Source organism: Streptomyces sp. NPDC059989 (assembly GCF_042736975.1).
In the GTDB taxonomy this organism is placed as follows: domain Bacteria; phylum Actinomycetota; class Actinomycetes; order Streptomycetales; family Streptomycetaceae; genus Streptomyces.
The window spans coordinates 1-56,457 of record NZ_JBHWUO010000009.1; the positions used below are offsets into that span (position 1 = coordinate 1).

48 protein-coding genes, 1 pseudogene and 1 riboswitch (1 of these 50 only partly in view) are annotated in these 56,457 nt (G+C 73.8%); of the genes and pseudogenes, 23 read left to right on the forward strand and 26 right to left on the reverse strand.

Annotated elements, in window-relative coordinates:
- Nucleotides 1-143 precede the first annotated feature (143 nt).
- The 3 genes from ACFWBN_RS10145 to ACFWBN_RS10155 all read right to left on the reverse strand — a co-directional run bounded on the left by ACFWBN_RS10145 (nt 144) and on the right by ACFWBN_RS10155 (nt 1,928).
- Nucleotides 144-722, reverse strand: coding sequence for a hypothetical protein (locus ACFWBN_RS10145; protein WP_385173509.1), 579 nt, complete (start codon nt 720-722; stop codon nt 144-146).
- A gap of 210 nt (nt 723-932) precedes the next feature.
- Nucleotides 933-1,703, reverse strand: a complete 771-nt coding sequence (locus ACFWBN_RS10150) for a hypothetical protein (protein WP_385173512.1) — start codon at nt 1,701-1,703, stop codon at nt 933-935.
- Between the two features lie 36 nt (nt 1,704-1,739).
- The gene (locus tag ACFWBN_RS10155; protein ID WP_385173515.1) at nt 1,740-1,928 is read right to left on the reverse strand and encodes a hypothetical protein; all 189 of its coding nucleotides are present in this window, start codon (nt 1,926-1,928) and stop codon (nt 1,740-1,742) included.
- An 840-nt stretch (nt 1,929-2,768) separates the two neighbouring features.
- Between ACFWBN_RS10155 and ACFWBN_RS10160 the strand changes: the two genes are divergently transcribed.
- Nucleotides 2,769-3,590 carry an SAM-dependent methyltransferase gene (locus ACFWBN_RS10160; RefSeq protein WP_385174049.1) on the forward strand — a complete coding sequence of 274 codons (822 nt, stop codon included), beginning with the start codon at nt 2,769-2,771 and terminating at the stop codon, nt 3,588-3,590.
- Nucleotides 3,591-3,685: 95 nt separating this feature from the next.
- Entirely contained in the window at nt 3,686-5,842 is a 2,157-nt protein-coding gene (locus ACFWBN_RS10165; RefSeq protein ID WP_385174052.1) for a putative bifunctional diguanylate cyclase/phosphodiesterase, read from the forward strand.
- 51 nt (nt 5,843-5,893) lie between these two features.
- Here the strand turns inward: ACFWBN_RS10165 and ACFWBN_RS10170 are convergent, their stop codons facing one another.
- On the reverse strand, nt 5,894-6,961 hold the full coding sequence (locus tag ACFWBN_RS10170; protein WP_385173518.1) for an FAD-dependent monooxygenase: 1,068 nt from the start codon (nt 6,959-6,961) through the stop codon (nt 5,894-5,896).
- 106 nt (nt 6,962-7,067) lie between these two features.
- On the opposite strand from ACFWBN_RS10170, the gene ACFWBN_RS10175 reads away from it, so the two are divergent.
- Nucleotides 7,068-7,715: a TetR/AcrR family transcriptional regulator gene (locus ACFWBN_RS10175; protein ID WP_385173521.1), complete on the forward strand. Its 648-nt coding sequence runs from the start codon at nt 7,068-7,070 to the stop codon at nt 7,713-7,715.
- Between the two features lie 29 nt (nt 7,716-7,744).
- On the opposite strand, the gene ACFWBN_RS10180 is transcribed toward ACFWBN_RS10175, so the two are convergent.
- Nucleotides 7,745-8,623 carry a LysR family transcriptional regulator gene (locus tag ACFWBN_RS10180; protein ID WP_385173524.1) on the reverse strand — a complete coding sequence of 293 codons (879 nt, stop codon included), beginning with the start codon at nt 8,621-8,623 and terminating at the stop codon, nt 7,745-7,747.
- 93 nt (nt 8,624-8,716) lie between these two features.
- On the opposite strand from ACFWBN_RS10180, the gene ACFWBN_RS10185 reads away from it, so the two are divergent.
- The 4 genes from ACFWBN_RS10185 to ACFWBN_RS10200 all read left to right on the forward strand — a co-directional run bounded on the left by ACFWBN_RS10185 (nt 8,717) and on the right by ACFWBN_RS10200 (nt 12,914).
- Nucleotides 8,717-9,421 (forward strand): succinate dehydrogenase cytochrome b subunit, encoded by a 705-nt coding sequence (locus ACFWBN_RS10185; RefSeq protein ID WP_385173528.1) that lies wholly within the window; start codon nt 8,717-8,719, stop codon nt 9,419-9,421.
- A gap of 2 nt (nt 9,422-9,423) precedes the next feature.
- Nucleotides 9,424-11,388, forward strand: a complete 1,965-nt coding sequence (locus ACFWBN_RS10190) for a fumarate reductase/succinate dehydrogenase flavoprotein subunit (RefSeq protein ID WP_385173531.1) — start codon at nt 9,424-9,426, stop codon at nt 11,386-11,388.
- Complete coding sequence (locus tag ACFWBN_RS10195) at nt 11,385-12,125, forward strand: succinate dehydrogenase/fumarate reductase iron-sulfur subunit (protein ID WP_385173534.1); 741 nt, start codon at nt 11,385-11,387, stop codon at nt 12,123-12,125. Before ACFWBN_RS10190 ends, ACFWBN_RS10195 begins: the two co-directional genes overlap by 4 nt.
- A 138-nt stretch (nt 12,126-12,263) precedes the next feature.
- Nucleotides 12,264-12,914, forward strand: coding sequence for a hypothetical protein (locus ACFWBN_RS10200; protein WP_385173537.1), 651 nt, complete (start codon nt 12,264-12,266; stop codon nt 12,912-12,914).
- Nucleotides 12,915-12,950: 36 nt separating this feature from the next.
- Here ACFWBN_RS10200 and ACFWBN_RS10205 read toward each other — a convergent pair whose 3' ends face one another.
- The 3 genes from ACFWBN_RS10205 to ACFWBN_RS10215 form a co-directional block, all read right to left on the reverse strand.
- Nucleotides 12,951-14,510 (reverse strand): protein kinase, encoded by a 1,560-nt coding sequence (locus ACFWBN_RS10205; RefSeq protein WP_385173540.1) that lies wholly within the window; start codon nt 14,508-14,510, stop codon nt 12,951-12,953.
- Between the two features lie 153 nt (nt 14,511-14,663).
- Nucleotides 14,664-17,120, reverse strand: a complete 2,457-nt coding sequence (gene uvrA, locus ACFWBN_RS10210) for an excinuclease ABC subunit UvrA (RefSeq protein WP_385173543.1) — start codon at nt 17,118-17,120, stop codon at nt 14,664-14,666.
- 60 nt (nt 17,121-17,180) lie between these two features.
- The gene (locus ACFWBN_RS10215; protein ID WP_385173546.1) at nt 17,181-18,176 is read right to left on the reverse strand and encodes an LLM class flavin-dependent oxidoreductase; all 996 of its coding nucleotides are present in this window, start codon (nt 18,174-18,176) and stop codon (nt 17,181-17,183) included.
- A gap of 58 nt (nt 18,177-18,234) precedes the next feature.
- On the opposite strand from ACFWBN_RS10215, the gene ACFWBN_RS10220 reads away from it, so the two are divergent.
- Nucleotides 18,235-18,726, forward strand: coding sequence for a hypothetical protein (locus tag ACFWBN_RS10220; protein ID WP_385173549.1), 492 nt, complete (start codon nt 18,235-18,237; stop codon nt 18,724-18,726).
- A gap of 59 nt (nt 18,727-18,785) precedes the next feature.
- Here the strand turns inward: ACFWBN_RS10220 and ACFWBN_RS10225 are convergent, their stop codons facing one another.
- The gene (locus ACFWBN_RS10225) at nt 18,786-19,001 is read right to left on the reverse strand and encodes a dodecin (protein ID WP_385173552.1); all 216 of its coding nucleotides are present in this window, start codon (nt 18,999-19,001) and stop codon (nt 18,786-18,788) included.
- A 163-nt stretch (nt 19,002-19,164) separates the two neighbouring features.
- Between ACFWBN_RS10225 and ACFWBN_RS10230 the strand changes: the two genes are divergently transcribed.
- From ACFWBN_RS10230 to ACFWBN_RS10240, 3 genes and pseudogenes are all read left to right on the forward strand, one after another.
- Entirely contained in the window at nt 19,165-20,427 is a 1,263-nt protein-coding gene (locus tag ACFWBN_RS10230; protein ID WP_385173555.1) for an extracellular solute-binding protein, read from the forward strand.
- Nucleotides 20,428-20,605: 178 nt separating this feature from the next.
- The gene (locus ACFWBN_RS10235) at nt 20,606-21,427 is read left to right on the forward strand and encodes a GNAT family N-acetyltransferase (protein ID WP_385173557.1); all 822 of its coding nucleotides are present in this window, start codon (nt 20,606-20,608) and stop codon (nt 21,425-21,427) included.
- Nucleotides 21,424-21,951 (forward strand): annotated as a pseudogene (locus ACFWBN_RS10240) (lysophospholipid acyltransferase family protein); the annotation flags it as partial. The gene ACFWBN_RS10235 and the pseudogene ACFWBN_RS10240, both read left to right, overlap by 4 nt.
- A gap of 293 nt (nt 21,952-22,244) precedes the next feature.
- Here the strand turns inward: ACFWBN_RS10240 and egtD are convergent.
- Genes egtD through egtA form a run of 4 tightly spaced genes read right to left on the reverse strand, consistent with a single transcriptional unit; the run spans nt 22,245 to nt 26,681 of the window.
- The gene (gene egtD, locus ACFWBN_RS10245; protein ID WP_385173560.1) at nt 22,245-23,240 is read right to left on the reverse strand and encodes an L-histidine N(alpha)-methyltransferase; all 996 of its coding nucleotides are present in this window, start codon (nt 23,238-23,240) and stop codon (nt 22,245-22,247) included.
- Nucleotides 23,237-24,013, reverse strand: coding sequence for an ergothioneine biosynthesis protein EgtC (gene egtC, locus ACFWBN_RS10250; RefSeq protein ID WP_385173563.1), 777 nt, complete (start codon nt 24,011-24,013; stop codon nt 23,237-23,239). The genes egtD and egtC overlap by 4 nt, the downstream gene beginning before the upstream one ends.
- Entirely contained in the window at nt 24,013-25,317 is a 1,305-nt protein-coding gene (gene egtB, locus ACFWBN_RS10255; protein WP_385173566.1) for an ergothioneine biosynthesis protein EgtB, read from the reverse strand. Before egtB ends, egtC begins: the two co-directional genes overlap by 1 nt.
- Complete coding sequence (gene egtA / locus ACFWBN_RS10260; RefSeq protein WP_385173568.1) at nt 25,314-26,681, reverse strand: ergothioneine biosynthesis glutamate--cysteine ligase EgtA; 1,368 nt, start codon at nt 26,679-26,681, stop codon at nt 25,314-25,316. The genes egtB and egtA overlap by 4 nt, the downstream gene beginning before the upstream one ends.
- Nucleotides 26,682-26,797: 116 nt before the next feature.
- Between egtA and ACFWBN_RS10265 the strand changes: the two genes are divergently transcribed.
- Nucleotides 26,798-27,634: a TIGR02452 family protein gene (locus ACFWBN_RS10265; protein WP_385173571.1), complete on the forward strand. Its 837-nt coding sequence runs from the start codon at nt 26,798-26,800 to the stop codon at nt 27,632-27,634.
- 196 nt (nt 27,635-27,830) lie between these two features.
- On the opposite strand, the gene ACFWBN_RS10270 is transcribed toward ACFWBN_RS10265, so the two are convergent.
- A complete protein-coding gene (locus ACFWBN_RS10270) occupies nt 27,831-28,295 on the reverse strand; it encodes a type II toxin-antitoxin system PemK/MazF family toxin (RefSeq protein ID WP_385173573.1) in 465 nt (154 codons plus the stop codon).
- Between the two features lie 130 nt (nt 28,296-28,425).
- Between ACFWBN_RS10270 and ACFWBN_RS10275 the strand changes: the two genes are divergently transcribed.
- Both ACFWBN_RS10275 and ACFWBN_RS10280 read left to right on the forward strand, forming a co-directional pair.
- Nucleotides 28,426-29,088, forward strand: coding sequence for an O-methyltransferase (locus ACFWBN_RS10275; protein WP_385173576.1), 663 nt, complete (start codon nt 28,426-28,428; stop codon nt 29,086-29,088).
- Between the two features lie 5 nt (nt 29,089-29,093).
- Nucleotides 29,094-29,810: an MOSC domain-containing protein gene (locus ACFWBN_RS10280; RefSeq protein ID WP_385173579.1), complete on the forward strand. Its 717-nt coding sequence runs from the start codon at nt 29,094-29,096 to the stop codon at nt 29,808-29,810.
- Nucleotides 29,811-29,893: 83 nt separating this feature from the next.
- Here the strand turns inward: ACFWBN_RS10280 and ACFWBN_RS10285 are convergent, their stop codons facing one another.
- The 3 genes from ACFWBN_RS10285 to ACFWBN_RS10295 form a co-directional block, all read right to left on the reverse strand.
- Nucleotides 29,894-31,348 (reverse strand): amidase, encoded by a 1,455-nt coding sequence (locus tag ACFWBN_RS10285; RefSeq protein WP_385173582.1) that lies wholly within the window; start codon nt 31,346-31,348, stop codon nt 29,894-29,896.
- Between the two features lie 67 nt (nt 31,349-31,415).
- Nucleotides 31,416-32,111 carry an alpha/beta fold hydrolase gene (locus ACFWBN_RS10290; RefSeq protein ID WP_385173585.1) on the reverse strand — a complete coding sequence of 232 codons (696 nt, stop codon included), beginning with the start codon at nt 32,109-32,111 and terminating at the stop codon, nt 31,416-31,418.
- 67 nt (nt 32,112-32,178) lie between these two features.
- Nucleotides 32,179-33,435 carry an MFS transporter gene (locus tag ACFWBN_RS10295; RefSeq protein WP_385173588.1) on the reverse strand — a complete coding sequence of 419 codons (1,257 nt, stop codon included), beginning with the start codon at nt 33,433-33,435 and terminating at the stop codon, nt 32,179-32,181.
- 284 nt (nt 33,436-33,719) lie between these two features.
- Between ACFWBN_RS10295 and ACFWBN_RS10300 the strand changes: the two genes are divergently transcribed.
- From ACFWBN_RS10300 to ACFWBN_RS10320, 5 genes are all read left to right on the forward strand, one after another.
- Nucleotides 33,720-34,784: a LacI family DNA-binding transcriptional regulator gene (locus ACFWBN_RS10300; RefSeq protein WP_385173591.1), complete on the forward strand. Its 1,065-nt coding sequence runs from the start codon at nt 33,720-33,722 to the stop codon at nt 34,782-34,784.
- A gap of 274 nt (nt 34,785-35,058) precedes the next feature.
- Entirely contained in the window at nt 35,059-36,258 is a 1,200-nt protein-coding gene (locus ACFWBN_RS10305; protein WP_385173593.1) for a thiolase family protein, read from the forward strand.
- A 404-nt stretch (nt 36,259-36,662) separates the two neighbouring features.
- Nucleotides 36,663-38,102 carry an aldehyde dehydrogenase family protein gene (locus ACFWBN_RS10310; protein WP_385173596.1) on the forward strand — a complete coding sequence of 480 codons (1,440 nt, stop codon included), beginning with the start codon at nt 36,663-36,665 and terminating at the stop codon, nt 38,100-38,102.
- Between the two features lie 70 nt (nt 38,103-38,172).
- Nucleotides 38,173-38,562 carry a thioredoxin family protein gene (locus ACFWBN_RS10315; protein ID WP_385173599.1) on the forward strand — a complete coding sequence of 130 codons (390 nt, stop codon included), beginning with the start codon at nt 38,173-38,175 and terminating at the stop codon, nt 38,560-38,562.
- Between the two features lie 41 nt (nt 38,563-38,603).
- Entirely contained in the window at nt 38,604-40,043 is a 1,440-nt protein-coding gene (locus tag ACFWBN_RS10320; RefSeq protein ID WP_385173602.1) for a dihydrolipoyl dehydrogenase family protein, read from the forward strand.
- A 39-nt stretch (nt 40,044-40,082) separates the two neighbouring features.
- On the opposite strand, the gene ACFWBN_RS10325 is transcribed toward ACFWBN_RS10320, so the two are convergent.
- Nucleotides 40,083-40,796 carry a sigma-70 family RNA polymerase sigma factor gene (locus tag ACFWBN_RS10325; RefSeq protein WP_385173605.1) on the reverse strand — a complete coding sequence of 238 codons (714 nt, stop codon included), beginning with the start codon at nt 40,794-40,796 and terminating at the stop codon, nt 40,083-40,085.
- 138 nt (nt 40,797-40,934) lie between these two features.
- Nucleotides 40,935-41,666 (reverse strand): hypothetical protein, encoded by a 732-nt coding sequence (locus ACFWBN_RS10330; RefSeq protein ID WP_385173608.1) that lies wholly within the window; start codon nt 41,664-41,666, stop codon nt 40,935-40,937.
- A gap of 316 nt (nt 41,667-41,982) precedes the next feature.
- Here ACFWBN_RS10330 and ACFWBN_RS10335 point away from each other — a divergent pair, with 316 nt between their 5' ends.
- Together ACFWBN_RS10335 and ACFWBN_RS10340 are read left to right on the forward strand one after the other, a co-directional pair.
- Nucleotides 41,983-43,110: an MFS transporter gene (locus ACFWBN_RS10335; protein ID WP_385174055.1), complete on the forward strand. Its 1,128-nt coding sequence runs from the start codon at nt 41,983-41,985 to the stop codon at nt 43,108-43,110.
- A complete protein-coding gene (locus ACFWBN_RS10340) occupies nt 43,107-44,165 on the forward strand; it encodes a sugar ABC transporter permease (RefSeq protein WP_385173611.1) in 1,059 nt (352 codons plus the stop codon). The genes ACFWBN_RS10335 and ACFWBN_RS10340 overlap by 4 nt, the downstream gene beginning before the upstream one ends.
- A gap of 7 nt (nt 44,166-44,172) precedes the next feature.
- On the opposite strand, the gene ACFWBN_RS10345 is transcribed toward ACFWBN_RS10340, so the two are convergent.
- Complete coding sequence (locus tag ACFWBN_RS10345; RefSeq protein ID WP_385173614.1) at nt 44,173-45,315, reverse strand: acyl-CoA dehydrogenase family protein; 1,143 nt, start codon at nt 45,313-45,315, stop codon at nt 44,173-44,175.
- Nucleotides 45,316-45,502: 187 nt separating this feature from the next.
- Here ACFWBN_RS10345 and ACFWBN_RS10350 point away from each other — a divergent pair, with 187 nt between their 5' ends.
- Both ACFWBN_RS10350 and ACFWBN_RS10355 read left to right on the forward strand, forming a co-directional pair.
- Nucleotides 45,503-47,350: a CoA transferase gene (locus ACFWBN_RS10350; RefSeq protein WP_385173617.1), complete on the forward strand. Its 1,848-nt coding sequence runs from the start codon at nt 45,503-45,505 to the stop codon at nt 47,348-47,350.
- Entirely contained in the window at nt 47,347-48,999 is a 1,653-nt protein-coding gene (locus ACFWBN_RS10355; RefSeq protein WP_385173620.1) for a class I adenylate-forming enzyme family protein, read from the forward strand. Before ACFWBN_RS10350 ends, ACFWBN_RS10355 begins: the two co-directional genes overlap by 4 nt.
- A gap of 61 nt (nt 49,000-49,060) precedes the next feature.
- Here the strand turns inward: ACFWBN_RS10355 and ACFWBN_RS10360 are convergent, their stop codons facing one another.
- The 6 genes from ACFWBN_RS10360 to aceB all read right to left on the reverse strand — a co-directional run.
- Nucleotides 49,061-49,891 (reverse strand): metal ABC transporter solute-binding protein, Zn/Mn family, encoded by an 831-nt coding sequence (locus ACFWBN_RS10360; RefSeq protein ID WP_385173623.1) that lies wholly within the window; start codon nt 49,889-49,891, stop codon nt 49,061-49,063.
- A complete protein-coding gene (locus ACFWBN_RS10365) occupies nt 49,849-50,718 on the reverse strand; it encodes a metal ABC transporter permease (protein WP_385173626.1) in 870 nt (289 codons plus the stop codon). Before ACFWBN_RS10365 ends, ACFWBN_RS10360 begins: the two co-directional genes overlap by 43 nt.
- Nucleotides 50,715-51,350 (reverse strand): metal ABC transporter ATP-binding protein, encoded by a 636-nt coding sequence (locus tag ACFWBN_RS10370; protein WP_385173630.1) that lies wholly within the window; start codon nt 51,348-51,350, stop codon nt 50,715-50,717. Before ACFWBN_RS10370 ends, ACFWBN_RS10365 begins: the two co-directional genes overlap by 4 nt.
- A gap of 177 nt (nt 51,351-51,527) precedes the next feature.
- On the reverse strand, nt 51,528-53,846 hold the full coding sequence (gene metE / locus ACFWBN_RS10375) for a 5-methyltetrahydropteroyltriglutamate--homocysteine S-methyltransferase (RefSeq protein WP_385173632.1): 2,319 nt from the start codon (nt 53,844-53,846) through the stop codon (nt 51,528-51,530).
- Nucleotides 53,847-54,015: 169 nt separating this feature from the next.
- A riboswitch (cobalamin riboswitch) is annotated at nt 54,016-54,237 on the reverse strand.
- On the reverse strand, nt 54,236-55,102 hold the full coding sequence (locus tag ACFWBN_RS10380; protein WP_385173635.1) for a 3-hydroxybutyryl-CoA dehydrogenase: 867 nt from the start codon (nt 55,100-55,102) through the stop codon (nt 54,236-54,238). (Overlaps the previous riboswitch by 2 nt.)
- Nucleotides 55,099-56,457, reverse strand: the 3' portion of a protein-coding gene (gene aceB / locus ACFWBN_RS10385; RefSeq protein ID WP_385173638.1) for a malate synthase A. 234 nt of this gene lie beyond the right edge of the window; the window shows 1,359 of its 1,593 coding nt (coding positions 235-1,593); its start codon lies off the right edge, out of view — the gene reads right to left on this strand; the stop codon is at nt 55,099-55,101. The genes ACFWBN_RS10380 and aceB overlap by 4 nt, the downstream gene beginning before the upstream one ends.

Sequence of the window (56,457 nt, forward strand, 5' to 3'; positions counted from 1 at the left end):
GGCCGCCCGCTCGGGGGCCGCGCCTGCCCCCCCCACCCCCCCGGCCCGGCTTGCAAACCCGCGGGCCGCCCCGTGCCCGGGCCCGGCCTGGGGGCGACCGGCGGTTGGGAAGGCGGGATGGCGGGCCGGGGGAGGGCGGCGGCTCAATGGCCGCGGCCGCTTCCGCGGCGGCGCAGCGTGTACGCCGTACCGGTCGCGGCGGCGAGGAAGAGGAGGGCGCCCGCGCCGAGTTCGACGGGGTCCATGCCCGCCACGCTGCCGCCGAGGCCGCCGCGCACACCGCGGGCGGAGGCGGAGGTGGTGACGCCCCGCGGGGAGGTGGTGGCCCCCCGCGTCGAACTCGTCGTCGGCCGGGTCGTGCCGCCGGCGATCGTCAGGTCGGCCGAGCCGGTCTCCCCGTTGCAGGTGAAGGAGACGGAGTACACCGCCCCGCGCCGGGCGTCCCGGTCCACGGTGACCCGTGCGGTCTGGCCGCGGGCGATGCTCACGGTGTCGAAGACCCCGGAGGAGGCGGTGGCGTAGGCGGCGTTGCAGCCGCTGACGGACAGCACCGTCTGGCCGCCCGGGGCGACCGTGGACGGGGTGATGGTGAAGCCGAACGAGGTGACCTGCCGGGGCCCGGCGGCGGTCGCGGCGGGCGTGCCGAGGGCGCCGAGCGCGATGACGGCGGCCGTGGCGCCGGCGCTCAGCAGGGCTGTGCGGGAGGGACGTATCGCACCCATGGTTGTTTCTCCGGATCCCCGAGGAGCAGCCGCGGAACGGTTTCCGCACGTGGGGGGTCGTGCGCCTCGATGTCCGCCACGCTAGGTGCGGGGGCGGTGACCCGCGATCAGGAACGGGCGAATGGGGCATGGCCGTAGGCCGAACCGGGGACGGGAGGCCCGTCCCCGGTTTGCCCGGGTCCGCCCGGTGCCCGGCTCCACGGCCGTGCGTCAGTCGTCCAGGCCCAGATGCGGGAACTGTGCGAGGAAAGGTTCGGCGGTGGCGGCGATGCCGCGGCCGAAGGGCGCGTCGAAGTCCCAGATGAGGAACAGCAGGAAGGCGATCAGCGCACTGAACAGCCCCGCCAGCAGCAGTTCCCGGAACGACCGCCGGATCTGCAGGGTGAAGATGAGGCCCACCGTCACCAGGGCGCCGGCGATCAGCCCGAACCACACCACCCCCGGCATGGTGGCCCCGGCGCTCTGGCCGCGCGCACTGCGGGCGTCGTCCGCCACGGCGACCTGGTCGACCAGCGGCTGGTACGCCTGCCCCTCGTGGTCGGTCTGCGGCTCGTAGTCGGTGACGTCCCGGCGGATACGTTCCAGCAGCTCCCCGCCGCGGTCCGTGAGATTGCCGTGGTCGGCCATCACCTTCCACTCCGTGTCCACCACGTACGTCACGTACGCGTCGACGTCGGCCCGGATCTTCCGGCGCACCTCGGCCGGGTAGACCTCGGAGCGGATGCCGACCTCGTGCAGGGCCTGGGCCTCCTGGCGCACGTACTCCTGGGCGGCGCCGCGCGCCTCCCAGACGCCGGCGATCGCCAGGCCCAGCACGATCGCGTAGATCACACCGATCATCATCGTCATGTACTCGATGACGTCGGGGGTTTCGTTCGGATCGTCGTCCTCGCCGATCCGGCGGTGGTTGAAGAAGGCGATGGACAGCACCACGGCACAGGCCGCGGCCATCGCGATGGACAGGACGAGCCATTCCGACAAGATGACTCCCAATCGGTCACAGGTGGGGCGGAGGGGCTAGCGGGGGCGCAGCGCGACGATCGCGAGCACCGCCGGAGCCGCGGTGAGCAGGGTGAAGGTCACCGGTGAGACGTGGTGTTCGACCGGCTTGCGGGCCGGGGCGCGGTACGCCGGACGGGCCACCGGTTTCGGCGGCACCACCACGGGGGTGGGCGCGGGTGGTGGTGATGGGGGTGCCTTGATCACCCGGGGAGGTGTGGGCGCCGGCTTCGGCGGGGCCGGAGCGGGCGGGACAGGCTTCGGGACGGGCTTGGGCACTGGTTTCGGCGCCGGTTTGGCCGGTGGTGGCGGAGGCGGCGGCGGGGTGGGCTCGGGCGGCGGGGTGGGTTTCGGGGGTGGTGGAGTCGGCTTCGGTGGTGGCGTCGGCTTGGGTGGCGGTGTCGGCTTCGGCGGACACGGCGGGGGAGGCGGCGGCGGGCAGTGGTGCCCGCCGTGATGGCCTCCTCCATGCGCTCCTCCGTGGCCGCCGCTGTGGCTGCCACCGTGGCTGCCACCGTGGCTGCCGCCGTGATGTCCGCCACCCGGACCGCCTCCGCGGCCGCCGCTGCCGGCCACCGCGACCACTTCGGCGGTGGTCGCGCCGTCGCCGGAGCCGGTCGTCGCGTAGGCGCAGCTATCAGCCACGGCCGGGGTGGCGGACAGGGCCGCCCACAGCAGGACCGGAACCACCAGCAGGCGCCTGTCACAGGCTTTGTTCACCCGGGGATCATGGGCCCGCGTACGCCCGCGCGCGCGAGGGTCGGCGGTGGTTCGCCTGAACGGGTGGAGTGCGGACCGTAGAGGTTTGAGCCAGTCCAGAGTCGATCACGCGGCGACTCCGATCGCCCACCGGGCAATTCCCAAAAGGGATGTGTCGGTATCGATCAATCCCACCGCGGGGCGGCGGCGGGGCCTTTGGTGTGTGACGAAGAACGGATCGGCAATTTCCGCTTTTGCTCGCCCCGTTGGGCAATGATCAGTACATTCGGCTCGGACAGGAGTCCGGCCCCGCACGGACCACCGTAGGAACAACGCTTGGAGACCCCGATGGAGCGCCCGGCCTGGGCCCCGCCAGGCATCGACATATCGGTGCCGAGCGTGTCCCGCATCTACGATTACTACCTGGGCGGCTCCCACAATTTCGAGGTCGACCGCCAGGCGGCCCGCCGCGCCATGGAATTCATGCCGGGCCTGCCCAAGATCATGCAGGCCAACCGGGCATTCATGCGCCGCGCCGTCCGGCACGCCGTCGGCGAGGGCGTCACGCAGTTCCTCGACATCGGCTCCGGCATCCCCACCTTCGGCAATGTCCACGAGATCGCCCAGGCCGCCACCCCCGACGCACACGTGGTCTACGTCGACCACGATCCGGTGGCCGTCGCCCACAGCCGGGCCGTCCTGGAGGGCGACGCACGCACCGGCGTCATCGCCGCCGACCTGCGCAAGCCGCAGGACATCCTGACCGCCCCCGAGGTCGGCCGGCTGCTCGACCTCGACCGGCCGGTGGCCCTGCTGCTCGTCGCCGTCCTGCACTTCCTGGAAGACACGGACGAGCCGTACGCCGCCGTGAACCAGCTGCGCGAGGCGCTGGCCCCCGGCAGCCTGCTGATCCTCACGCACGCCTCCTACGAAGGGATCCCGCTCACGGAGGAGGTCGCGGGCGGGGCCGTCGGCGTCTACCGGGACATCCGCAACCCGCTCGTCATGCGCACCGGGGAGCAGATCCGAGGCTTCTTCGACGGGTTCGAGATCCTGGAGCCCGGGCTGGTGTCCATGCCCGACTGGCGTCCGGACGGCGCGGAGGACGGCGACGTGCAGGAGGACCCCTACGCCTTCTCGGGCTTCGCCGGCGTGGGACGCAAGGCGTGAGACTCCCGGCACAGACGGCGGGCGCTCCGGCCGCCGCCGCGGCTCCCTCCGCCGCGGCCGACCCCGAACCGGCGGCGGGCGCGGGTGCGCCACCGGTGCCCGATTCCGTGGCGGCTCCGCAGGGCGGGCTGGAGGACCGGATCGCCCGCTTCGCGACCATCTGGGGGCGGGCGATCTTCCCCGTCACGGCGACCTCGCTGACGCGGACCGAGTTCGAGCGGCACCTGGTGCCGCTCACCCGGACCCTCGTCGAGGCCCTGCACGCCCGGCCGTTCGACGCCGTCGTCGGCCAGCGGGTCGGTGCCGAGCTGGTGGCCGTGCACTGCACCGACCCGGAGGCCCTGGCGGGCACCCTCGGCGTGGTCGAGTCGTACCTGGTGCTCTACTGCGGCTCCGGCGCGCAGGGCACCGAGGAGTACCGGGCCCGCTGCGCCCGGCTCCAGCACGGGATCGCCGCCGGGTTCGCCCGGGCCCTGCGCGAGCGCACCCTCAAGGAGCAGGAGGCCATCGCCCGCTCCGCGCTCACCGCCCGCACCGATGCCCAGCAGGCCCTGCACGCGAGCGAGGAGCGCTTCCGGGCGGTCTTCGAGGGGGCGGCCGTCGGCATCGGCATCGCCGACCTCGAAGGCAACATCCTGGAGGTCAACGACGCGCTGCTGCAGATGTTCGGCGGCCTGGAGGGGCACGTCCGGGGCCGCAAGGTCAGCGAGTGGGCCCACCCCGACGACACCCCGCACGTCTGGCGGATGTACGGCGAACTCGTGCGCGGCGAGCGGGAGAGCTACCGCGTGGAGAAGCCGTACTACCGCCACGACGGCACCGTGCTGTGGACCAACCTGACGGTGTCGCTGCTCCGCGACGCCGAGGGCATGCCGCAGTACCAGCTGGCCCTGATGGAGGACACCACCGAACGCCGGCTGCTGAACCTGCGCCTGCGCTACGAGGCCACCCACGACGCCCTGACCGGCCTGCCCAACCGGACGCTCTTCTTCGAACGGCTGGAGAAGGCCCTCGGCGGGGCCGGGGGCAGCCGCTTCGGCCTGTGCTACCTGGACCTCGACGGGTTCAAGACGGTCAACGACAGCCTCGGCCACTCGGCGGGGGACCGCCTGCTGGTGGAGGTCGCCGACCGGCTGCAGAGCTGCGCGACCGGCCCCGGCGAGGTGGTCGCCCGGCTCGGCGGCGACGAGTTCGTCGCCCTGACCACCGGCGCCGACACCGAGCAGAAGGCGGCCGACCTCGCGGTCCGCATCCTGTCCGCCCTGTCCACGCCGATCCGGCTGGAGGGCCGCGAACTGTCGGTGCGCGGCAGCATCGGCATCGTCGAGGGACCGGCCGGCGAACGCACCGCGGCAGAGGTGCTGCGCAGCGCCGACATCACGATGTACCGGGCCAAGGCGGCCGGCGGCAACCGCTTCGAATTCGCCGACGCCGAGGCCGACGCCCGGGCCATCACCCGTCACGGGCTGACCAACGCCCTGCCGGCGGCGCTGGAGCGCGGCGAGTTCTTCATCGAGTACCAGCCGCTGGTCCACATGCACGACGGCAGCGTGCACGGCGCCGAGGCGCTGGTGCGCTGGTCGCACCCGCAGTACGGGGTCCTCGGTCCGGACCGATTCATTCCGCTCGCGGAACGCACCGGACTGATCGTGCCGCTCGGCCGCTGGGTCCTGGAGGAAGCCGTCCGCCAGGCCCGCAACTGGCAGCGCCAACACGGTGGTTCGTCCCTGCGGATCAACGTCAACCTCTCGCCGACCCAGCTGCACCACCCCGGCCTGGTCGCCGACACGGTCGCCGTGCTGGAGAAGTCGGGCCTCGCCCCGGGCGCGCTGTGCCTGGAGGTCACCGAATCGGCGCTGATAGGCGCCGACGACGAACTCCTCGAACCGCTGCGCCGGCTCGCCGCCCTGGGCGTGGACATCGCGCTCGACGACTTCGGCACCGGCTACTCGAACCTCGCCAACCTGCGCCGCCTCCCCGTCAGCGTGCTGAAGCTGGACCGCTCCTTCACCCAGGGGATGCAGCAGAGCCCGGCCAACCCGGTCGACGTCAAGATCGTGGAGGGGATCGTCGCCCTGGCCCACAGCCTCGAACTCGCCGTCACCGTCGAGGGCGTGGAGACCGGGGCCCAGGCCGCCCAGCTCCGCGCACTCGGCTGCGACACCGCCCAGGGCTGGTACTACGCCCGCCCGGGCGCCCCCGACCGCATCCACACCCTCTCCCTGTCGGACGCCGTTCCCACCGCTTCCTGAGGGAAGGCCGACGCCGGCCGCTCGCCGCCGGCCCGGCGGGCGGCCCGCCGCTCAGTCCAGGCCCGCCTCCGTCCCGTTGCCCGGCTCACGGACCGCGGCCAGGACCCGCTCCATCCGCCGGGAGGTGTCGGCCAGCAGCTCGGCCGCCACCGGCAGGCGCTCCGCCTCGTACGCGCCGAGCACGTCCTCCCCGGCGGGCCCGGAGAGGGCGGCGGCCAGGGTCCGGCCGAGGGCTGCCGCGTCCTGGATGCCGGTGTTCATGCCCAGCCCGCCGGCTATGGGGTGGACGTGGGCCGCGTCCCCGGCGAGGAAGGCCCGGCCCTCGCGTATCCGGGCGGCCATGCGGACGTTGACCCGCCAGGCCGAGAGCCACGTCGGCTCCGCCAGCCGGATCCCCGGCATCCGGGCGTGGCGGTCGAACAGCCGCTGGAAGCTCTCCAGGGAGGGCGGCAGCGGCTCTCCCCGCTCGTCCAGCTCCCGCGAGGCCTGGAGCTGGAAGATGTCGGTTCCCGGTATCGGGCAGAGCAGCATGGCGCCGCCGTCCGAGGTGAACCACTGGTGCCAGAACTCCCGGCTCAGCCCGGGAGCCGTCACGTCGCCGAGCACCATCATCTCCGCCTCCTCCGTACTCCCCTCGAAGGGGATCCCGAGGAGCTTGCGGGTCGGGCTGCGGCCGCCATCGCATCCGGCGAGATAGCGGCTCCGCACGGTCGAGCCGTCCGCGAGCTCCGCTGTCACCTCGGCCGTGTCCTGACCGATTCCGGCGAGGCGGGACTCGTACTCGACCTGCACACCGAGCTCCGAGAGCCGCTCGCGCAGGATCTCCTCGATCTGCCACTGGCCCATGATCAGGCCGTCGCCGTAGAAGGTGTCGTTCACCCGGGCGCCGTCGAAGTACTTGCGGAACACCAGGCCCGCCCCGCCGACGGCCGTCATCCGCTCCGCGACGCCCAGCCGCCCGAAGACCTCCAGACTCCCGCTGTTGAGGGTCTTGCCGCGGGACTCGCGGTGCGGTGCGGAGCGCTGTTCGAGGATCCGCACGCCGATGCCACGGAGGGCCAGGTCGCACGCCAGGGTGAGCCCGGTGGGGCCGGAACCCACGATCAGTACGTCGGTCATCGGAAGTCCTCTCGTCGTCGTTGTCTCAAGGAGAACCCCTTCCGAGAGGAAAAGCAACCCGGTTACAAAAATTACTCGGTCACGAATCTGTGGTACGCTCGTGAGCATGGACAAGACGATGGGTCTGCGCGAGAACAAGAAGCTCCGTACACGTCGCCTGCTGACGGCCACGGCGCTGGAACTCTTCCTGGAACGAGGCTTCGACGCCGTGTCGGTGGCGGACGTCGCCGCCGCGGCCGAGGTCTCGAAGCCCACCCTGTTCCGGTACTTCCCGAGCAAGGAGGATCTGGTCCTCGACCGGTTCGCCGACCATCAGGACGAGGCCGCGCGCATCGTGCGTCACCGGCCCGCCGGGCAGACTCCGGCGGCCGCCGTGCACGCGCACTTCCTGACCGCCCTCGCCGAGCGGGACCCGATCACCGGGCTGTGCGACCACCCCGACGTGGTCGCCTTCGAGCGGCTGCTCTATTCCACCGCGAGCCTGGAGACCCGCCTCGCCCGCTACACGGACCGAGAGGTGGAACTGCTCGCGGCGGTCCTGGAAGGGGAGTCGGTCCCGCCGCTCACCGCCCGGCTCGCGGCCATGCACCTGGTGGCGGTCCGTCAGGAGCTGGGCCGCGAGAACTGGCGCCGGATCGACTCCGGCCAGAGCGCCGACGAGGCCTACCCGGCAGCCGTGGCCGACGCCGACCGGGCCTTCGGGATGCTCGCCGGCGGGCTCGACCAGGTGTTGCCCATACGCACCACCGCCTGACCTTCCGGGGTCGGGCCGGCGAGGCCCGGTCAGCCCACCAGCATCCGCTTCAGCTCGCGCGCCGCGCGCGGGGGAGCGACGTCCGTGCGGTGGGCCAGGGCGATCGTGCGGCGCAGCGGGGAGCCGGCGAGGGGTGTGGCCCGCAGGCCCGGCCCGGCGCGGCCGACCACCATCGCCGGGACCACCGCGATGCCCAGCCCCGCCCGTACAAAGCCGAGGACGGCGTCCATCTCGCCGCCCTCCACGGTGAACACCGGCTCGAAGCCCTCCGCGCGGCAGGCCGTCACGGTCAGTTCCCGCAGGTCGTAGCCGTGCCGGAACATCACCATCGGCTCGTCGCGCAGCCCGGAGATGGTCAGCTCACCGCCCCCGCCGGGCGCCGGCCGGTCCGCCGAGGAGACCACCACCAGGTCCTCCGTCAGCAGCTCCACCGTGGTCAGCGCCGGAGCCGAGGGCGGCAGCGGCAGCGCGATCAGCGCCAGGTCCAGAGCCCCGCGCGCCAGCTCCCGTACGAGGTCGAGCGAACCGCTCTCCTCGATCAGCAGCTCGATGCCCGGATGCGCGGCGTGGAAGGCCCGCAGCACGTCCGGCAGCAGGCCCGTGCACACGCTCGGCGTGGCCCCCAGGCGCACCCGCCCGCGCCGCAGCTGCGCCAGCTCCTGCACCTCCAGCCGCGCCGTGTCCGCGTCCGCCAGGATCCGGCGGGCCAGCGGCAGCAGCGCCTCGCCCGCGTCGGTCAGCGCGATGTTGCCCCGCGCCCGGCTGAAGAGCTCGGCCCCCAGCTCCCGTTCGAGCGCCTTGATCTGCTGGGAGAGCGAGGGCTGGGCCACGTGCACCCGCTCCGCGGCCCGGGTGAAGTGCCGGGTCTCGGCGACGGCCACGAAGTACAGGAGCTGTTGGAACTGCATCGTCCCAGGATACGCCTCGATAGGCACTCCCTATCGAGATCAGCTCGATCATGTCTTGGACCTTTCGGGACCTTGGTCCTTACCGTCGATGTCATGGCTTTGGCAACGCGGACGGGTCGACGGCCGTCCACCACGCGAACGATCTGGGACTCATCCGTCGGCAAGAAGTCCGTGATGGCCGTCTCCGGCCTGATCATGCTCGGCTACCTCGTCGTGCACATGCTCGGCAACCTCAAGATCTTCTTCGGGGCGGACGAGTTCAACGGCTACGCCCACTGGCTGCGCACCCTCGGCTCGCCCTTCCTCCACCACGAGTGGGCCCTGTGGATCGTCCGCGTGGTGCTCCTCGCCGCGGTCGTCGCGCACGCCGTGTCCGCCTACCAGCTCAGCCGCCGCGGCATCAAGGCCCGCCCGGTGAAGTACGCCCACAAGCGCCGCCGCGCGAGCTACGCCACCCGCACCATGCGCTGGGGCGGCATCATCCTCGCCCTCTTCATCGTCTGGCACCTGCTCGACCTCACCACGCTCACCGTGAACGAGCGCGCCTGGGCGGGCCACCCGTACGAGAACGTCCTCGCCACCTTCTCCACCTGGTACGGGAACACCATCTACATCGTGGCGATGGCCGCCCTCGGCCTGCACATCCGGCACGGCTTCTGGAGCGCGGCCCAGACCCTCGGCGCGGGCAACGCCCGGCGCGAGCGGACGCTGAAGTTCCTGGCCAATGCCCTGGCCCTCGTCCTCTTCGCGGGCTTCGTCTCCGTCCCCGTGGCCGTCATGACCGGAGTGGTGAACTGACCATGAACGACACCCCCGTGAGCGACTACACCCGCTACACCACCGGCGAGCCGATCGCCGACGGCAAGGCCCCCGAAGGCCCCATCGCGGACCGCTGGGACCGCCGCCGCTTCGAGGCCAAGCTCGTCAACCCGGCCAACCGCCGCAAGCACACCATCATCGTCGTCGGCACCGGCCTGGCGGGCGGTGCCGCCGGCGCGACCCTCGCCGAGCAGGGCTACCACGTGGTCCAGTTCTGCTTCAGCGACTCGCCGCGCCGCGCCCACTCCATCGCCGCCCAGGGCGGCATCAACGCCGCCAAGAACTACCGCAACGACGGCGACTCGGTGCACCGCCTCTTCTACGACACCGTCAAGGGCGGGGACTTCCGCGCCCGCGAGTCCAACGTCCACCGCCTCGCCCAGATCTCCGTTGAGATCATCGACCAGTGCGTGGCCCAGGGCGTCCCCTTCGCCCGCGAGTACGGCGGCCTCCTCGACACCCGCTCCTTCGGCGGAGTCCAGGTCTCCCGCACCTTCTACGCCCGCGGCCAGACGGGCCAGCAGCTGCTCCTCGGCGCCTACCAGGCCCTGTCCCGGCAGATCGCCGCCGGCAACGTCGAGATGCACGCCCGCACCGAGATGCTCGACCTGATCGTGGTCGACGGGGTGGCCCGCGGCATCGTGGCCCGCGACCTGATCAGCGGCGAGATCTCCACCCACTACGCCGACGCGGTGGTGCTCGCGAGCGGCGGCTACGGCAACGTCTTCTACCTCTCCACCAACGCCATGAACTCCAACGCGACCGCCGTCTGGCGGGCGCACCGGCGCGGCGCGTACTTCGCCAACCCCTGCTTCACCCAGATCCACCCCACCTGCATCCCGCGGACCGGCGACCACCAGTCCAAGCTCACCCTGATGAGCGAGTCCCTGCGCAACGACGGCCGCATATGGGTCCCCAAGGCCAAGGGCGACGACCGCCCCGCCGCCCAGATCCCCGAGGCGGAGCGCGACTACTACCTGGAGCGGATCTACCCCTCCTTCGGCAACCTCGTGCCCCGCGACATCGCCTCCCGCGCCGCCAAGAACGTCTGCGACGAGGGCCGCGGCGTCGGCCCCGGCGGCCAGGGCGTCTACCTCGACTTCGCCGACGCCATCCGCCGCATGGGCCGGGACAAGGTCGCCGAGAAGTACGGCAACCTCTTCGAGATGTACGAGCGGATCACCGCGGAGAACCCGTACGAGGTCCCCATGCGGATCTACCCCGCCGTGCATTACACGATGGGCGGCCTGTGGGTCGACTACGACCTCCAGACCACCGTCCCCGGGCTGTTCGCGATCGGCGAGGCCAACTTCTCCGACCACGGGGCCAACCGCCTCGGCGCCTCCGCCCTGATGCAGGGCCTCGCCGACGGCTACTTCGTGCTCCCCTCCACGATCAACGACTACCTGGCCCGCCACCCGCACCACGCGAGCGTCGACGACAGCCACCCCGAGGCCCTGGCCGCCGTACGCGAGACCCGCGAGCGGCTCGCGAAGCTGCTCGCCGTCGACGGCGACCGCACCCCCGACTCCTTCCACCGCGAGATCGGTGAACTGATGTGGGAGTACTGCGGGATGGCCCGCACCGAGGAGGGCCTGCGCAAGGCCCTCGACCGGATCCCCGAGATCCGCGCCGAGTTCTGGCGGCGGATCAAGGTCCCCGGCACCGGCGAGGAGTTCAACCAGTCGCTGGAGAAGGCCAACCGCATCGTCGACTACCTGGAACTCGCCGAGCTGATGTGCCTCGACGCGCTCGCCCGCGCCGAATCCTGCGGCGGCCACTTCCGCGAGGAGTCCCAGACCCCGGACGGCGAGGCCGAGCGGCGCGACGAGGAGTTCTCGTACGCCGCGGCCTGGGAGTTCGGCGGTACCGGCGCCGCCCCCGTCCTGCACAAGGAAGACCTCGTCTTCGAGTACGTCCACCCCACCCAGCGGAGCTACGCATGAAGCTCACCCTGCGCGTCTGGCGCCAGCAGAACCCCGACGCCCCCGGTGCCATGGCCACCTACGAGGTCGACGGAATCTCGAAGGACATGTCCTTCCTGGAGATGCTCGACACCCTCAACGAGGACCTCATCCTGCGCGGCGAGGACCCGGTCGCCTTCGACCACGACTGCCGCGAAGGCATCTGCGGCGCGTGCAGCCTCGTCATCAACGGCGACGCCCACGGCCCGGAGCGCACCACCACCTGCCAGCTCCACATGCGGTCCTTCGACGACGGCGACACCATCGACGTCGAACCGTGGCGCGCCTCGGCCTTCCCGGTGGTCAAGGACCTCGTCGTCGACCGCGGCGCCTTCGACCGCATCATCCAGGCCGGCGGCTACATCACCGCGCCGACCGGGGCCGCGCCCGAGGCGCACGCCACCGCCGTGCCCAAGGCCGACGCCGACTACGCCTTCGAGCACGCCGAGTGCATAGGCTGCGGCGCCTGCGTGGCGGCCTGCCCCAACGGCTCGGCGATGCTGTTCACCTCCGCCAAGGTCAACCACCTCAACGTCCTCCCGCAGGGCTCGCCGGAGCGCGAGACCCGCGTGCTGGACATGGTGGCCCGGATGGACGAGGAGGGCTTCGGCGGCTGCACCCTGACCGGCGAATGCGCCACGGCCTGCCCCAAGGGGATCCCGCTCCCGTCCATCGCCGCCATGAACAAGGAGTGGCTGCGGGCGGTCCGCAAGGGCTGACCCTTGCCGCCCCGGCCCTGCCGCCCGGGCCGATCGGCTGGCCCGATCGGCCTACCCGATCCGCCGACCGGGCGCTCGTACGGGCCGTACCCCGCGCCGCGGCCCGGCGGGGTCCGGCGCGTGGGGAACAGTGGCCGCATGCCACACGCCCCCGCAGGGTCCGGACCGAGCCGCCGCACCGTGCTGGCGGCCGCCCTCGCGCCGCTCGCGGTGGCCGGCTGTTCCGCGCAGGACGGCCCGGCCCGCCCGGTCCAGGGCCCGCAGGCCGGGCCCCCGGACGCCGTGATCATGGTGATCCGGCACGCGGAGAAGCCGTACGCCGGTGACTCCGGCTGGGACGAGGAGGGCGAGGACGACCCGGGCTCGCTCGCCGGACGCGGCTGGCGGCGGGCCGAGGAGCTCACCCGCCTCTTCACGAAGGCAGGCCCGTCCGCGCTGCCCCGCCCCGCGGCGGTCTTCGCGGCTGGGGGCAAGGCCGCCGCTCCCGCCCGCTGCAAGCAGACGGTGACGGCACTGGCCACCGCGCTGCGCACCCCCGTCCGCACCGAGTTCGCGGTCGGCGCCGAACCCGCCCTCGCCCTCGCCGCGCTGCTCGCCCCGATGCCCGTACTCGTCTGCTGGGAGCACAGCGGCGTGCCCAGGCTAGTCCGGGCCCTCGGCGCCGACCAGATCCTGGGCGTCCCCGCGACCTGGCCCGACCGCTACGACCTCGTCTGGATGTTCACCCGCCACCAGGGGCAGTGGAGCTTCCGCGAACGGCCGCAGCACCTGCTCTCCGGCGACGCCTAGGCCTTGGGTCCGCGGCCGCTGGTTCTCAGGCCGCGTTCACATCCGCCACTGCTGGCCGGTGTAGTTTCCGCAGGGGTTGAGCACCAGGTTCAGGTTGAGTGCCGGCGGGCCGTTCGTGTCCAGGCACAGGCCGCTTGTCGGGTTGACGAACTGGCTGCTGCCGGGGTCGTAGCGCCATTGCTGGCCGCTGTAGTTGCCGCACGAGTTGAGCACGGCCGTGACGCCGGTGGTGGGATTGCCGTTCGTGTCGAGACACAGGCCGCTGGGAGGGTTGGTGAGGTGCAGGCCCGTCCCGTCGTAGCCCCAGATCTGACCGCTGTAGTACCCGCACGCGCGGAGCACCACCTCGAGTCCGGGTCGCTGCGGGCCGTTGGTGTCGATACACAGCCCGCTGTGGGTGTTGGTGACCGGCCCCGTAGAGCCAGAGGATGACGGCCGGGGTGGAGGCGATGGGGTCACCGGCGGTGTGGACGGCGCCGTCGTCCGAGGGGTTGCCCCCAGGGGCGTCGCTTCAGGAGCCGCACGCGGCGCCGAGGTCGTCGGGGGCGAGGACGACGCGTCGCCCGCCGGCTGGCTCGGAAGCGCAGTCGTGCCGGACGCCGCCGGATGACCTTGATCGGGCAGCACCCGCCAGAGGATCCCGGCAGTCGAGAGCAGGAGCACCACAGCCGCCGCGGCGGCGATTTGCGTGGTGCGCCGCTTCGGCACGGAAGCCGACAACGTGCCCGATGCAGGCATCTGCCACGCGGTGGCAAGCAGCGTGTGGACAGCCTCGACGTCGGGAATCGACCCGGGAACCTTGGCACCGGTCAGTTCGGAGAGCAGGTGCCCGGGTGTGGGACGTCGCTCGGGTGATCCGGCCAGGGCCGAGGTCAGCAGTGTCTTGATGTGCGCGGGAACGCCGTCGAGATCGGGTTCGTCGTGCAGGATCCGGTACAGCACCGCCTCGGACGGTCCGGTGCCGAACGGCGACCGTCCGGTGGTGGCGTACGCGACGGTCAGCGCCCACGCGAACACATCGGCCGGAGGGCCGGCCTGTCCGCGAACCTGTTCCGGTGCCATGAAACCCACGGTCCCGATCGCGACACCGGGGCGGGTCAGCGCCGTCGCGTCGGCGGCCTGTGCGATGCCGAAGTCGATGACCTTCGGTCCCTGGTCCGACAGCAGCACGTTGCCGGGCTTGAGATCGCGATGCACCAGGCCCGCTTGGTGGATCGCCACGAGTGCCTCGGCGAGCCCGACGGCGAAGCCGTGCGCCATGTCGCCGCGCAGCGGCCCGTGCTCGCCGACGTGCTCCGCCAGCGTCGGGCCCTGTACGTACTCCATGACGACGAACGGGCTGCTCGCCTCGATGTCGACCGCCAAGACCCGTGCCGTGCACGCGCCTTGGACGCGCAGCAGCGCCGCAGCCTCACGCCGGAACCGGGCCCGGAACTCGGAGTCCGAAGCGAGCTCCTCACGCAACCGCTTGAGAGCCACGAGCCGGCCGTCGGAACCCTGTGCCAGGTAGACGACACCCATACCGCCTGCACCCAGTCGGCCGACGAGCGTGAACTCGCCAATCCGCCCCGGGTCGCCCGCGCGCAGACCACTCAAACCCACCTGGCTCCTCCTGAGACGTAGGGTCGTCGCGGACCGCGGGCGCCCCGGAGACTTGACCCCGGCAGGATCGCCCCCCTCGATCCGACTCAGGCTCAGAATGCCACTACACCAACTTGCCTGTTCGTGAAGTAAGTTGAATCAAAGGGTTCACGATCGTCCCAGCGTCCGCGCGAGATAGCCCGCCGTACGGCCCTCACCCGCGGCGGCGACCTCCGCCGGCGTGCCCGCCGCGACGATCCGGCCGCCCTCCGTGCCGCCGCCCGGCCCCAGGTCGAGGACCCAGTCCGCGCCCGCCACCACCTCCATGTCGTGCTCCACGACCACCACCGAGTGCCCGGCGTCCACCAGCCCGTGCAACTGCCGCAGCAGCACCCGCACATCGGCCGGATGCAGCCCGGTCGTCGGCTCGTCCAGCAGGTACAGCGTGTGGTCGCGGCGCAGCCTCTGGAGCTCCGTGGCCAGCTTGATCCGCTGCGCCTCGCCGCCCGACAGCTCGGTCGCGGGCTGTCCCAGCCGCAGGTAGCCCAGCCCGATCTCCTCCAGCGCCCGCAGGCTGCGCGCCGCCGCCGGGACGTCCGCGAAGAAACCGGCCGCCGACTCCACCGTCAGGCCCAGCACCTCGGCGATGTTCAGCCCCGCGTACCGGACCTCCAGCGTCTCGGCGTTGTACCGGGCACCCCCGCACTCCGGGCACGGGGCGTACGTACTGGGCAGGAACAGCAGCTCCACCGAGACGAAGCCCTCGCCCTGGCAGGTCTCGCACCGGCCGCCCGCCACGTTGAAGGAGAACCGGCCCGCCTTCCAACCGCGGGCCTTCGACTCGGGCGCCGCCGTGAACAGCCGCCGCACGACGTCGAACAGACCGGTGTACGTGGCCAGGTTGGACCGCGGGGTCCGGCCGATCGGCTTCTGGTCCACCTCCACCAGCCGCCGTACCGGAAAGTCCGGCTCCGCGAGCCGCTCGCCCACCTCCCGCGCCAGCACCTGGCCCACCAGCGTGGACTTCCCCGACCCGGACACCCCGGTCACCGCCGTGAACACCCCGAGCGGGAACTCGGCTTCCACGTCCCGCAGGTTGTGCCGGTCGACACCGCTCAGCCGCACCGCCCCCGTCGCCTTCCGCACCGGCCGCTCCCGCGCCGCCACCTCGCGCCCCCCGAAGAGGTACCGCGCCGTCGCCGACTCCGCCACGCCGGCCAGCTCCCGCGGCGGCCCGCTGTACAGCACCCGCCCGCCGTGCTCCCCGGCCCGCGGTCCCACGTCCACCAGCCAGTCCGCGTGCCGCACCACGTCCAGGTGGTGCTCCACGACGAACACCGTGTTCCCGGCTTCCTTGAGCCGGTCCAGCACGTCGAGCAGCGCCTCGGTGTCGGCCGGGTGCAGCCCCGCCGACGGCTCGTCCAGGACGTACACCACCCCGAACAGCCCCGACCGCAGCTGCGTCGCCAGCCGCAGCCGCTGGAGCTCGCCCGCGGACAGGGTGGGCGCGGTGCGGTCCAGGCTCAGGTAGCCGAGCCCGAGTTCCACGACGGGTCCGATCCGCGAGCGCAGGTCCTCGGCGAGTACCCGAGCCGCCTCCCCGCCCACGTGCGCGGAGGTCAGTACGCCGTCCAGGTCGGTCAGCGGCAGTGCCGCCAGCTCGGCGATGCCGCGGCCGGCGAAGGTCACGGCCAGGGCCTCGGGCCTCAGCCGCCGCCCCTCGCACGCCGGACACGGCGAATCGGCCAGGAACCTCTCGGCGCGGGCCCGCAGGGTGGCGCTCTTGCTGTCCGCGAAGGTCCGCATCACGTAGCGGTGGGCGCTCATGTACGTGCCCTGGTAGGGCCGTTGGATGCGTTCGGCCTCCCGCACCGGGTGCACGGTGACCACGGGCTGCTCCTCGGTGAACAGGATCCACTCGCGGTCCTTCGCCGGCAGCTCCCGCCAAGGCCGGTCCACGTCGTGGCCCAGTGCCTCCAGGATGTCGCGCAGGTTCTTGCCCTGCCAGGCGCCCGGCCAGGCGGCGATGGCCCCTTGACGGATCGACAGTGCGGGGTCGGGTACCAGGAGTTCCTCGTCGGTGCGGTGGATCCGGCCCAGCCCGTGGCACGAAGGGCAGGCGCCCGCCGCGGTGTTGGGGGAGAAGGCGTCGGAGTCGAGCCGCTCCGCTCCCGGCGGATAGGTGCCGGCCCGGGAGTACAGCATGCGCAGGGAGTTGGACAGCAGGGTCACCGTGCCGACCGAGGAGCGCGAGCCGGGGGAGGAGCGGCGCTGCTCCAGCGAGACGGCCGGCGGCAGCCCGGTCACGGAGTCCACCTTCGGCGCGCCGATCTGGTGGATGAGGCGGCGGGCGTACGGGGCCACGGACTCGAAGTACCGGCGCTGGGCCTCGGCGTAGAGCGTGCCGAAGGCCAGCGAGCTCTTCCCGGAGCCGGACACGCCGGTGAACACGGTCAGCGCGTCGCGCGGGATGTCCACGTCGACGCCGCGCAGGTTGTGCTCGCGGGCGCCCCGGACCCGTACGCAGGGATCGTGCGCGGGGGAGGATCCGGCGGCGCGGCGGACGGGTGAGGGGTGACCGGCGGCGGGGGGATCGGGGGCGGGGCGATCGGGGGAGCGGTGCATTCGTCCCAGTTTAGAGCCCGTCAGGGCACGTCAGGGCCCGTCAGAGGCCGCCAGGCCTCGTCAGAGCCCTTGTCCGGTGATCCGCGCCAGCCTGCGGTAGGAGTCCAGCAGCGCCGTCCGGTCGTAGGTGGAGGTGGTGACCAGCAGTTCGTCCGCGCCGGTGAGCCCGGCGACCTCGGCCAGCTCGGCCGCGACCTGCTCCTCGGTGCCGTGGATGTGCCCGGCCAGCCCGCCCTCGTACAGCTCCCGCTCCTTCGCGGTCATCGCCAGGGCCTCGACCTCCTCGGCCGGGCGCAGGGGCGGGAAGCTGCCCCGGGTGCGCGAGTGGGCGAGGGACCACGCCTCAGGGACCAGGATCCGCCGGGCCTCCTCCGGGGTGGCGGCCACCGCCACCGTCCCGGAGACCACGACGTACGGCTCCGCGCCCCAGGCCGAGGGCCGGAACTCCCTGCGGTACGTCCCGACCACCTCGGTGACCTTGCCGCGGGCTCGCAGGTCCCCCACCACCAGTGGCAGCCCGGCCCGGGCGGCGATCCCGGCCCCCTCGCCGGTGGCCAGCACGTAGGCCGGTATCCGCAGCCCCTCGGCGGGCCGGGCGTGCACCTCCGGATGGGCGAGCTGGGTCCCGTCGAGCCAGCCCAGCAGCTCGGCCAGCTGCTCCTCGAACCGGTCGGCGTCCCCGGTGTCGCGGCCCAGGGCCCGCCGGATCCCGTTGGTGAAACCGACCGAACGGCCGAGCCCCATGTCGATCCGGCCGGGGAACAGCGCCTCCAGGACCCCGAACTGCTCCGCGACCACCAGCGGCTGGTGGTTGGGGAGCATGACCCCGCCCGTGCCTACCCGGATCCGCCGGGTCGCCCCCGCGACCGCGGCGGCCAGCACGGTCGGCGCCGAGCCGGCGACCCCGGGCACGCTGTGGTGCTCCGACACCCAGAACCGGTGGTAGCCGAGCTCCTCGGCCACGCGGGCCAGCTCCACGGTGTCGCGCAGGGCCTGCGGGGCTTCGTGTCCCTCGCGGGTGCGGGACCGGTCGAGGATCGAGAGTTTTCGGATCACACAGGTCTCAACGCCCGGAGCCCGCCAGGATTCCCCGCCCGGTCCTTAGGCTGGCGGGATGAGCGAGAACACGCACCGGCCGCTGGCCGTCTTCGACATCGACAACACCCTCGCGGACACGGGTCACCGCCAGCACTTCCTGGAGCGCCGCCCGCGCGACTGGGCCGGCTTCTTCGGTGCGGCCCCGGCCGATCCGCCGCTCGGGCGCGGGGTGGCGCTGGCGGTGGAGAGCGCGGCGGACTGCGAGGTGGTGTACCTGACCGGCCGCCCGGAGCGGTGCCGCGCGGACACGGCGGACTGGCTCGCCCGGCACGGCCTGCCCGAGGGCCGGGTGTGGATGCGCGGCAACCAGGACCGCCGGCCGGCCCGGACGACCAAGCTGGAGGTGCTCCAGCGGATCGCCCGGGGCCGGGAGGTGCGCATGCTCGTGGACGACGACGAGCTGGTCGTCCAGGCGGCGCGCGCGGCGGGCTTCCGGGTGGTCCTGGCGGACTGGGCGGCGGAGGCGCCCGAGCTCAAGGACGCCCAGGAGGGTGAAGGCCGGACCTGAGCGCGGCGGACGGGGGTGGTGGGGACGGGGTCAGGAGGGGCGGGCGACCGCGGGCGGGCTCAGTCCTCGCCCTCGAGGCGGAAGCCGACCTTGAGCCCCACCTGGTAGTGGGCGATCGCGCCGTTCTCGATGTGCCCGCGCACCTGGACGACCTCGAACCAGTCCAGGTTCCGCACGGTCTGTCCCGCCCGGGCGATCCCGTTGCGGATGGCCTGATCGATGCCCTCGTCGGAGGTGCCGACGATCTCGGTCACCCGGTACGTGTGATTGGACATGGGGGTCTCCCGACAGTGGGTGGCTATGGCCTGGTTCTAAGGTGCCCCAGTAAGTCCGGCTCCGCGAACTTTGCGTGAACAATCCGGAGCGGAAGCCCCTTGACCCGCCCATTGGTCTATGCCAATTTCAAGCCATCCATCGACCCACCAGAAGGTGACCTTCGTGAAGATGCGCTTCCTCGCCGTGTGCACCGCCCTCGCGGCCGCGACCGCCCTGACGGGATGCAGCCCGCTGGCCGCCTCGGGCGGAGGCGCGCAGAAGGTGACGCTCTGGCTGATGAAGGGCAGCGCCTCGGAGGACTTCATCGACAAGTTCACCGACACCTTCGAGAAGGAACACCCCGGCGTCGACCTCGACGTCAGGATCCAGGAGTGGACGGGCATCGGCGAGAAGGTGAACGCCGTGCTGAAGGGCACCGCCACGGAGAGCGCCGACGTCATCGAGGTCGGCAACACCCAGGTCGCCCAGTACATCGAGACCGGCGGCCTCTCCGAACTGACCCTCGAAGGCCTGCGCGAGTGGGGCAACAAGGACTGGCTCAAGGGCCTCTCCGACCCGGGAAGCGTCAACGGAGCCCAGTACGGCGTGCCGTGGTACGCCGCGAACCGGGTCGTGATCTACCACAAGGACCTCTTCGCGAACGCCGGCATCAAGTCCCTGCCCAAGAGCCGCGCCGAGTGGATCCAAGCCACCCAGAAGCTCGACAAGGGTGATCAGCAGGGCATCTACCTCGCGGGCCAGAACTGGTACGTCCTCGCCGGCTTCATCTGGGACGAGGGCGGCGAACTCGCCGTCGACACCAGCGGCCAGTGGCGCGGCACCCTCGACGACGAGAAGGCCCTGGCCGGCATGGACTTCTACAAGCAGCTCCAGGCCCTGGGCGACGGCCCCAAGGGCGCCGACGAGGAGACGCCCCCGCAGTCCGAGGTCTTCGCCCGCGGTCAGGTCGCCCAGATCATCGCCCCGCCCGGCCAGGCGGCCGCGATCGAAGCGGCCAACCCCGCCCTCAAGGGAAAGCTCGGCTTCTTCCCGATCCCCGGCAAGACCTCCGACAAGGTGGGGTCCGTGCTGACCGGCGGCTCCGACCTGATCATCCCGGAGCGCACGAAGCAGCGTAAGCACGCCGTCGACGTGATCACGGCCCTGGTCAGCGAGCAGTGGCAGACCGAACTCGCCCGCACGATGAGCTACGTACCGAACAAGACCACCCTCGCCCACGTCGTCGAGGGCAACGAGGGCGCCGCCAGCATGGCCCCCGGAGCCGCCCAGGGCCGGGCCACCCCGAACTCCGCCCGCTGGGCCGAGATCGAGGCCGAGAACCCGATCAAGCCCTTCATGACGGCCGCCCTCACCGGCCAGGACCCCAAGCAGGCGGCCCGCACGGCCTCGGAGGCGATCGGCAAGGTGCTCAACTCCGACCGCTGACCCCGGCGCGGCCCGGGCGGGACCGAGGGCGGGACCGAGGGGGGGGCGTCTTGTTCAGCGTCCGCACATCCGAGGGCCGCTGAGCGGTCATGTCGAATCCAGCCGGTCACGGAAGAAGTAAAGGAGCCAGGCCACACACCTGCCGGCCTGGCTCACCGTGCCCGGTTCAGGAGCCGCCATGACCATCGCACCCCTGTCCCCGTCCCCCCTCGCCCCCCTCGCCCCGGTCGCCGCCCCCGTGGTGGCTCCGGTCCCCGCCGCCCCCGCCCAGGGCCCCCGCTACGCCGTCCGCCTCGCCCGTGACGAGGCCGAGGTGCGCGCCGCCCAGCGCCTGCGCCACCAGGTCTTCGCGGGCGAGCTGGGCGCCCGCCTGGACGGGCCCGAGCCCGGCCTCGACTCCGACGCCTTCGACGCGTACTGCGACCACCTCCTCGTCGTCGAGGAGGAGACCGAGCAGGTCGTCGGCACCTACCGGCTGCTGCCCCCGGAGCGCGCCGCCGTCGCCGGGCGCCTCTACTCGGAGGGCGAGTTCGACCTCTCCGCCCTCGCCCCCATCCGCCCCGACCTCGTCGAGGTCGGCCGCTCCTGCGTCCACCCCGACCACCGCAACGGCGCCGTCATCGCCCTCATCTGGGCCGGCCTCGCCCGCTACATGGACCGCTCCGGGCACAACTGGCTCGCCGGCTGCTGCTCGATACCGCTCGCCGACGGCGGGGTGCTGGCCGCCGCCACCCGCGAGGCCGCCCTGGCCCGCGCCTTCGCCCCCCAGGAGTACCGGGTCACCCCGCACCTCCCCTGGAACCCCGAGGGCATCGAATTCCCGCCCCGCATGGAGCTGCCCCCGCTGCTGCGCGGCTACCTGCGCCTGGGCGCCTGGGTCTGCGGCGAGCCCGCCCTCGACGCCGAGTTCGGCTGCGCGGACCTGTACGTGCTGCTCTCCCTGCGCCGCACGAACCCGCGCTACCTCAAGCACTTCCTCTCGCTCGCCCCGGGCGCATGAGCGTCTGGCTGCCCACCTCGCCCTGCACCCCCGAGGCCTGCGCCGGCCACGAGGGGGGCACCGCGAGCATCCCGCACGCGGTGCTCAGGCTCACCGCGGCCGTCGCCCTGATCCTCGCCGGGATCCTGGGCGCGCCACCGGTCCGGCTGCTGCCGGCCCGCCCCCGCCACGCGGTGGTGCGGGCCTGGGCGGCCGCGCTGGTACGGGCCTTCGGGATACGGATCACCGTGCACGGAAGCCCCGGCCCCGACGGCGGCCGCCTCGTCGTCGCCAACCACATCTCCTGGCTGGACATCCCGCTGGTCGCCGCCGTCCTGCCCTGCCGGATGCTGGCCAAGAGCGACATCCGCGCCTGGCCGGTCCTCGGCCGGCTCGCCGGGCGGGCCGGGACCCTCTTCATCGAACGCGACCGGATCCGCGCCCTGCCCGACACCGTCGGCGCCGTCACCCGCGCGCTGCTGGCCGGCGACCGGGTCACCGTCTTCCCCGAGGGCTCCACGTGGTGCGGGCGGGCCCAGGGCACCTTCCGCAGGGCCGCCTTCCAGTCGGCTCTGGACGCGCGGGTCCCCGTACAGCCCGTACGCCTCGCCTACCTGCGGGGCGACGGGGACACGGCCGGGGAGCCCGCCTTCGTCGGGGACGACCCGCTGACCGCCTCGCTCTGGCGGATCGCGCGGGCCCGCGGCGTGCGGGCCGAGGTCAGGCTGCTGCCGCGGATCCCGCCGGGCCGGTACGCGGACCGGCGGGACCTCGCGGCCGCGGCTCAGGAGGCCGTCGCGACCGCCGTCACCTCACAACCGCTCCCCGGCATCCCCGCTCAGCCCGCCGGGTCGGCTTCGGCGCCGCCGATTCCGTCGGCGACCGACAGCGACAGCGCGAAGCGGCCCGCCGCATCCGTCCACCACTGGGTCAACTCAAGCCCGGCAGCCGCCAGTTCCTTGCGCAAACCCTCCTGACGGAACTTCGCGGAGACCTCCGTCAGGATCTCCTCACCCGCCTCGAACGGCACCACCAGATCCAGCGCCCGGATCTTGACCAGCACCTCCGACCGGGTCCGCAGCCGCATCTCGATCCACTCCTGCTCCCGGTTCCACACCGCCACGTGTTCGAAGTCGGCGGTGTGGAAGTCCGCGCCCAGCTCCCGGTCGATGACGGCCAGCACGTTCTTGTTGAACTCGGCCGTCACGCCCTGGGCGTCGTCGTACGCCGCCACCAGTACGGCCTCGTCCTTGACCAGGTCCGTACCGATCAGCAGCGCGTCCCCGGGCGACAGCATCGCCCGTACGGACGCCAGGAACACCGCCCGGTCGGGCGGCAGCAGATTCCCGATCGTGCCGCCCAGGAACACCACCAGCCGGGGCCCCGGGGACTCCGGCAGGTGCAGGGCGGCGGTGAAGTCGGCCAGCAGCGCGTGCACCCGCAGCCCGGGGTGCGCCGCCAGCAGGGTCTCCGACGCACCGCGCAGGGCGCTCTCGCTCACGTCCACCGGGATGTACGTGTCCAGCGCGGGCAGCGCCTCGATCAGGTGCCGGGTCTTCTCCGAGGAACCGGACCCCAGCTCCACCAGCGTCCGCGCCCCGCTCGCCGAGGCGATCTCCTGCGCCCGCTCCAGCAGGATCTCCCGCTCCGCACGCGTGGGGTAGTACTCGGGCAACCGGGTGATCTCCTCGAAGAGTTCACTGCCCCGCGCGTCGTAGAACCACTTCGGGGGCAGCACCTTGGGGGTGTGCGTCATCCCGTGCAGCACGTCCGCGCGCAGCGCGGCCTCGGCCGCGTGCTCGTCGAGGGTCCGGGTCAACTGGAAGTCACTCACGGGCGCTCCTTCTCCCTCGGCGGGGTCTCCTTGAGCGGGGTCAGGTCGACCCGGGCACGGGTGGCGGTCAGCAGGGTCAGGTCGGGTACTTCGAACCAGCGGGGATCGTCGTCGTAGGGCTCGGACGCCACCACCACGCGGTGCGCCCCCGCGTCGGCCAGGTACCAGAGCGAATCGCCCCAGGCCGTCGCGGCGATCGTGGCGCCGTCCGTCAGCAGCAGGTTCAGCCGGGAACCGGGAGCGGCCTCGGCCACTTCCCGGACCGTCTCGGCCAGCGCCGTGCCGAGATCGTCCCCGGCGTGCAGCCGGTGCAGGACCAGCGCCCAGACCAGCGCCGAATCCGTGCGCGCGGCCAGCCGGAGCAGTTCCCCGGGCCGCAGGCCGAGCGCGAGCGGAGCCGCCGAGTCCGGCCAGTCCCGTATCGCGCCGTTGTGGCTGAAGAGCCACGGCCCGTCCGTGAACGGCGCGGCCGCGGCCTCCCCGTCGGCACCCGGCCGCGTGGCGTCGCGTACGGCGGCCAGTGCGGCGCCGCTGCGGACCACGCGGGCGAGATCGGTGAAGGTCAGGTCCGCCCAGATGGGCCCGGACCGGCGGTAGCGCGCGGGAACCGGATCGCCCTCCGCGTACCAGCCGACGCCGAAGCCGTCGGCGTTGACCGTGCCGCTGCGCTGGCGGCGCGGCTCCCAGGACTGGCGCACCAGCGAGTGCTCGGGCTCGCTCAGCAGCCGCCCGAGGGGTATCTCCGTTCCCAGATAAGCGAGATGACGGCACATCAGACGTCCCTCGCGGTCCGGAAGCCGGAGAAGATCTGCCGCCGTACCGGCAGGTCCCAGTTGCGGAAGGTGCCCCGGCAGGCCACCGGGTCCACCGCGAAGGAACCGCCGCGCAGCACCTTGTGCTCCGGCCCGAAGAACACCTCCGAGTACTCGCGGTACGGGAAGGCCCGGAACCCCGGGTACGGCAGGAAATCGGAGGCCGTCCACTCCCACACGTCGCCGATGAGCTGGCGCACGCCCAGCGGGGAGGCGCCGGCCGGATAGCTGCCCGCGCGGGCCGGGCGCAGGTGGCGCTGGCCCAGGTTGGCGTGCGCGGGGGTCGGGTCGGCGTCGCCCCACGGGTAGCGGGTCGAGCGGCCGCTCGCCGGATCGTGCCGGGCGGCCTTCTCCCACTCCGCCTCCGTGGGCAGCCGGCGTCCCGCCCAGCGGGCGTAGGCGTCGGCCTCGTACCAGCTGACGTGGACCACCGGTTCCCCGTCGGGCACCGGCTCGGTCACCCCGAAGCGGCGCCGCAGCCACTGGCCGGCCTCCCGGTGCCAGAACAGCGGGGCCTCGATGCCGTGTTCGCGGATCTGGTCCCAGCCGGCCGCAGCCCACCAGCGCTCGTCGTGGTAGCCGCCGTCGGCGATGAAGGCCTGGTACGCGCCGTTCGTCACCGGCACCGTGTCGATCCAGAAGGGCGCCGTCTCCCGGGTGTGGGCCGGCCGCTCGTTGTCCAGCGACCACGGCTCGGCGGAGGTGCCCATGGTGAACGGGCCGCCGGGGACGAGGACTTCGGCCGCGAGCGGCGGGTCGTACGGTGCGTCCGGGTTCGGGGCGGTCAGCACGGCCGAGCCCCGGCGGAGCTGATGGGTGATCAGCATCGTCTCGTCGTGCTGCTGTTCGTGCTGGGCGATCATGCCGAAGGCGAAGCCGTCGTCGAGCAGCGCGCTGCCCTCCAACGGGGTGCGCTCCAGCAGGTCGAAGACCCGGCCGCGCACCTCGGCCGCGTACCGGCGGGCCTCGGCGGGCCCGAGCAGCGGCAGCTTCGGCCGCTCGGAGCGGGGGTGCTGGAAGGCGTCGTAGAGGGCGTTGATCTCGGGGCGCATGAAGTCGCGTCCGGCGACGCGGCGCAGCAGCCAGAGCTCCTCCTGGTTCCCGATGTGCGCCAGGTCCCAGACCAGCGGGGACATGAGGGGGGAGTGCTGCGCGGTGAGGTCCTCGTCGGTCACGGTGTCGGTGAGCACGGCGGTGCGGGCGCGCGCTGCGGTCAGGGCGGCGGCCGCCCGTTCCCGCAGGCCGGGCTGGGGTGTGGTGGTCACGGGCGGGCCTCCTTCCCGGTGGCCGGGCGGTGGGAGCGGTGGCGGGCGTGGCGGTCGGGCCGCTGATCGGGCGGCTGATCGGCCCGCTGTCCGGGCCGCCGGTCCGGCGGGTCGTCGGCCGGGCAGCGGCCGCGCAGGACGTACCGCTCGGTGAAGGCGCCGACCGTGTCCCGGACGTGCGCGCTCGCGCCGAGCCGGGGCAGCGCCTCGCCGGCGGCGCGGAAACAGGCCGTGGCGGCCGCCCGCAGCTCCGGATCGGCCGGCCCGTGCCGGGCCGCCGACCGCCAGAGCGGATTGCGGGGCGCGGGCCCCGCCCCGTAGGTGTCCGCCAGCGCCTTGGCCACGCGGTACGCGGTCTCGGCGGCCTCCGGATCGTCGAACAGCGCGTGCACGACGGCGACGGGAACCAGCCAGCCGTCGTCGCCGGGCTGCGCGTCGATCATCCGCAGCTCCAGGTGGCCGCGCGGCCGGACCGGCGGGAACAGCGTGGTCACGTGGTAGTCCAGGTCCGCGGCCGTGGGGGGCCGGAGCCCGCCCTCGGCGGCCGGGCCGCTCCCGCGCAGCCAGTCGCGGAAGGTCATCCCGGGCGGAGCCACCCATGGCCCGCCGTCGTACGACCGTACGCACATCACCTCGGTGTCCAGCACCTGCCGGGTCCAGCCGTCGCGCGGCGGAGCGTCCAGCGGCGGGGCGAGCGCACGGCGGCTGTCGATGTCCGCCCAGTTCCCCTGACGGGCACTGCGCCAGCCGGCGTACGGGCCCTCGCGGGCCGGGGAGTTGGCGAAGGAGGCCACCATGACGGCGCCCAGCAGGTGGGCCAGCCGCCAGCGCCGGCCGTGGCCGAGCGCCCCGGGCTCCTCGTGCCCGGCGTCCACGCAGACCTGTACGGAGGCGGAGCCGCACATCATGGAGCGCCCGGCCGGGCCGGTGCGGTCGAAGTAGGCCTCCATCGCGTCGTAGCGCGGGCTGGCCAGCAGCCGGCGGTACGGGCGGCGCGGATCCTGTCCGTCGCCGCGCAGGGCCAGGCCCCGGGCGGCGAGGGCGGTCCGTACGGCGGTGAGATCGGCCCGCAGCCCGTCCACGCACTCGGTGAGGGAGCCCGCGGGGGCCGAGCTGAGTTCCAGCTGGCCGCCGGGCTCCACGGTCACCCGGGAGGTCAGGGGCAGGGCGCGGGCGGCGGCGTGCGCGCCGCGCAGCCGCTCGGGGGAGAGGGGCTCCTCGGGTCGTTCGGCGTCCACGACCAGCCATTCGAGCTCCGCTCCGAGGAGGCGGGGCGGGCCGGTCTTGAAACAGATGCCGTGGATCAGATCCTCGGCCTGGGTCTCGGTGATGGAGGGTTCGGGTGGGTCCTGTGCCTGTGACATGAGCGGGTCCTCGTCTCCCGTCGTCGGCCGTGACATCACCCGTGCCTACCCGTCTCTCGAACAACAATGCCAACAATGCCTTTGCCGCCGCGGATCGGACTGCGGAGGATGGCGGTGTGAGCAGCAGATTGCGCGAGATCGCGCGGGAGAACGCGGACATCCTGGCGGCCGGTGGCTACCGGACGCGGTCGGGACGGCAGGTCTCCCTGGCCGCCGCCCTGGCGGAGGCCAAGGCAGGAACCAGAATATATGGACCAAACCGGGTCATTCCAGACGAGGCGGTCGTCCGTGGCTCCGCCCGGACCGCCTTCGAGGTGACGGGGGAGAGCAGTACGGTCGCGGCGCGCAGGCTGGCGCCGGAGGGCCTGGACCAGCCCGCGGGAACGGCCCGGGTGGCGGTCCTGAACTTCGCTTCGGCCCGGAATCCCGGCGGCGGCTACGTCCGCGGGGCCAAGGCCCAGGAGGAGGCCCTGTGCCGCGCCTCGGCCCTGTACGAGACGCTGCTGGAGGCTCCGGAGTACTACGAGGTCCACCGCGCGGAGCGCAGCACCTTCTACACCGACCGGGTGATTCACTCGCCCGGGGTGCCCGTTTTCCGGGACGACCGGGGCGGGCTGCTGGAGACCCCCTTCCGGGCCGGATTCCTCACCTCCCCGGCGCCGAACGCGGGCACGATCCGGCGGCAGGAGCCGGAGCGGGTGGCCGAGATTCCGGGGGCGCTGATGCGGCGCGGGGAGCTCGTCCTGGAGGTGGCGGCGCTGGGCGGGTACGAGCGGCTGGTGCTGGGGGCCTGGGGGTGCGGGGTGTTCCAGAACGACCCGGCGCAGGTCGCGGAGGCCTTCCGGGTCCTGCTGGCGGGCCGCTTCGCCGGGGTCTTCGAGCGGGTCGTGTTCGGCATCCTGGACCGGGACCCGCGCACCCGTGAGCCCTTCGACGAGGCCTTCCCGGCCTGAGGGCCCGGCTGCAGCCTGGGGCCGCCCGAGCCTGGGGCCGCCCGAGCCCGGGGTCGGCCGGACCTGGGGTCGGCCGGGCCCGCCCGGCCCAGCCCCCCCCCGCCGCTCAGTGGCACGCGGCCGAGGTCGCGCACCAACCCTCGTGCGGCCTCCAGGGCCCGGGCGTCCCGTCCTGCCTTCGACCGCCCGGGGCGGGTCAGTGCCAGCCGTAGCGCTCCCGGAGGCGGTCGGTCACCAGGCGGAAGCGGGCCCGGTCCAGCGCGCACGCCTCGCGGCGCATGCCCGACTCGTGCACGCGCAGCACCCGGTCCAGGTCCACCCAGGACTCCCGCCCCGCCGAGTCCCAGGGGCCGGAGCCGATCGGCACCCACTCCCGGTCGGCGTCGTGGCGCTTGCTCGACAGCTGGACGGCGAGCAGTGTGCTCCCGCCCGCCTCCCGCGCCACCACCAGGACCGGACGGTCCTTGCCGCGGCCGTCGTTCTCCTCGTACGGGACCCAGGTCCAGACGATTTCCCCGGGGTCGGGATCCCCGTCCGGGTCGGGCGCGTACTCGGTCCGCACGGGTCCGATGGCGCGCGGATCGGCCTCGGTGGTGGCGGTCGCCCCGTCACGGCCGGGCTGGTCGAGGTGGTCGTTGCTGTGGTGGGAAAGTGCCGTCATCCGGGTGAGGTTACTGGTTCGGGACCCGGCCGGGCGGGATCCGGCCCGCGGACTCGGGGCGGTCTGTCGGCGTAGTGGGATCTGTAGTAGGTTCCTTTTGGGAACTTGCCTAGTGGGAGGGGGTCCACACATGGGCCAGGAGACCTGGACGGCGGTCGACGCCTACTTCGACGGGCTGCTCGTGGAAGAGGACGCGGCCCTGACGGCCGCCGCGCGGGACAGCGCAGCCGCCGGACTGCCGCCCCATCAGGTCGCCCCGAACCAGGGCAAGCTGCTGCACCTGCTGGCTCGCATCCGCGGGGCCCGCTCCATCCTGGAGATCGGCACCCTGGGCGGCTACAGCACCATCTGGCTCGCCCGGGCCCTGCCCGAGGGCGGGCGGTTGGTCACGCTGGAGGTCGACGACCGGTGCGCGGACGTGGCCGCCGCCAACATCGCCCGCGCCGGCCTGGACCACGTCGTCGACATCCGCCGCGGCCGGGCCGTCGACGTCCTGCCGGGGCTCACGGACATCGCGCCGTTCGACCTCGTCTTCATCGACGCCGACAAGCCGTCCAATCCCCAGTACCTGGAGTGGGCCCTCCGGCTCACCCGGCCCGGCAGCGTCATCATCGGCGACAACGTCGTCCGCGACGGAGCCGTCGTCGACGGCACCAGCTCCGACCCCCGGGTGCAGGGCGTCCGCCGGTTCACCGAGCTGATCGCCGAGCACCCCCGACTGACGGCCACCGCCCTGCAGACCGTCGGCGGCAAGGGGTACGACGGCCTCGTCATGGCCCTCGTCACGGACTGACGGACATGGACGCGGTGCTCGGCACGATCGAGCGGATCTGGCGGTACCCCATCAAGTCCACCGGCGGCGAGCGGCTGGAGGCGGCCGCCGTCGACGGCCGGGGCCTCGTCGGCGACCGGCTCTACGCGGTGCGCGACGCCGAGGGCCGGTTCGGGTCGGGGAAGAACACCCGGCGCTTCCGGCGGATGCCGGGCCTGCTGCGGCTGACGTCCCGGTACCCGGGGGGCGCGGAGGTGCCCGAGCTGCTGGACGAGGACGGCGTGCCCGTGCCGGACCCCACCGCATACCTGCGGCGCCGGCTGGGGCGCGAGGACATCGAGGTGGCACGCGAGGGTACGGTCTCGCACTTCGACCAGCTGCCGCTGAGCCTGCTGACCACCGCCACCCTCGACTGGGTCCGTGCCGCCGTGCCCGGCGTGCCCGTCGACGAGCGCCGCTTCCGGCCGAACCTGCTGGTGCGGACACCGCCGGGCACGCGTCCGTTCGTGGAGGACGAGTGGTTCGGCGGCGCCGCGCGCATCGGCGAGGACCTGCGGGTGCGGTTCGAGCGCTCCAGCGAGCGGTGCGTGATGACCAACGAGGCCCAGCCCGGCCTGCCGCACTCCCCGCTGATCCTGCGCGCCATCGCGCGGGCGCACGACACGCGGCTGGACGCCCTGGCCACCGTCACGCGCCCGGGGCGGGTCCGGCTCGGGGATCCGGTGCAACTGATCGGCCGGTGACGGCGATGTGGCGATGCACGGGACGGCACCGCACGGGGATGACGGCGCACGGGGCCGGAGCCGCACCCGGACGGTGCCGTGCCTCACCCGGGCCGCTTCGCCACCCAGCCCTCCGCCGCCTCCATCTGTGCGGCCAGCGCCAGCAGTGTCGGCTCCGACTCCGCAGGGCCCAACAGCTGGGCGCCCAAGGGGAGTCCGGAGGCCGTGAATCCCGCCGGGACGTTCACCCCCGGCCAGCCCAGCACGTTCCACGTCCAGGCGTACGGGCAGGCGGCGATCATCGCCCGGTCCGTGGCCATCGCCCCCAGACCGGTCAGCGCACCGATCCGCAGCGGGGGTGTGGCCGTCGTCGGGGTCAGGACCACGTCGAAGCGGCCGAAGACCTCGCCGACCCGCCGCCGCAGCACCGACTCCGCCCTGCGGGAGATCCGCAGTGGCAGGCCGCCCAGGATCCGGCCCGTCCGTACGGCCTCGTGCGTGCGCGGGTCCAGCAGCGCCCGGTCCGGCACCCGGGACGCCCAGTCCCGTACGCCCGTGGTCGCGCGCGGGACGAAGGTCAGGCCGATCGGGCCGTAGCGGGGGTCCTCCGGAACCACCTCGTGGCCCAGCGACTCCAACCGCCCGGCCAACCGCTCCACCGCGGAACGGACCTCCGGATCCAGGGACTTGGGCGTCGCCGTGAAGGGCATCGCGAAGGACAGCGCGATCCGCAGCCGGCGCGGGGCGCGCCGGGCCGCCTCGACGGCCGAGATGCGGGCCGGCCGGTGCAGGTCCTCGGGGTGCGGGCCGCTCGCGGCGTCCAGCAGGAGCGCCGCGTCCGCGACCGTGCGGGCCAGTACGCCGTTGACCGTGAGCCCGTGGAAGGACTCCGGCTCCGGCCAGGTGGAAATGCGCCCGCGCTGCGGCTTCACGCCGATCAGATGGGTCCATGCCGCGGGGATCCGTACCGAGCCGGCCCCGTCCGAGCCGAGCGCCGCCGGGACCAGCCCCGCCGCCACGGCGGCCGCGGAGCCGCCCGAGGAACCGCCGGGCGTGTAGGCCGGGTTCCACGGGTTGCGCGTCTCGCCGAAGGCCTCACCCTCGGTGAAGGGCCACTGCCCCAGCTCCGGGGTCTGGGTCTTGCCGACGATCACGGCGCCGGCCGCGCGCAGCCTGCGTACCGCCTCGCTGTCGGCGGTCTTCGGGGGGAAGTCCCCGGCGCAGCCGAAGGCGGTCGGCTCGCCGGTCACGTCCATGTCGTCCTTGACGGCGAGCGGCACGCCCAGCAGCGGCCGCCGGTCACCGGCGGCCAGCCGCCGGTCCGCGGCGTCCGCCTCCGCCAGGGCGGCCTCGGCGCGTACGGTGCGGAAGGCGTTGAGCTCCGGCTGCGCGGCCGCGATCCGGCGCAGGGACCGTTCCGTCAACTGCCGGGACGATACGAGGCCTTCGGCGAGTGCGGCCGCCATCTCGACCAGCCCGGACGGTCCGCCGGCACCGGACGTGGCCGTCGCACCCGCCGGTGCTGTTGCCGACGCTGAAGACTCCGAAGACTCCGACATCGCGACCACTCCCCATCACCGGTTACCGCTCAGTAGGTAGACCGTAGTGGGGAGTGGCCGCGGGTGACTAGATCCAGCCCTCCAGAGAGGACATGAACCCGTCGAAGTCGTCGCGGTGGATGGTGTGTCCGGCCCCGGCGACCGAACGCACCTCGAAACCGCGGCTCTTGAGGATCTCCGCCCGCTCCTCCGTGATCAGGTGGCTCGGATCGGCGAGCTGTACCAGCGAGGGGACCACCGGCGCCGCCGGCATCAGGTCCGCTCCCATCAGCGGGGCGAGATCCAGTGCGGTCGCCTCGTCCCACACCGCCAGGGTCTCCAGCTCTATGTCGACGTCCACCTCGTCCCAGCGCGGGTTCATCGCCCGGATCTGCTCCTTGGGCGCCGTCTTGAACCGCGCGAGCATCTCCGGCCCGAAGCCGTCGGCGGGAGCGGTCAGATACCAGCCCGGGTCGGAGAACACCGCCCGCTTCGGCATCAGCCGGTCCACCGCGAGCGAGAGGGTCAGGCCGCCCAGGGAGTGGCCGATGGCGAGCTCGGCGCCGGCGGGCAGCGTCTCGACCACGTCCTCGGCGTACAGCTCAGGGCTGTACTCGCCGCGGCCGCTGGCCCCGTGTCCCCGCAGGTCCACGGCGATGACGCGGTAGCCGCGGTCGGCGAGGGCGGGACCGACCCGGCGCCAGGTCCGGTGGTCGGCCATCAGGCCGTGGATCAGGAGGGCGACGCGGTCGCCCTCGCCCCAGGTGTGGGTGTGCAGCTGCACGGTGGTCCCTTCCTCTGTTCTCTGTTCACTGTTCCGTGCGGATCGGTGAAGGTGAAGGCGTCGCGCGTCAGCGCACGCTGCGGATCGGCTTGACGGCCAGGGCGCCCGCCACCGCCAGTACGGCCGCGACGACGAACAGGGCGGTGTACCCGCCGCTGAGCGACACGATGACCGAGGCGATGAACGGCGCGATGATCTGCGGGCCGGCGTTGGCGATGTTGAGCACGCCCATGTCCCGGGCCGCGTCCTCGGCCTTGGGGAGCACCATCGTCACGAGCGCCGTGTCCACGGCCATGTAGCAGCCGAACGCCAGCCCGTTGACGACGGAGAAGGCCAGCATCGCGGTCCAGCTGGTCGACACGGCAGGGATCACCAGAGCCACCGCGGACAGCAGGGCGGACGCGCCGACGAAGAGCTTGCGGCGGTCGAACCGGTCGGAGAGGTAGCCGCCCAGGACGGTGGAGACGACCATCGCCACACTGGTCAGCGGCATCATCACCGCGACCGCGGCCTCCGGCTCCATGCCGGCGGGCAGCACGGTGTGGTCCTGGAGGATGTACAGCTGGTACCCGCTCACCGCGAAGTAGCCGAGGACCAGGAGCGCCCGCCCGATGAAGGCCCACCGGAAGTCGTGGTCGCGCAACGCGCTCGCGAAGGCGGCGAGTTGGGCCTTGACGGGCAGGGGCGTGCGGGCCGGGAGGCGCTGCTCGCGGGTACAGGCGGTGAAGAGGACCGCGGAGCCCGCCACGAGCGCGCCGAAGACGAGGTAGCCGGTGCGGTAGTCCTCGGAGAAGGCCGCACCGACCAGCGCGCCGAGGGTGGATCCGAAGGGCAGGCCGAGGCCGACGGCCGCGGAGGCCTTGCCTCGGGCCCCCATGGGCACCCGGTCGGGCACCACGGAGGTGATGGCGGCCTGGTAGACGTTCATGACGGCCTGGCCGAGGCACCAGGCGATCGTGATCAGCAGGATCGTGTCGGCGAAGCCGAGCAGGAACATCGCCGGGACCGCGGCGAGGCCGCCGCCGAGGATCCAGGGGTTGCGCCGTCCGCTGCGGTCGGACAGGGCGCCGGCGACGGGGTTGAAGACCGTCGCGAAGATCGCCGAGACCCCTGCGATCAGGCCGAAGTTCGACACCTTGTTCGCCGGGTCGATGTCTTCCACCTGGAGCGCGAGCAGAACGCCGGCGACACCCACGTAGAGGGCGTACATCGCCGAATTTCCGACCAGCAGCAGCGGGAGCAGCCCGCGTCCGGGGCCGGACGGCGCGAATGCGTCGGTGGTGGCGGCGGTGGCGTTGCCGGTGCCGGGGGAGGAAAGGGCCACGGTGCCCTCCTGGGCGGGTGCGTGCGGATGAGGGGTGCCTACGGGGGTTGCGGGGACTGACGGGACCGACGGGAGGGGTGCGCGCCGCCCTGTCGCGACGGCGGGGGTGCGACGGAGCGCGACAGGGCGACGGCACGGCTGGACACGTGCGGTGACACACCCCGGTGCGGGGGATGCGACACGGTGGTTACACGTGTCAATGAATCGTGTAACCACTGTGTAGCATTCGTTTCAGGCCATCCGCTAGCCCCCCGGCGCAACCGGTCTGGAAAGATGCCACGGCAATGTCTCAGTCATCGAACGCGTCGAAGCCGCCGGCACCGGCACCCGCACCGGCACCGGCCTCCGGGCCCACCGCGCCGCCGCCCCCGGTGCCCACCAGTACCGACGTGGCCCGTCTCGCCGGCGTTTCGCGCGCCACGGTCTCGTACGTCCTGAACAACGCGGAGGCCGTCCGCATCAGCGAGCCGACCCGCCGCAGGGTCCGCGAGGCCGCCGAGGAGCTCGGGTACGTCCCGCACGCGGCCGCCCGCAGTCTGCGCGCCGGGCACACCCGGATCGTGCTGCTGCCCACGTCGAACGCGCCGATCGGGCCGCTGTACAGCGCCTTCCTCAACGAACTCGAATGGGCCCTGCGCCGCCTCGACTACACGGTGGTCCAGTACGGGAGCCTCGGCCTCACCGGTGACGAGGCCGCCCGCGCCTGGGCGGAGCTCCGTCCGGTGGCGGTGATCTCCCTCGGCGAGATCACGCTCTCCGCGCACAACGTCGCCGCCCTCAAGCGGGCCGGGGCCCGCGCGGTGATCACCATGGGCCCGGTCGGCGTGCCGGGGGCGCACGCGCTGGTCATGAACCAGGAGGAGGTCGGCGCACGGGCCGCCGCCCACCTGGTGGAGCGCGGCCGACGGCGGATCGGCGTGGTCGTCCCGGAGGAGGCGGGGCTGGAGCTGTTCTCCGCGCCCCGGCTGGCGGGCGCCCGCTCGGTGGCCGGCGCCGAGGTCGAGGCCCTGCCCCTGGCCTACTCCGAGGAGTCGGCCGCGGCGCTCGCGGCCCGCTGGCGCGGGCTCGGGCTGGACGCGGCCTTCGCGTACAACGACGAGTACGCGATGCTGCTGATGCGGGCCTTCCAGGACGAGGGGCTGCGCGTCCCCGAGGACGTGGCCGTCATCGGCGCCGACGACCTGCTCCTCGGACGGCTGCTGCGGCCCCGCCTGAGCACGGTGCAGATCGAGCTGCCGACCGGTGACCACCTCGCGTCGCTGGTGGACCACGCGGTGCGCGAGCCTGCGGAGGTCACGGAGCGGCACGATCTGATGGCGGCCGCGGTGATCAGGCGCGAGTCGACCTGACCGGGGGCGGAGCGTCCGGGTCGACTGTCCGGGGCCGAAGCCTCCGGGTCCGACGGTCCGGGGCCGCTCCGTCCGGGGCCGCTCCGTCTGGGGTCGAACGACCGGCCTCGCCGCCCCGCGCCCCGGTCGCTGCCGCAGGCGGGCCGTTGACAGGCGGTGACGTGCGGACGGAGACTGCGGGCGCGCCCCACCGGCCGCGCCCGGCGGCGTCTCCCGGTGCACACACCGGCACCGATGCGCCACCGCCCGTACGGATCCGCCCAGGAGAGACCCCATGAGCATCCGCACCGTCCGCGACGTCTACGTCGTCGACGCCGTCCGCACCCCGATCGGCAAGTTCGGCGGGGCCTTCGCCGGAGTCCGGCCGGACGACCTCGCCGCGCACGTGGTCCGCGCACTGGTGGACCGTACGCCCACCCTCGATCCCGCGCGGATCGACGACGTGGTCTTCGGCGACGCCAACGGCGCGGGCGAGGACAACCGCGACGTCGCCCGCATGGCCGTGCTGCTGGCCGGCCTTCCGGTGAGCGTGCCCGGGGTCACCGTCAACCGGCTCTGCGGCTCCGGCCTGGAAGCCGTGATCCAGGCGGCCCGCGCCATCGCGCTCGGCGACGCCTCGGTCGCCATCGCGGGCGGCGTCGAGTCGATGAGCCGCGCCCCCTGGGTGGTGCAGAAGCCGGAACGGGCGTTCCCCGCGGGCCATCAGCAGATGTGGTCCACCACCCTCGGCTGGCGGATGACCAACCCGCGCATGCCCGCGGAGTGGACCGGCTCGCTCGGCGAGGGCGCCGAACTCATCGCCGACAAGCACGGGATCACGCGCGAGGCGCAGGACGCCTTCGCCCTGAAGAGCCACCACGACGCGGCGGCCGCCTGGGCCGCCGGGCTGTACGACGACGAGGTCGTGCCGTACCCCGGCGTGGACCTGGTGCGCGACGAGTGCATCCGCGAGGGTTCCACCCCCGAGGCCCTGGCCCGCCTCAAGCCCGCCTTCCGGACGGACGGCAGCGGCACGGTGACGGCCGGCAACGCCTCCCCGCTCAACGACGGTGCCGCCGCCCTGCTGTTGACCGACGAGGCGGGGCTGGCGGCCACCGGCCGGGAGCCGCTCGCCCGGATCAGCGCGTCGGCCGTCACGGGCATCGAGCCGCAGCTGTTCGGCCTGGGGCCGGTGGACGCCGTCCAGCGGGCGCTGGCCAAGGCCGGCCGCTCGCTCGGCGACCTGGCCGCCTTCGAGCTCAACGAGGCCTTCGCCGCACAGGCGTTGGGCTGCCTGGCCGCCTGGCCGGAGCTCGACCCGGCCGTGGTCAACCCGCGCGGCGGCGCCATCGCGATCGGCCACCCGCTCGGCGCCTCCGGGGCCCGGCTGGCCGGCGCGGTCGCGCACCAGCTGGCCGCGGCGGGCTCCGGGACCGGTATGGCGGCGTTGTGCATCGGTGTGGGGCAGGGCATCGCGCTCGTCCTGGAGCGCTGAGCCGGCTCCTCCCGGGGGGCGGGGGTGTGGGGTGCGGGGGTGTGGGGTGCGGTGTGTGCGGGCGGGTGGGCCGGTGCCGGGGGCGGGGTGGGGTGTCGTCCGGGACGGGCTTCGATGTTCGGCGCCCTTTCCGGAGTTGTTCTGTCGGGCCTTACCGTGCGCCGAAATCATCTCGTTTTAGTCCCGGACGACACCCCACCCCGCCCCCGGCACCGGCCCACCCTGCGGTGGGTGGGTGGGTGGGTGGGTGGGTGGGTGGGGGTGTGGAGGTGGCGTCGATCGTTTCCGGTCATGGTTGTTGTCAACTGCCCAATAACTGAACAGAAGTGGAGCTCCCGGTCTGGCACGATGGCGCGTGCTGCCGCCCCCCGACACGCCCGATCCCCACCCGGAGGCCCCGCGCCATGCCGCTCCTCGACCCGACGCTCTGGCAGGACGGACCCACCCTCACCGGCGGTGCCGCCCCGGTCGTCGAACCCGCCACCGGCCGTAACCTCGCCACCATCGACCTGGCCGCGCCCGCCGATGTCACGGAGGCCGCCGTACGGGCCCTGGCCGCCCAGCGCGACTGGGCGGGTGCCACCCACCTGGAGCGGGCGGCCGTCCTGCGCCGCGCCGGGGACCTGTTCACGGCGCACGCCGACGAGTTGGGCGAATGGCTGGTGCGGGAGTCCGGTTCGATACCCGGCAAGGCCGCCTTCGAGCTGCACGTCGCGGCACAGGAGTGCTACGAGGCCGCCGCGCTGGCCTCGCGCCCGACCGGGCAGGTGCTGCCCAGCGAGGCGCCCCGGTTGTCCTTCACCCGCCGGGTGCCGGCCGGGGTGGTCGGGGTCGTGGCCCCGTTCAACGCCCCGCTGATCCTGTCGATCCGCTCGGTCGCGCCCGCGCTGGCGCTCGGCAACGCGGTGCTGCTCAAGCCGGACCGCCGTACCGCCGTCTGCGGCGGCCTCGCCCTCGCCGCGGTCTTCGCCGCCGCCGGTCTGCCGGGCGGGCTGCTGCACGTCCTGCCCGGGGGCCCCGAGACCGGGGCCGCGGTGGTCGCCGACCCGCGGGTCCGGGTGGTGTCCTTCACCGGATCGACCGCGACCGGGCGGCTGGTCGGTGAACTGGCGGGCCGTCACCTTACGCGGGCACACCTGGAGTTGGGCGGCAATTCCGCCCTCATCGTGCTGCGCGACGCCGATGTCGAGGCCGCCGTCGCCCAGGCCTCCTGGGGCTCCTTCTTCCACCAGGGCCAGATCTGCATGACCGCGGGACGCCACCTCGTGCACGCCTCGCTGTACGACGACTACGTGGAGCGGCTCGCCGCGCGGGCCGAGGCGCTGGTGGTGGGGGACCCGTACCGCGAGCAGGTCCACCTGGGGCCGCTGATCGACCGCGGCCAGCTGGAGCGCGTACACGCCCTGGTGGAGGCGAGCACCGAGCAGGGCGCCAAACTCGTCGCGGGCGGTACGCATCAGGACCTCTTCTACCGTCCTACCGTGCTGGCGGGAGTCGCCGACGACACCCCCGCCTACGCGGAGGAGGTCTTCGGCCCGGTCGCGCCCGTACGGTCCTTCGCGACGGAGGAGGAGGCGGTGGAGCTGGCCTCGGCGGGCCCGTACGGCCTCGCCCTCGGGATCGTGACCCGGGACGCGGGGCGCGGGCTGGACCTGGCCGAGCGCATCCCGACCGGGATCGCGCACATCAACGACCAGACCGTCAACGACGAGGCCGTCGCCCCCTTCGGCGGGGTCGGCGCCTCCGGCACCGGCGCCCGCTTCGGCGGCGAGGCGAATCTGGACGCCTTCACGGAGGTGCGCTGGACCACGGCCCGCACAACGCCTGCGGGCCACCCTTTCTAGCGCTGCGGAATGATGCGGGCAGACCGTTCGTTCAAGGAGCAGACGGCTCATATCAGGAGGTCTGGAAACCGTGGCTACAGTCGAGCTCACCAAGGAAAACTTCGACCAGACGGTCAGCGAGAACCCGTTCGTGCTGATCGACTTCTGGGCGGGCTGGTGCCGGCCGTGCCTGCAGTTCGGCCCGGTCTACGAGAGGGCCTCGGAGGCCCATCCCGACCTGGTCTTCGCCAAGGTCGACACCGAGGCGCAGCAGGAGCTGGCCGGGGCCTTCCAGATCACCTCGATCCCGACGCTGATGATCGTCCGGGACCAGGTGGCCATCTTCTCCCAGCCCGGCGCACTGCCGGAGGCGGCGCTGACCGACCTGATCGGTCAGGCCCGCGCGCTGGACATGGACGAGGTGCGCGCGAAGATCGCCGCGCAGCAGGCGGCGGGGGAGTCCGGCACGCCGGAGGCCTGAGTGCGTGACGCGGCCGCGGCCGGGCGGTGACACTGGTCGGCATGACCGAAGCCGTGGAGTACGACGTCGTGGTGCTCGGTGGGGGGCCGGCCGGCGAGAACATCGTCGACCGGACCCGCGCCGCCGGGCTGAGCACGGCCGTGGTGGAGAGCGAGCTCGTGGGCGGGGAGTGCTCGTACTGGGCGTGCGTCCCCAGCAAGGCCCTGTTGCGCCCCGTGCTGGCCCGGGCCGATGCCCGCCGGGTGCCGGGGCTGGCGGGGGCCGTCGGGGGGCCGCTGGACGCGCCGGCGGTGTTCGCGCACCGCGATTACTGGACGGGCAGCTGGAAGGACGACGGCCAGGTCGACTGGCTGGACTCGATCGGCACCCACCTGTACCGCGGCCACGGCCGGCTCTACGGGACCCGCAAGGTCGCCGTGACCAGCCCCGAGGGCGAGCACCACGTGCTGTCGGCCCGGCACGCGGTGGTGGTCGCCACCGGCTCACGGGCCGTGGTGCCCGATCTGCCCGGCATGGCCGGGGCCCGTCCCTGGACCAGCCGGGAGGCAACCTCCGCCCAGGAGGCCCCCGGCAGACTGCTGATCGTGGGCGGCTCGGTGGTGGCCGCCGAGATGGCGACCGCCTGGCAGGGCCTCGGATCGCAGGTCACCGTACTCGTGCGCGGCTCACGGCTGCTGCCGCGCATGGAGCCCTTCGCGGGCGAGCTGGTCGCCGACGCGCTGCGCGAGGCCGGCGCGGTGGTCCGTACGGGAGTGGCCGTCGAAGCGGTCGTGCGGGACGGCTCGACCGGGCCCGTCACCGTGGTGCTGGAGGGCGGCGAGACCCTGGTGGGCGACGAGCTGCTGATGGCGACGGGCCGGTCGCCGCGCACCGAGGACATCGGGCTGGAGACGGTGGGGCTGGCCCCGGGCGAGTGGATCGGGGTCGACGAGAGCTGCCGGGTGCCCGGGCACGACTGGCTGTACGCCGTCGGGGACGTCAACCACCGCGCGCTCCTCACCCACCAGGGCAAGTACCAGGCCCGGATCGCGGGCGCCGCCATCGCCGCCCGCGCGGCCTCCGCCGCCGCGGACACCGAGGCCGACACCGGCCGCTGGGGCGCGCACGCGGCGACAGCCGACACCCTGGCCCTCCCGCAGGTGGTCTTCACCGACCCGGAGGCGGCGGCCGTCGGCCTCGGCCTGGCCGAGGCCGAACGGGCCGGCCACCGGGTGCGCGCCGTCGACTACGACCTGGGCAAGGTGTCCGGCGCCGGGCTGTACGCCGACGGCTACCGCGGCCGCGCCCGGATGGTCGTCGACCTGGACCGCGAGGTCCTCCTCGGCGCCACCTTCGTCGGCCCGGGCGCCGCGGAGCTGCTCCACTCGGCCACCATCGCGGTCGCGGCGGAGGTCCCGATCGAACGGCTGTGGCACGCGGTCCCCGCCTTCCCCACGATCAGCGAGATCTGGCTGCGCCTGCTGGAGGAGTACCGGGGTTAGGGGTCCGTCCCGGTGAACCCACAGGTGGCCGACCCCGGCTCAGCCGAGCAGCGCCATGGGCCTGGGCTCCGGCGTGGCCGGGGACCGGTACCGGGCCTGGATGACGGCCGGTTGGCCGCGGTCGGCCGGAGCCGCGTCGGTGTCCGTCCCCGTGTCCGTCAGGAGTGCCAGCAGCGACGTACGGGCCCGGGCGACGCGGGAGCGGACGGTGCCGACGGGGCAGCCGATGGCCTCGGCCGCCTCGGCGTAGGGCAGGCCCAGGAGTTGGGTGAGGACGAAGGCCTCCCGGCGTTCGGGCGGGATCGTCGCCAGCAGCTCCGCGAGCGCGACGCCGTCCTCGAAGCCGGGGACGCCCTGTGGCTGGGCCTGTTCGGCCGCGGTCTGCCAGTCGTGCCGGTCCGACAGCCTGGGGCGGGCGGCGGAGTGGCGGAGGCTGTCGACGACGGTGCGGCGGGCGATGGAGAGCAGCCAGGTGCGGGCCGAGGAGCGGCCCTCGAACCGGTGGAGGGCGCCGAGTGCGCGGAGGAACACGTCCTGGGTGAGGTCGTCGGCGGCCTGGGGGTCGGCGCTCAGGTAGGCCACGTAGCGCCAGACGTCGCGCTGGAGGGCGCGCACGAACCGGTCGGCCTTCGCCGGGTCTCCGTCGCGCGCGGCGAGGGCCAGGCGCGTCACCGCCGCGTCCGATTCGGGGGTGTGCCGGGCCGGTGTTCGGCCGGCGGGGGACTGCCGGGTGGGCAGGAGGGCAGGGGGCATCGCCACAAGGTCCTTACGGTCAAGGAGTGTCCGGCGCGCCGCGCGCGGCGGGCCGGTGATGGGGTACGGCCCGCCCGAGGGCAGGGCCGATGCCCGAGGCGCGGCGAGAATGCCGGTGCGCGCTCGGGGAGCCGGCTGTCAGAGGACAGCGGTTCCCGTCGGCGGACCCCTTGAGGTGATGGCGTGGACGAGGAGGAGCTGCCGGGGACCGGTCTCCCGGCGTGCACGGCGTACGCGGACGCGCGACGGCCGCGGGACCGGCGGCCGGCCGAACAACAGGCGCAGGGGCGCCCGGAGCCACCCGGCGAGCGCGCGCAGGACCCGGAAGGCCGCCTGCTCCCCGTACGCGAGCCACAGGCCGGCGAGTACGGCCGCCAGCAGGTGGGCCGCCAGCATGCCGGTCGGCGACATCTCGGTCGAGGACATGCCGGTCGGTGACATCGAGGCGGCCGGTGACATGCCGGACGGTGGCATGGCGGACATCATGTGGTCCCCGGCGGACGCGGTGTCCGCCATCCCGTGCAGGGCGTGGTGGGCGTGGGCCGCGCCGGTGTCCGGCATCGCCGCCATCGGTGCCGGCGGCCCGCCCGCGCAGGTCAGGTACGCGACCCACTGCCGGGCGAACGAGCTGCCGGGCGGCAGGGACGGCTGGGCGAGGGACTGGACCAGGGAGAAGCCCGCATGGAGGGCGGCCTGGACGGCAACGGCCGCCGCGGTGACGGCGGGCAGCCCGCGCTCCCGCCCGGCACATGCCCAGGCCACTGCCGCCGTACAGGCCGCCGCTACACCAACTGCCGTCCGGGGAACGGCCGTTCCCGTCATGAGGTGGTGGCCGGTGGCCGCGAGCAGCACGCAGACGGCTGCGAACATCGCAGCCCGTGCGGCTCGGGAACAGTGGCCTGGTGTCATGGCGGGCTCATCCTCGCACCGCGATTCCGGACGGTGCACGAAGGTGCGCACGATCTGAGCAAATCTTGTACCTCCTCTGTATCTCGGCTGGATCGCCGCCCCTTGTGGCACAGGACACACGGAGGAGCCGGGAACCGATCCGGCCCTCCGCCCGACTGACTGCGCGTTCGGGGTGTGTGGCGCCGGGGGAAGGGAGAGGCCTGTGGCGGCGAATGCGGCGCCATCGGGGAAGGACGTCCGGGCGGGCCGGCGGCTGACCGCGCTGCTCACCTGCGCCATGGCCTTCTCGATGCTCCAGCTGTTCCTGCTCGGAGCGCTCGGACCGCGCCTGGTCGACGAGTTGGGGCTGTCGCCCACGCTGCTCGGGCTCACGACGACCATCGGTTTCGGTACCGCGGCCGTGCTGTCGCCGGCCGGCGGCCGGATCGTGGACCGGGTGGGCCCACGGCGCTCGCTCGTCGCCCTGCTGCTGGTGTCGGCCGCCGCGCTCGCGCTGATCGGGGCCGCGCCCGGTCCGGGTCTGCTGCTGGGCGCGGTCGCACTGGGCGGTGTACCGCAGGCGCTGGCCAACCCGGCGACGAACAAGGCCGTGCTGGCCGCCGTCCCGCCGGCCCGGCGGGGTGCGGTGACCGGCATGAAGCAGTCCGGTGTCCAACTGGGGGCCTTCGCCGCCGGGTTGCCGCTCACGGCCCTCGCGGGCGGGCTCGGCTGGCGCGGCGCGGTGTGGACGGCGGCCGGTGCGGCGCTGTCGGCCGGGCTGTGGGCGCAGCGCGCGCTGCCGGCCGACCCTCCGCCGCCGCCCGCGGGCTCCCGTACCCCGCTGGTCCCGCGCGGAGCGGTGGCCTGGCTGGCCGTCTTCTCGCTGTTCCTGGGCGGGGGGATCGCCTCGGTCAACACCTACCTGGCGCTGTTCGGCGTACGGGAGTTGGGCATGGGGCCGACGGCGGCAGGCGCCCTGGTCGCCGTACTGGGCGTGACGGGGATCGCCGGCCGGGTGGGCTGGGCGGAGGCGGCCCGGCCGGGGCGCGCCGAGTGGCTGCCGGGATGGCTGGCGGGCGGCGCCGTGGGCGCTGCCCTGCTGCTGGCGGCCGCGGTGGTCGTGGGCCCGCTGGTGTGGGCCGGTGCCGTCGCCGTGGGGGTCTTCGCCGTAGCCGGCAACGCCGTGACGATGGTGCTCGTCATGCAGCGGGCCGCGCCCGGTCGGGCGGGCCAGGACTCGGCGCTCGTCGCCGCGGGGTTCTTCGCCGGCTTCGCGGTGGGACCGCCACTGTTCGGGCGGCTCGCGGAGCGCGGCGCCTACGGATCGGGCTGGCTGCTGGTGGCGGCGGAGTTCGCGGCCGCCGGCGCGGTCGCCTTCGTCTGGGCCGTACGGGACCGGCGCCCACGGCCGGGGCGGCCGGCGTGAGGACCGAGGAGTGGGCCGGCCGGGCCCTGGCGGCGGTGCTCGAACGGGTCGCGGTGACCCGGGCGGAGGTGGGCGCCCGGTTCCCCCTCTACGCCGATCCCGGCGACGGGCGGTGGACGACGACCGGCCGTGGCTCGTGGACCGGCGGGTTCTGGGCCGGACTGCTGTGGCTGCGGGCCCGGTACACCGGCGCCGAGGCGGACCGGCGGGCGGCCGCCGCGCGCACGGCGCGGCTGGCGCCGTGGGCCGACGCGGACACCGCGACCCGGGGCCTGATCCTCTGGTACGGGACCGTCCTGGCCGGGGACGACCCCGACGCCGCGGCCCTGCGGGAACGGGCCGCCCGCGCCTGCCTGGCGGCCCACGACCCCGAGCTCGGCCTGGTGCCCTGGGGCGCCGCCCTGGGCGGGCCCCGCCTGCTCGCCCGCGTGGACGCAGTGCCGGGCATGGTGCCGCTGCTGGCCGGGGCCGGACCGGAGGGAGCCGCCGTGGCCGCGGCCCATCTGCACCGGCACCTCGACCTCTGCCTCGACGGCCGCCCGGCGCGGCCGGCCTGGCGGTTCGCCGAGGACACCGGATGGCAGCCGTGCGAGGACCCGCCGGCGGGCTGGACCCGCGGCCGGGCCTGGCTGCTGCTGGCGCTCGCCGACGCGCTGCTGCTCCCCGAGGTCGCCGCGCACCGGCCCGGCCGGCTCGCCGAGGCGGAGGAACGCCTCCTCTCGTACGGGGAGTTCCTGGCCGGAAGACGCGTCCCGCCGGCCGACTCGACCCGGCCGGACGGCCCCCTCGACACCTCGGCCGCCGCGATCACCGCGGTCGCCCTGCTGAAACTCGCCCGCGTGCCGGGGCCGCGGGCGGCGCGGTGCTCGTACCGCGCGGTGGCCGTGCTGGAGCGCCTCACCGAAGCCCATCTCTCCGGCGGGGGGATGCTCCTCGACGGCTGCTACGACGCCGGCCGGGGCCTGGCCACCCGGCACGAACTCGTCTGGGGGGACTTCTTCCTGGCCCTCGGGCTGGCCGCCCTCACCGGTCTCGTCGACGTCACCCGCGTGTAGGTGCCGTTCACCCGTACCCGCGCAGGACGCGGCGGGCCACGGAGGTGATGTGCAGCTCGTCCGGGCCGTCGAGGAGCCGGGCGGCGCGGCCGCCGCGGAAGAGCGCGGGCAGGGCGGTGTCGGGGCCGAGGCCGGCGGCGCCGTGGACCTGGATGGCGGAGTCCGTGACCTGCTGGAGCATCCGCGCGGCGGCGACCTTCGCGAGCCCCACCTCGGTGTGGGCGTCCTGGCCGGCGGCGATCAGGGCCACCGCCTCGTGGACCAGCGGTCGGGTGGTCCGCAGCGCGAGCAGGGCGTCGAAGACGTGCTGCTGGACCAGCTGGTGGCCGGCGAGCGGTCCGCGCGATCCGCTGCGGGTGGCGGCCCGCTCGCACATGAGGTCGAAGGCGCGCTGGGCCTGGCCGAGCCAGCGCAGGCAGCGCAGGGTGCGGCCCAGCTGGAGCCGCTCGCCCGCGATGGCCACGGCCGCACCGGGCTCGCCGATCAAGTGGTCGGCCGGTACCGCGACCGCGTCGAGAGCGATCTCGTACTGGCCCGACGCGCCGAACACGGGGAGTTCGCGCACGACGCGGAAGCCGGCGGAGGCGGTGGGTACGAGCAGCAGGGACAGCCCCCCGCGATCGCCGGCGGACCCGCCGGTCCGGGCCAGTACGGTCACCAGGTCGGCGTCCGCGGCCCCGGAGGTGAACCACTTGCGGCCGGTGACCCGCCAGCTGCCGTCCACCCGGCGCTCGGCCCGGGTCCCGGTCAGGAAGGGGTCGGTGCCGGGGTTGTCGGGTTCGGTCATCGCGTAGCAGGTACGGATCTCCCCGGCGACCAGACGCGCGAGGTACTCCGCACGGACGCGGGGCCCGCCGTGGCGCGCGAGCATCGTGACATCGAGCAGGGGAGCCGAGCCGAGCGCGGCCGGGCCGTGGTCGCTGGCGCCCTCGGCCTCGGCCAGCGCGGCGTACTCCGGCAAGGACAGGCCGCCGCCGCCCAGTTCCGAGGGGAGCGGCAGCGCCCACAGCCCTACCGTCCGGGCGTGGTCGCGCAGTTCGCGCCGGGCGTTGGCCGCCGCTGCCCCGCCCGCGTCCAGCACCGGCTCGTACGGGATCACCCGGCTGCGGAGGAACTGCGTGATTCGCTCCCTCAACTCCCCTGTGTTCATTGCCTGTTGGGCTATCCCGGTGTGGATCGTGCCTCGATCTGCCACTGCTCTTCTCCAGATTTCCGGGAACCCATGGGAACGGCTGTCCGACTGTCTGTCCGTGGAACCAGTCGGGCACGGACGCCCCACGGTTCCCGCACGGAACGAACCCGGGCGCCGGTCACCGCCGCCCCAGGAGAGGAGAGGCATGGCGTCACCAGCAACCACGCAGACGGTCGGGCCGCTCGACACACTGCGCTTCGACGCCTCGGGGCCGCCGCAGATCGCGGGCGTCGTCGCCGACCACCTGCGGCTGCTCGGCGCACGAACGGAAGGCGCCGCCGGTCACGGAGACGCGGCCGCCGGGCACATCGCCCTCACCGGCGACGGCTTCGCACCCGCCCACGCGGTCACCGGCTGGGGCTCCCCGGCCGGGGAGCCCGTGAACGGCCTCGCCGACGAGGCCACCGTGCAGGCCGCGACCGGCGTCATGGCCGTGCACGGCCGCCGCGACGGCGTCCCGCGCGGCCTGGCCGCCGACTACACGGCCACCGCCACCGCCGTCCTCACCGTCCAGGGACTGCTGGCCGGTCTGGTCGGCCAGGCCCGCGGCGGCACGGCCTCCCGCCAGGTGACGACCGGAGCGGACCGGGCCGGGCTGCTCACCGTGTCCCAGTACTTCGCCGCCACCGGCGCCGACGAGGGGGAGGCGGCCGAACTCGCCCCCGGCGGGCCGCCCTTCACCTCAGCCGAGGGCCTGCTCTTCGAGCTGGAGACCCTCGACCCGGGCGACTGGGCCGCCTTCTGGCGGGCCCTGAAGGCGCCCGCCGACGCGATACGGGCCGGCTGGCGCCCCTTCCAGTTCCGCTACGCCACCGCCTGCGCCCCCTTCCCCGCGGCCCTCCACGCCGTGACGCGAGCCCATCCCCTGGAGCGGATCCGCAGGGCCGCCGCCCACTCCGGCGCCGAGGTCTGCGTCCTGCGCACCCTCGCCGAGCGGGCCGCCGAGCACGACGGCGCCGCCCCGTGGTCCCTGCGCCTGCTCGAACCACGGCTCCTCGAACCGCGCCACCCCGAACCCGGACCCGAGCCCGAACCCGCACGCGGCTCCGCGGACCGCACATCCGGCCCGACGCCCGCCCGGCCACTGGCCGGACTCACGGTGCTGGAAGCGGGCCGCCGCATCCAAGCACCCCTCGCTGCCCACCTGTTGGGCCTGCTGGGCGCCGACGTCATACGGATCGAACCGCCGGGCGGCGATCCGCTGCGCGGCATGCCGCCGGCCTGCTCCGGCATCTCCGCCCGCTGGCTCGCCCTCAACCGGGGCAAGCAGGCCGTCGAGATCGACATCAAGACGGCCGCCGACCGGCGCCGCCTGAGGGAGATGGCCGCCGGGGCCGATGTGTTCCTCCACAACTGGGCCCCGGGCAAGGCCTCCGAGCTCGGTCTCGACGCCGACGACCTCGCGCGGGTCAATCCCGCGCTCGTCTACGCCTACACGAGCGGCTGGGCCGACCGGCTCGACGACGCCCCCATGGGCACCGACTTCATGGTCCAGGCCCGCACCGGAGTCGGCGAGGCCGTCCGCCCCCAAGGCGAGCCCCCGGCCCCCTCGTTGATGACCCTGCTCGACGTACTCGGCGGCCTGCACGGCGCCGAGGCGGTCCTTGCGGGCCTGCTGCTGAGGGCCCGCACCGGGCACGGCGTACGCGTGGACTCCTCCCTGCTCGGCGCGGCCGACACCCTGACCGCCCCCGCCCTGCGGCGGGCGGCCCGCGGCGAGCACCCCCGCCGCCCGGCCGGCTTTCGGCATCCCCAGCGCACGGCCGACGGCTGGATCGCCCCGACCGACGCGTGCGCGGCCGCGGCCACCGCCTACGACCTGCGCGAACTGTCCACCGAGGACGCCCTGTCGCAGCTCCGCAGCCACGGTCTGGCCGCCACCGCCGTCACCACCGACCTCGCCGCTCTGCACCACGACCCGCGCTTCGCCGGCTCGATCAGCCGCGACGCCCACGGTGCTCCTGCCGTTCCCGACCCCTGGAGCTTCAGATGACCGTCGAACTGCACGACCTGCTGCCCGCCCGACTCCGCCGCTCCTGGGTGGTCGACGGCACCTGCCCCGACCTCGACCTCTACAGCCTCTTCCGGGCGCGCCAGATCGCCGACCTGCACCACACGGCCGTCATCGACGCCAAGGGCGCGCTCTGTTACACCGCGCTGGACCGCAAGGTGCGATGTCTGGCCGCCGGCCTCCAGGAGCTCGGCATACGCCCGGGCGACGTGGTCGGCGTCCAACTCCCCAACCAGCGGGGCGCCGTGATCGCCGACCTGGCACTGGCCGCCCTCGGGGCGGTCGCCCTGCCCTTCCCCGTCGGCCGGGGCACCCTGGAGGCCGAGGGCCTGCTGCGCCGCGCCGAGGCCGTCGCCGTCATCGCCGCGATCGAACACCGCGGCGCGCACCACGCCGCCGACCTGCACGCCCTGGCCCCCGCGCTGCCCGCCCTGCGCCACGTGATCGCGGCCGGGCCCGGGACGGCCCCCGAGGGTACGGTTCCGCTCTCCGGGCTGCTGCGCTCGGACGCGACCGCCTTCGTACCGGCCCGCCCCGACCCGGACAGCGCGGCGCGGATCCTGGTGTCCTCCGGTTCCGAGGCCGAGCCGAAGATGGTCGCGTACTCCCACAACGCGCTCGCCGGCGGCCGCGGCAACTTCCTCGCCTCCCTGATGCCCGACGGGGCCGCACCGCGCTGCCTGTTCCTGGTGCCGCTGGCCTCCGCCTTCGGCTCCAACGGGACGGCCGTCACCCTGGCCCGGCACGGCGGCACGCTCGTCCTGCTCGACCACTTCACCCCCGAGGCGGCCCTGGCGGCCGTACGGGAGCACGCGCCCACGCACATCCTGGGCGTGCCGACGATGGTGCGGATGATGCTCGACCGGCTCGACGCCGACGGGGAAGCCCTGCCCGCCCCCACCGCCCTGATCCTGGGCGGGTCGGCCCTCGACGAGACCACGGCCAAGGACGCCGCCCGCGCCTTCGGTTGCCCGGTCGTGAACCTGTACGGCTCGGCCGACGGGGTCAACTGCCACACCGGCCTCGGCGGCGACATCCCGCCGGCCGACGGCCTGGGCGTCGTCGCGGGACGGCCCGACCCCCGGGTCGCGGACATCCGCATCGCCGACACCGAGACGCGCGCGCCGCTGCCGCAGGGCTCGGTCGGCGAGATCATCGCGCGCGGCCCGATGACCCCGCTGTGCTACGTGGCCTCCCCGGAGCTCGACGCCCGCTACCGCACGCCCGACGGCTGGGTCCGTACGGGAGACCTGGGCTTCCTCGACGCGGACGGTACCCTCCACGTCGTCGGACGGCTCAAGGACATCGTCATCCGCGGCGGCGCCAACATCAGCCCCGCCGAGGTCGAACGGGAACTGGCCTCCCACCCGCTGGTCCGCGACGTGGTGTGCGTGGGAGTGCCGGACCCGGTGATGGGGGAGCGGCTCGCGGCGTGCGTGGTCCCCCGCGCGGGGCGGGCGCCCATGCTGGACGGGCTCTGCGCGCACCTCACGGCGCGGGGGCTGGAACGGCGCAAGCACCCCGAGCGGCTCCTCCTGGTCGGGGAACTCCCGCTGACACCGGCCGGCAAGCCCGACCGCGCGGCCCTGCGCGCCCGCCTGACCGAGGCCCCGCTCGCACAGGCCGGATGACGGGCGGGACATGAAGGAGGGGCCCGGCGGCGCCATGCCGCCGGGCCCCTGCGCCGCGCGGTCAGGACGCCATGGCCTTCTTCAGCTCGGCGGCCGCGTTGCGGTAGACGGCGAGCAGGTCGAGGTCGTCGCCCGGGTAGTTGACGATCTTCACCTGCCTGGCGCCGGAGTCGGGCAGGACGGTTCCCGTCGACATGTGGGCGTTGTCCAGGACCAGCGCGGGCTTCTTCTTGGAGAGCTCCGCGAGCTGGGCGGGCGTGACCGCCTCGGGCCCGTACGTGCCGACCGTGGTCGCGCCCGCGAGCTTCGCCGACCAGGCCGTGAAGACCTGCGCGACGGCCGTCGGGCTCTGCCCGCCGGGCCAGGCCCCCTTCAGCTCCCCGGACAGCTTGGCGTACTCCGTGTCGAAGCCGGACTTCCACGTCTTCGCGGCGTCCTCGGTGCCGAACAGCTCGCCCAGCCGGGCCACTTCGGCGCCGGCCTTGTCGGGGTCGTTGTCGAGGTTCACCTCCACCAGCTTCGCCTTGGAGCCCGCCGCCTCCTTGATCTTCGCGGCGTACGGTTCGAAGGGCGCGTACAGCACGAAGTCGGCCTTGGCGACGGCGGCGAGGTCGGAGGGCTTCGGGTCGTAGTCGGGCGCGTGGTGCACGGACGAGGGCACGATCACCTTCACGTCCTCGGCGCCGGCGGCCTTGGCGAAGGCGCCCTCCCAGCTGGTGGTGACGACCACGACCGGTTTCCCGCCGTGCGGGTGCCCGTCCTTGCCGTTTCCGGCCGCCGGGTCGCCGTGGCCGTCGCCGTCGCTGCCGTTGCCGCAGCCGGTCAGCAGGGCCACGGCCAGCGCCGAGCTCAGTGCGAGGAGGGAAGCGATGCGGACGCGGGTGCGCGCCATGAGCTGGTTCTCCGTTCGGGGAGGGGGATGAGGTGGACGGCGAGGACGACGGCCCCCGCGGTCAGGACGAGGACCGGCCCGGGCGGCCAGTCCAGCCAGAGGGCGATCAGGAACCCGGTCAGGTTCACGGCGATGCCGATGCCGACCGCCCACAGGGTGATCGACTTCAGTGAGGTGCCGAGACGGCGGGCCGCGAGCGCGGGCAGCAGCGTCAGGGCGTCGACGAGGAGGGCGCCCGTGAGCTTGATGGCCCCGGCGACCGAGACGGCGACCAGCACGAGCAGTACGAGGGTCAGCCCGCGCACGGCGACGCCCGAACACTGGGCGAGTTCCCGGTCGTACAGCAGCAGGGCCACGTCCCGGCGCCGCCACCAGAACAGGCCGGGCACGGCGAAGGCGAGGACCCCGAGGACGACCAGGTCCGCGGTCCCGACGGACAGGATCGACCCCCACAGCAGGGCGAAGGCCCCGGAGGCGTTGACCCCCGACACGGCCAGTACCAGCAGCGCGGCCGCGATGGCCAGGCTCATCAGCAGGCCCATCGCCCCGGACAGGCCGTCGGGGGTGCGCGCCAGAGGGGCCACCCCCGCACCGGACAGGGCGCACGCGACGAGCGCGCACAGCATCGGGTCCAGCCCGGTGAGCAGACCGACGGCGATGCCCAGCAGCGCGACGTGCATCATCGCGAAGCGCACCGGCATGATGTCCAGCCCGACGATCACCACGCCGATCACCGGCAGCCCGACCGCCGCCAGCAGCAGGGCGATCCCCGCCCGCTGCACCGGCGCCAGCCGGAGCAGTTCACCGACGTCCGCGGCCAGGATCACCGGACCTCCCGCAGCCGTCCGGCGGCCATCTCCAGGACCCGGTCGCACCGCTGCGCGAGCGCCCGGTCGTGGGTGACCACCACCAGGGTGACGGGCAGGTCGGCCAGGACGTCGGCCGCCTCCTCCTGCCCCTGGAAGTCCAGCGCCGCGGTGGGCTCGTCGGCGAGCAGCACCCCGGCCCCCGCGGCCACCGAGCCGATGGCCCGCGCCAGGTACATGCGCTGCAACTGGCCCCCGGACAGGGTGTGCAGCGGCCGCCCGGCCAGCCCCCTTACGCCCAGCCGCTCGGCCGCCTCCCCGGCCTCGACCGGGGCCGAGCTGCTGGCCAGCAGCTCGGCGCCCAGCAGTGGGAACCGGCCGGCCGCCGGCTTCTGCGGAATCCAGGCACAGGCCCGCCGCCGCCAGGCCCACTCGGCCGCAGTACCGGTACCGCGCCCGCCGACCTCGATGCTGCCGGTCATGTGCCGGTGCAGCCCGAGGACGGCGCGCAGCAGGGTGGACTTGCCCGAGCCGTTGGTCCCGGTCAGGGCCACCCGCTCGCCGGCCGCGATCTCCAGATCGACCCCGGCGACGGCCTCCACCCGGCCGTGACGGCAGGCGACCTCCCGCATGCGTATGTCCAGCCCGCCCATCCGTCCCTCTCCGCCTCACGTGTGCCCGGGGACGTCCGGATCCTTCGTTCGCGGACCGTCCCCGCCATGAGTCGGATGAGCGCTGCTCCTGGTTCCCGGGACCGGTGCCAGGGTGCCCGGGATTCGGGCCGGACGCGCCGGGAAGAGCGCGCACGGAGCTCTTCCCGGCGCGGTCGGTCAGCCGGAGGCCAGCTCCGACCGGACCGTGTGGGCCGCGGCGACCAGGTGCTCCAGGGAGGCCCTGGTCTCGGGCCAGCCGCGGGTCTTCAGCCCGCAGTCGGGGTTGACCCACAGCCGCTCGGCCGGGATCGCCTGGAGTCCCTTGCGCAGCAGGGCCGCCGCCTCGTCGGCCGAGGGGACGCGGGGCGAGTGGATGTCCCACACGCCGGGGCCGACCTCGCGCGGGTAGCCCGCACCCGCGAGTTCGTCCGCCACCTGCATGTGGGAGCGGGCGGCCTCCAGGCTGATGACGTCGGCGTCGAGGTCGTCGATGGCCTGGAGGATGTCGCCGAACTCGGCGTAGCACATGTGCGTGTGGATCTGCGTCTCCGGCCGGACCCCGCTCGTGGTGAGGCGGAACGATTCGGTGGCCCAGGCCAGGTACTCCGCGTGCCCGTCCGCCCGCAGCGGGAGGGTCTCGCGCAGGGCCGGCTCGTCCACCTGGATCACCGAAGTCCCGGCCGCCTCCAGGTCGTTCACCTCGTCGCGCAGGGCGAGGGCGACCTGGCGCGCGGTGTCGCCGAGCGGCTGGTCGTCGCGTACGAAGGACCAGGCGAGCATGGTGACCGGGCCGGTGAGCATGCCCTTGACGGGACGGCCCGTCTGCGCCTGGGCGTACGCCGTCCAGCGCACGGTCATCGGGTCGGGACGGGAGATGTCGCCGGCGAGGACCGGCGGGCGGACGTAGCGCGTCCCGTACGACTGGACCCAGCCGTGCTGGGTGGCCAGGTAGCCGCTCAGCTGCTCGGCGAAGTACTGGACCATGTCGTTGCGTTCGGGCTCGCCGTGCACGAGCACGTCGATGCCCGCCTTCTCCTGGAAGGCGAGGACCTCGCGGATCTCGGTCTTGATGCGCTCCTCGTAGCCGTCCGTGTCGATGCGTCCGGCGCGCAGGTCGGCGCGGGCGGTGCGCAGTTCCGGGGTCTGCGGGAAGGAGCCGATCGTGGTGGTGGGCAGCGGGGGCAGGCCGAGGTGCGCCCGCTGGGCGGTGGCCCGGTCGGCGTAGGGCTGCGGACGGCGGGCATCGGCCGCGGTGGTCGCGGCGGCGCGGGCCCGTACGGCCGGGTCGTGGGTGATCGCCGAGCGCGCGCGGGAGGCCAGGTCGGCCCGGTTGGCGGCGAGTTCGGCCGCGATGGCGTCGGTGCCGCCGGCCAGGCCGCGGGCCAGGGTGGTGATCTCGGCGGTCTTCTGCCGGGCGAAGGCCAGCCAGCGGCGGACCTGCGGGTCGATGTCCCGTTCGGCGGCGGCGTCCAGGGGGACGTGCAGCAGGGAGCAGGACGCGGCGACGTCCACGCGGTCGGCGAGGCCCAGCAGCGTGCCCAGCGTGGCGAGGGACTTCGCGTAGTCGTTGATCCAGATGTTGCGGCCGTTGACCACGCCCGCGACCAGGCGCTTGCCGGGCAGGCCCCCCACGGCGGCGAGATCGGCGAGGTTGCCGGCGGCCCGCTCGGTGAAGTCCAGCGCCAGGCCCTCGACGGGCGCCTTGGCGAGCACCGGCAGGGCGTCGCCCAGCCGGTCGAAGTACGAGCCGACCAGCAGCTTGGGCCGGTCGGTGAGCGCGCCGAGCTCCCGGTAGGCGCGGGCCGCGGCCCCCAGGTCGGCCGGGGTCCGGTCCTGGACGAGGGCGGGCTCGTCCAGCTGCACCCACTCGGCGCCGGCGGCCCGCAGATCGGCGAGCACCTGTGCGTAGACGGGCAGCAGCCGGTCGAGCAGGGTCAGCGGCTCGAAGCCGGGGGCGACGCCCGGCGCCGGCTTGGCCAGCAGCAGGTAGGTGATCGGGCCGACGAGCACGGGCCGGGCGGTCAGCCCGAGCGCGCGGGCCTCGCGCAGCTCCGCGACCTGCTTGGCGGAGTCGGCGGTGAAGACGGTGTCGGGGCCGAGTTCGGGGACGAGGTAGTGGTAGTTGGTGTCGAACCACTTGGTCATCTCCAGCGGCGCCACGTCCTGGGTGCCGCGGGCCATCGCGAAGTAGCCGTCGAGGGCGTCGGCGGCGACCGCCGCCCGGTGCCGGGCGGGGACGGCGCCGACCATCACGCTGGTGTCCAGCACGTGGTCGTAGTACGAGAAGTCGCCGGTCGGAACCTCGGTGATGCCGGCCTCGGCCAGCTGGGCCCAGTTGGCCCGGCGCAGGTCGCGGGCGGTCTCCCGGAGGGTTTCCGCGGTGACACGGCCCTTCCAGTAGCCCTCGATCGCCTTCTTCAGTTCGCGGTTCTGACCCTGGCGGGGGTAGCCGTACACGGTGGCCTGTACTGCCGCGGCTGCGGACTGGGTGGTCACGGAACTCTCCTTCGCGAGCGTGTATCCATGGACCCGGTGGGGGCCGAAGGCGCGAAGGGTGCCGGAACGGGCGGACCGCCGGGACCGCGTACCAGGGGTACGCGACGGAGGCTCCGCCTGAGGTGCACGCCGACCCGCCCACGAGGTCACCGGGAAACCGGGCGCGGTCGATCGCGCTCGGGCAACGGGCAGGTCTTCGGACTCGTGGGCACGCCTGCCACTCGGGCAGACACCTACTGGCCGTCGCTTCCCAGACCCGTCCGGGTCCAGTGCGTATGACGGCGGTCGTTCCCACTCACCGCTGCGGGGCAGTCCCGGATTCCCACCGGGTTCCCTCTTACGACGCATCCCGCCTGGCGGACGGGGGCGAACCAGCTGCGTTCGCAAGCCTACCCGCTGTACGTGTGGAAACCACGACCCGATTTCCGGCCCAACAGCCCCGCCTGCACCATCCGCTGGAGCAGCGGCGGCGGGGCGTACAGCGGCTCCTTGAACTCCTCGTACATCGACCCGGCGATGGCGGCGACCGTGTCCAGGCCGATCAGGTCCGCGAGCTTGAGCGGGCCCATGGGGTGGGCGCAGCCGAGTTCCATGCCCGCGTCGATGTCGGCGGGCGTGGCGTATCCGGATTCGGCCATGCGGACGGCCGAGAGCAGATAGGGGACGAGGAGGCTGTTCACGACGAAGCCGGCCCGGTCCCGGGAGTGGATCGCGGTCTTGCCCAGCGCGTCGCGGACGAAGGACTCCACCGCCCGCACGGTCCGCGCCGAGGTGTGCAGCGAGGAGACGATCTCCACGAGGGGCAGGACGGGGACCGGGTTGAAGAAGTGCAGGCCCACGACCCGGTCGGCGCGGCCGGTGGCCATGCCCAGGCGCATGATCGGGATGGCGGAGGTGTTGGAGGCGAGGACGGCCTCCGGGTCCTCGACGATCTTGTCGAGTGCGGTGAAGAGCTCCGTCTTGGCCCCGGCGTTCTCGGTGACGGCCTCGATGACGAGGCGGCGGTCCGCGAGTTCGTCGAGGCTGCTGGTGAAGACGAGGCGGGCGAGGGCGTCCTCGGCGGAGAGGCGGTCGAGCTTCCCGCGCTGGACGGCCCGTTCCAGGGACGTCGCGACGCGTTCGCGGGCCGCCCGGGCGGCGGGGGCGTCGGCCTCGCAGACGAGGGTGTCGAGCCCGGCGAGGGCGCACACCTCGGCGATGCCGGCGCCCATCTGGCCGCCTCCGACGACTCCGACCCGGCTGAGGGGGATGGTCACGAGCGGGCCTCCGTACGGCGGACGAGGTGGCGGGCGTAGGCCCCGGGGGTGAAGAAGGACGGCAGGAGGGGGCCGAGGGCGGTCTCCTCCAGGATCCGGCGGGCCTCGGCCACCAGGGCGTCGGGCTGTTCCGCCGCGAGCGCGGCGCACTCGGCGTCGAGGAGGCCGAGGACGTCCTCGCGGGTGATGACGCGGTGGCGCACCCACTGCCAGAGCTGCACCCGGGCGATCTCGGCCGTGGCCGCGTCCTCCATCAGCCCGTACAGGGCGACCGCGCCGTGTCCGCGCAGCCAGGCGTCGAAGTACCGCAGCGCCACGGCCACGTTGGCGCGTACGCCCTCCGGTGTCGGCGGGCCGCTGATCCGGCGCACCGAGAGCAGGTCGCAGGCCCGGACTTCGACGTCGTCGCGGGTGCGGTCCAGCTGGTGCGGCCGGTCGCCGAGTACCGCGTCGAAGGCGGTCCGGCAGACCGGGACCAGGCCGGGGTGGGCCACCCAGGAGCCGTCGAAGCCGTCCTCGGCCTCCCGCTCCTTGTCCAGCCGGACCCTGGCCAGGGCGGCCTCGTGGGCGGCCGGGTCCTTGCCGGGGACGTGGGCGGCCATGCCGCCGATGGCGTGGGCGCCGCGCTTGTGGCAGGTGCGGACGAGGAGTTCGCCGTACGCCCGCATGAAGGGGGCGGTCATGGTGACCTTGGCCCGGTCGGGGAGCAGGAAGTCCGTGCGGTGCGCGAAGGTCTTGATCAGGCTGAAGAGGTAGTCCCAGCGGCCGGCGTTGAGGCCCGAGCTGTGCTCGCGCAGCTCGTAGAGGATCTCTTCCATCTCGAACGCGGCGGTGATCGTCTCGATGAGGACGGTGGCGCGGACCGTGCCCCGGGGGATGCCGAGCAGGTCCTGGGCGAGGACGAAGATGTCGTTCCAGAGGCGGGCCTCGTACCGGTTCTCCAGCTTGGGGAGGTAGAAGTACGGGCCGTGGCCGGCGTCGATCTGCCGCTGGGCGCAGTGGAAGAAGTACAGGCCGAAGTCCACCAGCGAAGCGGGAACGGGACGGCCGTCGATCTCCAGGTGCTCCTCCAGGAGGTGCCAGCCGCGGGGGCGGACCACGATCGTGGCGAGGTCCTGCCCGAGCCGGTACTCCTTGCCCTCGGGGGTGGTGAAGTCGATGCGCCGGTCGATCGCGTCCCGCAGGTTCAGCTGGCCGCCGATCACGTTCTCCCAGGTGGGCGCGGTGGCGTCCTCGAAGTCCGCCATCCACACCCGCGCACCGGAGTTGAGGGCGTTGACGGTCATCCGGCGGTCGGGCGGGCCGGTGATCTCGACCCGGCGGTCGGTCAGGCCCGGCGCCGGAGGCGCCACCCG

Bases quoted from the DNA above. Each gene is read 5' to 3' on its own strand.
- ACFWBN_RS10275 (WP_385173576.1), top strand. From the start codon at position 28,426: ATGGGCCAGGAGACCTGGACGGCGGTCGACGCCTACTTCGACGGGCTG.
- uvrA (WP_385173543.1), bottom strand. From the start codon at position 17,120: ATGCACCGCTCCCCCGATCGCCCCGCCCCCGATCCCCCCGCCGCCGGT.
- ACFWBN_RS10200 (WP_385173537.1), top strand. From the start codon at position 12,264: ATGCCACACGCCCCCGCAGGGTCCGGACCGAGCCGCCGCACCGTGCTG.
- ACFWBN_RS10220 (WP_385173549.1), top strand. From the start codon at position 18,235: ATGAGCGAGAACACGCACCGGCCGCTGGCCGTCTTCGACATCGACAAC.
- ACFWBN_RS10310 (WP_385173596.1), top strand. From the start codon at position 36,663: ATGCCGCTCCTCGACCCGACGCTCTGGCAGGACGGACCCACCCTCACC.
- ACFWBN_RS10335 (WP_385174055.1), top strand. From the start codon at position 41,983: ATGGCCTTCTCGATGCTCCAGCTGTTCCTGCTCGGAGCGCTCGGACCG.
- egtA (WP_385173568.1), bottom strand. From the start codon at position 26,681: ATGTCACAGGCACAGGACCCACCCGAACCCTCCATCACCGAGACCCAG.
- ACFWBN_RS10170 (WP_385173518.1), bottom strand. From the start codon at position 6,961: ATGACCGACGTACTGATCGTGGGTTCCGGCCCCACCGGGCTCACCCTG.
- ACFWBN_RS10175 (WP_385173521.1), top strand. From the start codon at position 7,068: ATGGACAAGACGATGGGTCTGCGCGAGAACAAGAAGCTCCGTACACGT.
- ACFWBN_RS10325 (WP_385173605.1), bottom strand. From the start codon at position 40,796: ATGCCCCCTGCCCTCCTGCCCACCCGGCAGTCCCCCGCCGGCCGAACA.
- ACFWBN_RS10190 (WP_385173531.1), top strand. From the start codon at position 9,424: ATGAACGACACCCCCGTGAGCGACTACACCCGCTACACCACCGGCGAG.
- ACFWBN_RS10305 (WP_385173593.1), top strand. From the start codon at position 35,059: ATGAGCATCCGCACCGTCCGCGACGTCTACGTCGTCGACGCCGTCCGC.
- ACFWBN_RS10370 (WP_385173630.1), bottom strand. From the start codon at position 51,350: ATGGGCGGGCTGGACATACGCATGCGGGAGGTCGCCTGCCGTCACGGC.
- ACFWBN_RS10320 (WP_385173602.1), top strand. From the start codon at position 38,604: ATGACCGAAGCCGTGGAGTACGACGTCGTGGTGCTCGGTGGGGGGCCG.
- ACFWBN_RS10345 (WP_385173614.1), bottom strand. From the start codon at position 45,315: ATGAACACAGGGGAGTTGAGGGAGCGAATCACGCAGTTCCTCCGCAGC.
- egtC (WP_385173563.1), bottom strand. From the start codon at position 24,013: ATGTGCCGTCATCTCGCTTATCTGGGAACGGAGATACCCCTCGGGCGG.
- ACFWBN_RS10160 (WP_385174049.1), top strand. From the start codon at position 2,769: ATGGAGCGCCCGGCCTGGGCCCCGCCAGGCATCGACATATCGGTGCCG.
- ACFWBN_RS10300 (WP_385173591.1), top strand. From the start codon at position 33,720: ATGTCTCAGTCATCGAACGCGTCGAAGCCGCCGGCACCGGCACCCGCA.
- ACFWBN_RS10360 (WP_385173623.1), bottom strand. From the start codon at position 49,891: ATGGCGCGCACCCGCGTCCGCATCGCTTCCCTCCTCGCACTGAGCTCG.
- ACFWBN_RS10185 (WP_385173528.1), top strand. From the start codon at position 8,717: ATGGCTTTGGCAACGCGGACGGGTCGACGGCCGTCCACCACGCGAACG.
- ACFWBN_RS10285 (WP_385173582.1), bottom strand. From the start codon at position 31,348: ATGTCGGAGTCTTCGGAGTCTTCAGCGTCGGCAACAGCACCGGCGGGT.
- ACFWBN_RS10145 (WP_385173509.1), bottom strand. From the start codon at position 722: ATGGGTGCGATACGTCCCTCCCGCACAGCCCTGCTGAGCGCCGGCGCC.
- ACFWBN_RS10270 (WP_385173573.1), bottom strand. From the start codon at position 28,295: ATGACGGCACTTTCCCACCACAGCAACGACCACCTCGACCAGCCCGGC.
- ACFWBN_RS10235 (WP_385173557.1), top strand. From the start codon at position 20,606: ATGACCATCGCACCCCTGTCCCCGTCCCCCCTCGCCCCCCTCGCCCCG.
- ACFWBN_RS10330 (WP_385173608.1), bottom strand. From the start codon at position 41,666: ATGTTCGCAGCCGTCTGCGTGCTGCTCGCGGCCACCGGCCACCACCTC.
- ACFWBN_RS10195 (WP_385173534.1), top strand. From the start codon at position 11,385: ATGAAGCTCACCCTGCGCGTCTGGCGCCAGCAGAACCCCGACGCCCCC.
- ACFWBN_RS10355 (WP_385173620.1), top strand. From the start codon at position 47,347: ATGACCGTCGAACTGCACGACCTGCTGCCCGCCCGACTCCGCCGCTCC.
- ACFWBN_RS10225 (WP_385173552.1), bottom strand. From the start codon at position 19,001: ATGTCCAATCACACGTACCGGGTGACCGAGATCGTCGGCACCTCCGAC.
- ACFWBN_RS10280 (WP_385173579.1), top strand. From the start codon at position 29,094: ATGGACGCGGTGCTCGGCACGATCGAGCGGATCTGGCGGTACCCCATC.
- ACFWBN_RS10180 (WP_385173524.1), bottom strand. From the start codon at position 8,623: ATGCAGTTCCAACAGCTCCTGTACTTCGTGGCCGTCGCCGAGACCCGG.
- ACFWBN_RS10350 (WP_385173617.1), top strand. From the start codon at position 45,503: ATGGCGTCACCAGCAACCACGCAGACGGTCGGGCCGCTCGACACACTG.